Here is a 57,671-nt window from a genome sequence, read left to right as displayed (position 1 = left end):
AGAGCGGTTCTTCGAATGGACGTTCGGGTAACCATTGCAGCTGATCGTTCCACCGCAGCAGGCTGACAATCTCGCGCACCAGACGCACGCCGTCGGCATCGTTTTCGGCCAGGTATTCGGCGGTGCCGGCGGTTTGCGCGTGCATCTCGGCACCGCCCAGTTCTTCGTCGGTAGCGACTTCTCCGGTCGCCGCCTTGAGCAGCGGCGGGCCGGCCAGAAACAGTTTGGCCTTGCCGCGCACCACTACCACGTAATCCGACAACCCCGGCTGATAAGCGCCGCCCGCCGTGGCCGAGCCGTGGACCACGGTGATTTGCGGCAACCCCATGGCCGACATCCGCGCCTGATTGGCAAAGCTGCGCGCGCCTTCGACGAAAATCTCCGCCGCGTAATTGAGGTTGGCACCTCCGCTTTCGGCGAGGGTGATCACCGGCAGTTTGTTCTCCATGGCAATCTGTTGCAGGCGCAGGGACTTTTTCAGGCCGCTGGGGGAAATGGTCCCGCCCTTGATGGCACTGTTGTTCGCCACCACCAGCACCCGAACGCCGGACACATAACCGATCCCGGCGATCAGCCCGCCACCGGCCGAGCTGCCGTCCTTGTCGTCGTGCAGCTTGTAGCCGGCCAGGCTCGCCAGTTCGAGGAACGGAGCGCCGGGGTCCAGCAGCAGATTGAGGCGTTCACGGGGCAGCAGTTGCCCGCGCTTGTCGAATTTTGGCTTGGCCTCGGCCGCTTTGTTCAGCAGGTTTTGCTCAAGCTGGCGGACCTGCTCGATGCCCACCAGCATCGCCGCGCGATTGCGGACGAACTGTTCGCAGAACGGGTCCACTTGCGACTGGATCACCGGCATGGCTTATTCCTTGTCCTTGAGCACATCCGGAAGGTAGGCTCGGTGGAAACCGTTGAATGACTCGCTGATCTGCGCTTTGTGGATCGGCCAGGCGCGCCCACCGAGGCTGGCGGCACCGTCGATGCGCAGGGTGCTGCCGCTGATAAAGGCCGCTGCCGGACTCAGCAGGAACACGATCGCCGCACTGACTTCCGATTCGGTGCCGATGCGCTTGAGCGGCACGTGTTCGCGCAAGGTTGGAATGACCGCTTTGAACGCGCCTTCATAAGTGTCCATGCCGCTCGACGCGATCCAGCCTGGCGCCACGGCATTGACCCGCACCCCGGCATAACCCCATTCGAACGCGGCGGTCTTGGTCAGGTTGTCCATGCCTGAGCGCGCCGCGCCCGAGTGCCCCATGCCGGGCATGCCGCCCCACATGTCGGCGAGCATATTGACGATGGCGCCGCCGTGCTTGCTCATGGACTGATTGAACACCTCACGGGCCATCAGGAAGCCGCCCATCAGGTTGGTGCGCAATACCGTTTCGAAGCCTTTTTGATTGATCGACGCCAGCGGTGACGGGTACTGCCCGCCAGCGTTGTTGACCAAGCCGTGAATCGGGCCGTGCTTGCGAATCAACTCGCTGACCACATGCTTGACCGCTTCTTCCTCGCGAATATCGCACGCCATCCAGTCAGCCTTGCCGCCATCTTCGGCGATCTCGGCGGCGACGCCTTTGAGCTTGTCGACCTTGCGCCCGAGCAGCAACACATGGGCGCCGAGGGCTGCGAGTTCGTGGGCGGTGCAACGACCGATGCCGCTGCCGCCACCGGTGACAATGATGGTTTGGCCTGCAAACAAATCGGCTTTGAAAATCGAATCGTAGGCCATGGCGACAGTCCTCTAATTGACCTGGTCGGCGATGCGCTGGGGCACCGGAATCTGGATTTCCAGCAGTTGCTGGGCGAAGGCTTTCCCTTGCGGATCGATCCGCAGGCTGGCCACGCCACCGCCTCCTAGGGCGTTTTCCAGCAGAAAATTAAGGCTGTGGGTGCCCGGCAAAAACCAACGCTCGACACGTCCGTGGATCGGGTCGAGGACATGGCTCATCCAGTCGACGATCACCTCCGGGGTCAACGCCTCGGCGATCCACGGCAGGTACTCGGGCTCGCGGGCCATGACCCCGATATTGCTGTGATTACCCTTGTCGCCGGAGCGCGCCACCGCGAGTTTGACCAGGGCCACGCTGGCGTCGGCCAGGCCGCTGGGCGTGGGTGGCTCGAACGGTATCGGCAAGTCGGCGCTGTCGAGCACATCGACGGCGGGCAGGGCACACGGGTGACGCTGGCCGTTGAGTTCAATGTCCAGCGTGCAGGTGCTTTTGTCGATGAGGAACGAGAACAGCCGGATCAGCGGATACACCGTCGGCCTTCCACCGACAATTCCGGTCAGCCCCGGCGCCATACCGGTGGCGGCCTGGGCGATTTCCCGGGAGAACACGATCAATGCCTGTTTGCTCGGATGGCGCACGGCGAGTTTGATCACCACTTCGCGGCTGTCCCGGCGTTGGCCGTGGGGCCCGTAAGTGGCCTCGCTGCCCAGTAGCTCTACGTTCACTTCGCTGTAGGGTGCCCAGCCGCGCTGGCTGAAAATCTCCGAGGTCTTGTTGATGATCGCTTCGCTGACGCGCCGGGCCTTGTCGACCGCATCGATGCCCGCGATCAGGCAACTGGCGGTGCAACGGAAACCGTCCGGGTAGGTTGCGCTGACCTTGTAGTGATCGGTCGGCGGCAAGCCTTTGGCGCCATGCACCTGGACCGCCTGTTTGCCTTGTTGCACCAGTTTGACCTGACTGAAGTCGCAGACCACGTCGGGCAGCAGATAGGCCTGCGGGTTGCCGATTTCATAGAGCATCTGCTCGCCCACCGTCAGCGGCGTGACCAGCCCGCCCGAGCCGTCGGGTTTGCTGACGATGAACTGGCTGTCGGCGCTGACTTCAACGATAGGGAAGCCGATGTGCTCGTAGTCGGGCACGTCGCGCCAATCGGTGAAGTTGCCGCCAGTGCACTGCGCGCCGCATTCGATGATGTGGCCGGCCAGCGCGGCTTGAGCGAGTTTGTCGTAGTCGTGCCACGACCAGCCGAACTCATGCACCAATGCGGCGCTGACCACCGCGCTGTCGACCACGCGCCCGGTGATGACAATGTCGGCGCCCAGGCGCAGCGCCTCGACGATGCCTGGCGCGCCGAGGTAGGCGTTGGTCGAGACGCACATCGGCGGCAGCGGTGCGCCACTGAACATCTCATGCAGGCCAAGGCGGCTCAGGTGTTTGAACTGCGGTTGCAGGTCATCACCCAGCAACACGGCAATCTTCAGTGCTACACCGGCCTTGTCGCAGGCTGCTTGCAAGGCGGCGGCGCAGGCCTGTGGATTGACCCCGCCGGCGTTGCTGATGACGCGGATTTTTTGTTCGGCGATGTGAGCGAGAAGGGGGCTGAGGACTTCGATGAAGTCGCTGGCGTAACCGGCCTGGGGATCTTTCATGCGCGCGCCGGCCATGATCGACATTGTGATTTCGGCCAGGTAATCGAACACCAGATAGTCCAGGCGGCCGCCTTCCACCAGTTGCGCAGCGGCGGTCGAGGTGTCGCCCCAGAAGGCGCTGGCGCATCCGATGCGAATTGTTTCAGGCACAGCCCTTTCCATAGCCACCTCCAACAGAAGTACATCGAGACTACCAAGCAAGCGCTTGGTTTGTAAACGACTAAACTATCTTCTACCCGAGCGCTTGCTTGGTCGCTCCGGCCAGCTTAAATTGCCCGCGCTACCCCGCAGTTTTAGCGGCGAGCGGCGCATTTGATTGATCGACTGTAGGAGAGAACGGGTGGACGAGCAAAAAGCCCTGAGGGTCATGCGCGAATTGGTCGACAACGGCCAATTGACCGACCCGGACAGCGCCCGCGGCAAACTGCTGCAAGTGGCGGCTCACCTGTTCCGCAACAAAGGTTATGAACGCACCACCGTGCGCGATCTGGCGGGCGCCGTGGGCATTCAGTCGGGCAGCATTTTTCATCACTTCAAAAGCAAGGACGAGATCCTGCGCGCGGTGATGGAGGAAACCGTTCGCTACAACACCGCGCTGATGCGCGCGGCCCTGGCAGAGTCCAGCAATGTGCGCGAGCGGGTGCTGGCGCTGATTCGCTGCGAATTGCAGTCGATCATGGGCGGTAGCGGCGAGGCCATGGCGGTGCTGGTGTATGAATGGCGGTCACTGTCCGAAGACGGGCAGGCGCAAGTGCTGGCGCTGCGTGACATTTATGAAGACCTCTGGCTGCAGGTACTGGGTGAGGCCAAGGACGCCGGTTTTATCCGCGGGGACGTGTTCATCACCCGCCGTTTTCTGACCGGCGCACTGTCCTGGACCACCACCTGGTTTCGCGCCGGCGGCAGCATGAGCCTCGATCAATTGGCCGAGGAAGCCTTGATTCTGGTGTTGGAAGAGAAACAATAGTGTGTATTCGCCAGCAGGAAACTGGCTAAGTGGGTGAAACCGCCTAGCTTGAATGCATTGATGCGTATTTTCTTGGGGAGTAGGTTTTGAAGTCTTCGCCAATTCGGACGGCCTCGCGGCTTTTGCTGGTGTCGCTTGCAGCGCTATGTGCCGTGTCATCCCAGGCTGCACAACAGGTGCGGATCGGTGCCGCACATTTCCCGCCTTACACCGTGCGCCCGGAAACCGGTGCCGACACCGGCCTGTTGCCGCAGTTGGTCGAGGCGCTCAATGCCTTGCAAAAGGACTATCAGTTTGTGCTGGTACCGACGTCCATTCCTCGACGCTTCGGTGACTTCAAGCAAGGGCGGGTGGACATGGCGATTTTCGAGAACCCGGACTGGGGCTGGAAGGATATCCCGCACACCAGCGTCGACATGGGCCTGGAAGACGCCGAAATTTTCGTCGCGCAACGCCAGCCCGATGGCCAACCGGTCCGTCAACAAACATATTTTGCCGACCTCGCCGGCAAGCGGCTGGCGCTGTTCAGCGGTTATCACTACGAGTTTGCGAACTTCAATGCCGATCCAAAATTCCTCGCGCAGAACTACAACGCCACGCTGACCTATTCCCATGACAGCAACCTGCTGATGGTGCTGCGCGGGCGTGCCGACGTTGCGTTGGTGACGCGCTCCTACCTGAGCGATTACCTGCTGCGCAACGAGAAAGTTGCCGGTCAATTGCTGGTGTCCCAGCGTATCGATCAGGTCTATCACCACTACGCCATTCTCCGGCCAGCCGCACCGATCAGTGGCGAGGCGCTCGGCAAGTTGCTGCAAGGGTTGCGCGACAATGGCCAGATGTTGAAGATTTTCGATCCCTACAAGATCGCCATTGTGCCCGTTCAGAACAACTGAAAATTGCGCCGCAGGTCGCGTCGTGGCCGACTTCGATTAAATTTCCCGCACTGGCTCACGTCACCTCGTTGAACTGACGACGATTACCGTGAGCCCGACCCATGCCCAATCTGAATGACCTGACTGCCCTGGCCCTGCCAACAGGGAACAGTCTTGTAGCTGATGAAACCGAAAACCGGCTGAGCCTGAGCCTGGAAGGGCAGCCGCTGATCCAGTTGCGCCTGACGCGCGGGTCAGAGTTGCAGGTGCAGGTCGAGGAACGCTTTGGTCGACCTGACAGTCAGGCACTTTGGGCGGCGTGTTATTGGCTGTTTGCCCGAGACCCGGCTCGTCAGCACCTGACCTGGCACTTCGATGAAACCCCTGCCGAAGCGTTGCTCAGCGGCTTGTTGGTCCGCACCGAAACCGACGGCCAGTATCGCTGCGAGCGCACGTTGTTCTGGCAGTTGCCCCAGCCGTGGCTGAGCGCACCACTGACATCAAATTATCCGCAGCAAATGGTCATCAGTGGTGGCAAGCGTCATCCGTTGCGCCCGATGAAACCGCGAGGTGAAGTGTATCGACGATTCGATGCGCGCCTCGGTGCTTGGATTTCCCTGCGCACGGTCGACATCGAGCATGACCTGGCGCGTTTCAATCGTTGGCAAAACAGCCCGCGGGTGGCGAGTTTCTGGCAGGAAGAGGGCAGTCTCGAACAGCATCGCGAGTACCTGGGCAAACTCGAAGCCGACCCGCACACCCTGACGCTGATCGGTTGTTTTGATGATCAGCCCTTCGCCTACTTCGAAGCGTACTGGGCCAAGGAAGATCGCATCGCGCCGTTCTACGATGCCGGCGATTACGACCGTGGCATCCACATGCTGGTGGGCGAAGAACATCACCGCGGCCCGCAAAAGGTAGCGGGCTGGTTATCGGCGCTGGTGCATTACCTGTTTCTCGCTGATCCGCGCACCCAGCGCGTTGTCGCCGAGCCTCGCGCCGATAACGCGAAGATGATCGGGCATATGCAGAACCAGCGTTTCCACTGCGAGAAAGAGTTCGACTTCCCGCACAAGCGCGCGGCGTTGATGGTGCTGGGGCGTGAGCGGTTTTTTGATCGGTGTGCGTTGGCGTGATGCTTGTGGCTCAAGGTCCGTTGCGGTCTTGAGTCCGCCTTCGCGAGCAATCCCGCTCCCACATTTGATCTGTGGTGTTCACACATTGTGAGTTCACAGGAGATCAAATGTGGGAGCGGGCTTGCTCGCGAACGGGGCGACGCAGATTTCAGAGTTCAACGACGGGCAAAGGTATCCGCACGACTGCCCGACACCTTGCGGCAATGCACCAGCGCATCGCGGATCATGAAGTTCACCAGGGTCGGCGAGACGCCGAGTTCCTTGGCGATGTCTTTCTGTGGCACGCCGTGCAGGCGGTACATCTCGAAGGCGTAGCGGGTGCGGCTGGGCAGCTCGGTCAGCGCGTCGGCGATGTGTTCCAGCGTCGAGAAGTTGATGTGCGAGGTTTCCGGCGAAGCCCCTTGAATCACCACGTTCAGGCCTTCCTCTTCAGGCCCCGAATACTTCTGTTCCAGTGCCTGTTTGCGGTAGTGATCGATTGCCAGGTTGCGCACGATCTGGAACAGGTAGCTGAGTTGAGCCTTGAACGAGGACGTGATCGCCGGTGCCGATTGCAACCGGAAGAATGCATCCTGCACCACGTCTTCGGCACGCGAGCGGCAGCCGGTAATGCGGGCTGCAATCTTGACCAGAATCAGTCGATTGTCGACGAAGGCCTGAAGTAGCGGTGAATCGCACCTGCTTGTGGACACTTGTTCCGTCATGGAAATCACCCTGCTGCCAATAGGTTAGTGGGACGCCCGAAAAGGCCGGTGCCGTCCTACACATCGAGCGACAAATTATGTTGAATGATAATGATTGTCAATTGAGAAAGAGAATTAATGCGCCGCAACGGTGCAGAGTGAGCACTGCGACACGCTGCCGCACCACGGCCCCGTTGGCGATCAAGCCCGCCGACTAATTATTTGCAGACGTCATCCGTTCTCATTGGTGAATGGTTGCGGGCAGCAGTCCCGTTGAACTACAGCATTCCCAATGCCTCGCGCGGTCGGCGAAGACCGCGTCCTGCATGCCCTTTAACAGGGCGTGACGTTAGAAAACCGATTCCAATTGCAAGCCGAATTCAGGCAGGAAACCTCATGACCGACGCGTTCGAACTCCCCAGCAATCTGGTCCAAGCCCTCCAGCGCCGCGCGGCCCTGACGCCGGACCGGGTGGCCTTGCGTTTTCTCGCCGAAACCCAGGATCAGGCTGTGGTGCTCAGTTATCGCGAACTCGATCAGCGAGCGCGAACGATTGCCGGCGCGTTGCAGGCCCAGGCTGCGTTTGGCGATCGCGCGGTGCTGCTGTTTCCCAGCGGCCCGGATTACGTCGCGGCGTTTTTTGGTTGCCTGTACGCCGGTGTGATCGCGGTGCCGGCCTATCCGCCGGAGTCGGCCCGTCGTCATCATCAGGAGCGTTTGCTGTCGATCATCAGCGATGCCGAACCACGTCTGCTGCTGACCAGCGCCGACCTGCGCGATGCGTTACTGCAAATCGAAGGCGCACCACCGTTGCTGTGTGTCGATACGCTCGACAGCACGTTTGCCAAACACTGGATCGCGCCGGACCTGCGCGACGATCACATCGCTTTCTTGCAATACACCTCCGGCTCGACCGCGCTGCCTAAAGGTGTGCAAGTCAGCCACGGCAACCTGGTGGCCAACGAACTGTTGATCCGCCACGGTTTCGGCATCGATCTGAACCCCGACGATGTGATCGTCAGCTGGCTGCCGCTGTACCACGACATGGGCCTGATTGGCGGTCTGTTGCAACCGATCTTCAGTGGCGTGCCGTGCGTATTGATGTCGCCAGCCTACTTCCTCGGCCGCCCGTTGCGTTGGCTGGAAGCGATCAGCGAGTACGGCGGCACCATCAGCGGCGGGCCGGATTTCGCCTATCGATTGTGCAGCGAGCGCGTCAGCGAATCAGCGCTGGAGCGCCTCGACCTTAGCGGCTGGCGCGTGGCGTATTCCGGGTCCGAACCGATTCGCCTCGACACCCTGGAACGCTTCGCCGAGAAGTTTGCGAGTTGCGGCTTCACGCCGGACAGTTTCATGGCGTCCTACGGTCTGGCCGAAGCCACGCTGTTCGTCGCTGGCAGCCCGCGTGGCCAAGGGATTGGCAACCTGCGCGTGGATGATCAGGCGCTGGCACAAAACCGTGCCGAGCCGGGCGAGGGCGCGGCGATCATGAGTTGCGGCATCAGCCAGCCAGATCACGCGGTGCTGATTGTCGATCCGATTACGCTCGACGAGTTGGCCGTCAATGCAGTCGGCGAAGTCTGGGCCGCCGGGCCGAGCATCGCCCATGGCTACTGGCGCAACCCCGAAGCCAGTGCCAAGACATTCGTGCAACACAACGGAAAAACCTGGCTGCGCACCGGCGATCTGGGCTTTATGCGCGACGGTGAATTGTTCATCACCGGGCGCCTGAAAGACCTGCTGATCGTTCGCGGTCACAACCTCTATCCGCAGGACATCGAGCAGACCATCGAACGCGAAGTGGAGGTCGTGCGTAAAGGTCGCGTCGCCGCGTTCGCCATGAATATCGACGGTGAGGAAGGCATCGGCATCGCCGCGGAAATCAGCCGCAGTGTGCAAAAAATCCTCCCGCCCGAGGCATTGATCAAAGCCATTCGCCAAGCCGTGGCCGAGGCGTATCAGCAAGCGCCAAGCGTGGTGGTGCTGCTCAATCCAGGTGCATTGCCGAAGACCTCCAGCGGCAAACTGCAACGCTCGGCGTGCCGCAATCGCCTGGCGGACGGCAGCCTCGACAGCTACGCGCTGTTCCCGTCGACGGTCAGCGAAAGCGCAGCAAACACCGAATCGGGCTCAGAGCTGCAAGCCTTGATCGGCCAGATCTGGTGCGAGCAGCTGAACGTCAAGCAAGTCAGCGCCGACGATCACTTCTTCCTGCTCGGCGGCAACTCCATCGCCGCGACTCAAGTGGTAGCGCGGCTGCGCGAAGCACTCGGCCTGGAGCTCAATCTGCGGCTGCTGTTTGAAGCGCCGACCCTCGGCGCATTCGCCACTGCCATAGCCCAGCAACAACAGGATGGCGGCCTCGCCCAAGGCACGATCACCGCGCTGTCGCGCACCGAAGCCATGCCGCAATCCCTGGCGCAAAACCGTCTGTGGATCACCTGGCAACTCGACCCGCAGAGCAGCGCCTACAACATTCCTGGCGCCTTGCGCCTGCGCGGCGAACTGGATGAAGACGCCTTGCACGCCAGTTTCCAGCAGTTGATCGAGCGGCACGAATCCTTGCGCACGCGCTTCCTCGAGCGTGACGGCGTGGCGCTGCAACAGGTCGATGCCGCCGCCGAGTTCAATCTGCAATTGATCGACATCAGCGACTTGCCTGTCGCCGAGCGTGAAGCGCGCGCGCTGCAAATCCGTGAGGACGAAGCGCGTACCCAGTTCGATCTGGAGAAAGGCCCGCTGCTGTGGGTGACGTTGGTGCGCCTTGATGACGAGGACCATCAACTGCTGGTGACCCTGCACCACATCATCGCTGACGGCTGGTCGCTAAACGTGTTGATCGACGAGTTCTCACGCCTGTACGCTGCCGCGTCCCAAGGGCAAACAGCGACGCTTGCGGCCCTGCCCACGCAGTACGCCGACTACGGCAGCTGGCAGCGTCAATGGTTGGCGCAAGGGGAGGGCGAGCGGCAACTGGCTTACTGGAAAGCGCAGTTGGGCGATGAGCATCCGACCCTGAGTCTGGCGACGGATCATCCACGCTCAGCGCAATCCACACACACTGCCGCCCGCCATTCCATAAAGCTCGGCGCCACCCTGAGCGACGCCATTCGCCAGACTGCCCAGGCCCATGAATCGACGTCGTTCATGCTGCTGCTCGCCGCGTTCCAGAGCCTGCTGCACCGCTACAGCGGCCAGCGCGACATTCGCATCGGCGTGCCGAATGCCAACCGTCCACGCCTGGAAACCCAGGGGCTGATCGGCTTCTTTATCAACACCCAGGTGCTGCGCGCCGAAGTGGATTCGCAGCGACCATTCACGGAGCTGCTGGGGCAAACCCGTCAGGCGGCATTGGGCGCCCAAGCGCATCAGGATCTGCCATTCGAACAACTGCTTGAAGCCTTCCCGCAGGCGCGCGAACAAGGCTTGTTCCAGGTCATGTTCAACCATCAGCAACGCGACCTCAGCGCCTTGCGCCGCTTGCCGGGGCTGCTGGCCGAAGAGCTGCCGTGGCACAGCCGCGAAGCCAAGTTCGACTTGCAACTGCACAGTGAAGAAGACCGAAACGGTCGCCTGAGCCTGTCCTTCGACTACGCCAGCGAGTTGTTTGATGTCACCACCATCGAGCGTCTGGCCGAACATTTCAGCAATCTGCTGCAAGCGATTTGCGCGCAGCCGGAAACCGCCATCGCCAACCTGCCACTGCTGACGCCGAGTGAACATGATCAGCAAAAAAACTGGAGCACCGCACCGTGCACGCCCGCCAGCCAATGGCTGCCGGAACGGCTCAACGAACAAGCGCGCCTGACCCCGGAACGCACTGCGCTGATGTGGGAAGGCGGCCACCTCGACTTCGCCGAATTGCACTCCCAGGCCAACCGCCTGGCCCATTACCTGCGCGACAAAGGTGTCGGTCCGGACGTTTGCGTGGCCATCGCCGCCGAGCGTTCGCCACAATTGCTGATTGGCCTGCTGGCAATCATCAAGGCCGGTGGCGCCTATGTGCCGCTGGACCCGGATTACCCGGCCGAGCGCCTGGCCTACATGCTCAACGACAGCGGCGTCGAATTGCTGCTGACCCAAACCCAATTGCTCGACCGCTTGCCGGCCAGCGACGGCGTCAGTGTGATCGCCATGGACGCCCTGCATCTGGAGCGCTGGCCGAGCCACACGCCGGGTCTGCACCTGCACGGCGACAACCTCGCATACGTGATTTACACCTCCGGCTCCACTGGCCAGCCGAAGGGCGTCGGCAACACCCACGCGGCGCTCGCCGAGCGCCTGCAATGGATGCAGAACACCTACCGCCTGAACGACACCGACGTGTTGATGCAAAAGGCGCCGATCAGTTTCGACGTGTCAGTGTGGGAGTGCTTCTGGCCGCTGATCACCGGTAGCCGTTTGCTGATCGCCGGCCCCGGCGAACATCGCGATCCGCACCGCATCGCGCAGCTGGTTCAACAGTACGGCGTGACCACGCTGCACTTCGTGCCACCGCTGCTGGCGTTGTTCATCGACGAACCGCTGAGCGTCGAATGCACCAGCCTGCGCCGTGTGTTCTCCGGTGGCGAAGCCTTGCCTGCCGAGTTGCGTAACCGCGTGCTCGACCAACTGCCGGCGGTGCAACTGCACAACCGCTACGGCCCGACCGAAACCGCGATCAACGTCACCCATTGGCATTGCACCAGCGCCGATGGCGAGCGCTCACCGATTGGTCGGCCATTGGGCAATGTCATTTGCCGCGTGCTCGACAGTGACCTCAACCCAGTGCCGGCCGGTGTGCCGGGTGAACTGTGCATCAGCGGCATCGGGCTGGCGCGAGGGTATTTGCGCCGTCCCGGCCTGACCGCCGAACGATTTGTCGTCGATCCGCTGGGCGAGCAGGGCGCGCGTCTGTACCGCACCGGCGACCGTGCGCGCTGGACCGCCGATGGCGTGATCGAATACCTCGGCCGTCTCGATCAGCAGGTCAAACTGCGCGGCTTTCGTGTCGAACCGGAAGAAATCGAAGCGCGTCTGCTGGCCCAGGACGGCGTTGCCCAAGCCGTGGTGCTGGTGCGTGAGACCTCGGCCGGTGGACAGCTGATCGGCTACTACACCGCCAGTGAAAGCAGCGAAACCGAAGACGCTCAAACCACCCGCCTGAAAACCGCATTGGCGGCCGAGCTGCCGGACTACATGGTCCCGGCGCAGCTGATGCGCCTGGACGAAATGCCCCTGAGCCCGAGCGGCAAACTCGATCGCCGCGCCTTGCCGGAACCTCAATGGCAGGTGCGCGAACACGTCGAACCGGTCACTGAACTGGAACAACAAATCGCCGGTATCTGGCGCGAAGTGCTGGGCCTTGCACAAGTCGGTCTACGCGACGATTTCTTCGCCCTCGGCGGTCACTCACTGTTGGCCACCCAGATCATTTCCCGCACCCGCCAGGCCTGCGACGTCGAACTGCCGCTGCGGGCACTGTTCGAGAACAGTGAACTGGGCGCGTTCGCCGAACAGGTTCGGCTGATCCAGGTCAGCGGCAAGACCAATAAACAGCCGCCGATCGAGAAGGTCGATCGCAGCCAACCGGTGCCGTTGTCCTATTCCCAGCAGCGCATGTGGTTCCTCTGGCAGATGGAACCGGACAGCCCGGCCTACAACGTCGGCGGCATGGCGCGGCTGCGCGGAGTGCTGGATGTCGGGCGTTTCGAGGCGGCGCTGCAAGCGCTGATCATGCGTCACGAAACCCTGCGCACCACCTTCCCGAGCGTCGACGGCGTGGCCCGGCAACAGGTGCATCCGGACACCGGGATGCGCATGGACTGGAAGGATTTCTCGACACTGGACGCTGCCAGCCGCGAATGGCAGGTGCAGCAACTGGCCGACGGTGAAGCGCACACGCCTTTCGATCTGGAAACCGGTCCGCTGCTGCGCGCGTGCATGGTCAAGACCGCCGAGCAGGAACACTACCTGGTGCTGACCCTGCACCACATCGTCACCGAAGGCTGGGCGATGGACATCTTCGCCCGTGAGTTGAGCGCGCTTTATGAAGCGTTCGTCGATGACCGTGAATCGCCGCTGGCGCCGCTGCCGGTGCAATACCTGGATTACAGCGTCTGGCAACGTCAGTGGCTGGAGTCCGGCGAGCGTCAACGTCAACTCGACTACTGGACCACGCAACTGGGCCGCGAACATCCGTTGCTGGAGTTGCCGGGCGACCGTCCGCGTCCTGCGGTACAAAGTCATCAGGGCGAACTGTTCCGTTTCGACCTCAGCGATGACCTCGCCGCACGGGTCCGCGCCTTCAACGCGCAGAACGGTCTGACGCTGTTCATGACCATGACCGCCGCCCTCGCTGTACTGCTTTACCGCTACAGCGGCCAGACCGACCTGCGCATCGGCGCCCCCGTTGCCAACCGCATTCGTCCGGAAAGCGAAGGGCTGATCGGTGCGTTCCTCAACACCCAAGTGCTGCGTTGCCAACTCGACGGGCAGATGTCCGTGGTTGAATTGTTCGAGCAGGTGCGCCATACCGTGATCGAAGGTCAGTCCCATCAGGACCTGCCGTTCGATCATCTGGTGGAAGCCTTGCAGCCAACGCGCAGCGCGGCTTACAACCCGTTGTTCCAGGTGATGTGCAACGTGCAGCGCTGGGAATTCCAGCAGAGCCGAACCCTGGCCGGCATGACGGTCGAGTACCTGGCCAACGATGCCCGGGCGACCAAGTTCGACCTCAACCTGGAAGTCACCGACCTCGACCATCGCCTCGGTTGCTGCCTGACCTATAGCACTGATCTGTTCGATGAACCGCGTATTGCGCGCATGGCCGGGCACTGGCGCAACCTGCTGGAAGCGCTGCTGGCCGACCCGCAACAGCGCCTCAGTGAACTGCCGTTGCTGCAGGCGGGAGAACAGCAAAACCTGCTCGATAGTCTCGGCATCGAGCCGGGCGAACACCGACTGGATCAGTGCATTCATCACCTGTTCAGCGAGCAGGCGCTGGTGCGCAAGGACGCACCGGCATTGACCTTCGCCGGGCAGACCCTGAGCTACGCCGAACTCGACTGCCGTGCCAATCGCCTCGCGTGGATGCTCCGTGAGCGTGGCGTTGGCCCCCAGGTTCGCGTCGGTCTGGCGTTGGAGCGTTCGCTGGAGATGGTCGTCGGCCTGCTGGCGATCCTCAAGGCCGGCGGCGCCTACGTGCCGCTGGACCCGGAATACCCGCTGGATCGCCTGCATTACATGATCGAAGACAGCGGCATCGGTTTGCTGCTCAGCGATGCGGCGATGTTCAAGGCGCTGGGCGAATTGCCTTCGACCGTGGCCCGCTGGTGCCTGGAAGAAGACGCCGCCGAACTGGCCAACTACCCGGCCACCGAGCTGCCGTTTATCAGCCTGCCGCAGCATCAGGCGTACCTGATCTACACCTCGGGCTCCACCGGCAAACCGAAAGGCGTGGTGGTCTCCCACGGTGAAATCGCCATGCATTGCCAAGCGGTCATCGAGCGTTTTGGCATGCGCCCGGATGATTGCGAGCTGCATTTCTATTCGATCAACTTCGACGCCGCCACCGAGCGTCTGCTGGTGCCATTGCTGAGCGGCGCGCAAGTGGTTCTGCGTGCGCAAGGCCAATGGGATGCGGAAGAAATCTGCGGCCTGATTCGCCGGCACAACATCAACATCCTCGGCTTCACCCCAAGCTATGGCAGCCAATTGGCGCAATGGCTGGCCACGCAAAACGAAACCCTGCCGGTGCGCATGATCATCACCGGCGGTGAAGCCCTGACGGGCGAACACCTGCAACGGATTCGTGCCGCGTTCAAGCCGAGCCTGTTCTTCAACGCCTATGGGCCGACCGAAACCGTGGTCATGCCGCTGGCCAGTCTGGCGCCTGAACAGTTGGAAGAAGGCCTGGGCAGTGTGCCGATCGGCAGCGTGATCGGCGCGCGCGTGGCGTACATTCTCGACGCCGATCTGGCGTTGGTGCCACAAGGAGCGACCGGCGAGTTGTACGTCGGCGGCGCCGGGCTGGCCCAGGGTTATCATCAGCGTCCGGGGATGACGGCCGAGCGCTTTGTGGCGGATCCGTTCGCCGCCGATGGCGGGCGTATCTACCGAACCGGCGACCTGGTGCGCCAGCGTGCCGACGGTCTGGTGGAATACCTCGGCCGCATCGACCATCAAGTGAAGATTCGCGGTTTCCGCATTGAACTGGGCGAGATCGAAACCCGTCTGCTGGAACACTCATCCGTGCGAGAAGCCGTGGTGCTGGCGCTCGACGCACCCAGTGGCAAGCAACTGGTCGGCTATCTGGTCACCGACGTCGCCGAGCAGGACGAAGCGCAACACGCTGCACTGCGCGAGACCCTGAGAAATCACCTCAAATCGCAACTGCCGGATTACATGGTGCCGACGCACCTGATCCTGCTGGCCAGCATGCCGCTGACCGCCAACGGCAAACTCGACCGCCGCGCGTTGCCAGCACCGGACCCGGAGCTGAATCGTCAGCACTACGTGGCGCCGAGCAACGAACTTGAACTGACCCTGGCCGGCATTTGGTGCGACGTGCTGAACGTCGAACAGGTCGGCCTCAACGACAATTTCTTCGAACTGGGTGGCGACTCGATCCTGTCGATCCAGGTGGTCAGCCGTGCGAGGCAGCAGGGCATTCACTTCAGCCCACGAGACCTGTTCCAGCACCAGACCGTGCAGACCCTCGCCGCCGTGGCGACCCGCACCGAACAGGTCACGGCCGAGCAAGGTTTGCTCACGGGCGAATCGCGCCTGACGCCGATCCAGCACTGGTTCTTCGACACGGATATCCCGCAGCGCCAACACTGGAACCAGGCGTTGCTGCTGGAACCGACCGGGACGTTGGAGCCCCATCGTCTGGAGGCGGCGCTGCTGGCCGTGATCCAGCAGCACGACGCCTTGCGCCTGCGTTTCACTGATACCGCTGGGCAATGGCAGGCCGAGCATCAGGCGGTGTCCGATGCCGCGGTGCTCTGGCAAGTGCGCGTTCCCTCCCTCGATAAATGCGCGGCGCTGTTCGCCGATGCCCAGCGCAGCCTCGACCTCGAACAGGGCCCGCTGATGCGTGCGCTGTTGGTCGATGCACCGAGGGACCAGCAGCGGCTGTTCATCGCCATTCACCACTTGGTGGTGGACGGGGTGTCGTGGCGCGTGCTGCTGGACGATCTGCAAATCGCCTATCGCCAATTGACCGCGCAACAGACGGTCAACCTGCCAGCCAAAACCAGCGCCTTCAAGGACTGGGCCGCACGTTTGCAAGCGTACGCCGGCAGCGAATCCCTGCGCGAAGAACTGGGCTGGTGGCAAGCGCAACTGGCCGGTCCACGTGTCGGGTTGCCGTGTGATCGCCCCGAGGGCGGCCGGCAGAATCGTCATGCGCAAACCGTCAGCGTGCGCCTCGACAGCGAGCGCACCCGGCAATTGCTGCAACAGGCGCCGAGTGCGTATCGCACTCAGGTCAACGACCTGTTGCTGACCGCATTGGCTCGCGTGCTGTGCCGCTGGAGCGGTGACGAATCGGCGTTGATCCAACTGGAAGGTCACGGCCGCGAAACCCTGTTCGACGAGATCGACCTGACCCGCACCGTCGGCTGGTTCACCAGCGCTTATCCGCTGCGGTTGACGCCAGCGGGCGGGCAGGGCGCGTCGATCAAGGCGATCAAGGAACAACTGCGCGCCGTGCCGCACAAAGGCCTGGGTTATGGCGTGCTGCGTTACCTGGCTGATGATATATGCCGGCAGTCCATGGCCGCGCTGCCGATAGCGCCGATCACCTTCAACTACCTCGGCCAGTTCGACCAGAGCTTCGGCAGTGACGCGCTGTTCCGTCCCCTGGATGAGCCGGTGGGAGCCGCACACGATCCGAAAGCGCCGCTGCCTAACGAGCTGAGCGTCGACAGTCAGGTCTACGGCGGCGAGCTTGTATTGCGCTGGACCTTCAGCGCCGAACGCCACGACCCGCAAACCATCAGCGAACTGGCGGACGCCTACCTCGGCGAATTGCAGGGCCTGATCGAGCATTGCCTGCAGAACGATGTGGGTGGCCTGACGCCATCGGACTTCCCGCTGGCGAAACTGACGCAAGTGCAACTCGACGCGCTTCCGGTGCCGGCGGCGCTCATCGAAGACGTTTACCCGCTGACCCCGATGCAGGAAGGCATGCTGCTGCACACCTTGCTGGAACCGGGCACCGGCCTCTACTACATGCAGGATCGCTACCGCATCAACAGCGAACTCGATCCGCAACGTTTCGCCCAGGCCTGGCAAGCGGTGATTGCCCGCCACGAAGCCTTGCGTGCGTCGTTCTGCTGGAACGTTGGCGAAGACATGCTGCAAGTGATCCACAAGCCGGGCAGCACGCCGATCGACTACCTCGACTGGACCGCTATCGCTGAGGCCGAACAGGAGCCGAAGTTGCAGGCGCTGCTGAAAAACGAGCGCGAGGCCGGTTTCGATCTGCTCAACCAGGCACCGTTTCACCTGCGTCTGATCAAGGTTGGCGAAGCGCGCTACTGGTTCATGATGAGCAATCACCACATCCTCATCGATGCCTGGTGCCGTTCGCTGCTGATGAACGATTTCTTTGAAATCTACACCGCGCTGGGCGAAGGCCGCGAAGCGCAACTGGCCGTGCCGCCGCGTTACCGCGACTACATCGGCTGGCTGCAACGCCAGAGCCTGGCCGAAGCGCGGCAGTGGTGGAAAACCAACCTGCAAGGCTTCGAACGGACCACGCCGATTCCGAGTGATCGACCGTTCCTGCGTGAACACGCCGGTGACAGCGGCGGCATGATCGTCGGCGACCGCTACACCCGACTCGATGCCCGTGACGGTGCGCAACTGCGGGAGCTGGCGCAGGCCCATCAACTGACCATCAACACCTTCGCCCAAGCGGCGTGGGCCTTGGTCTTGCGGCGCTTGAGCGGTGACCGCGACGTGCTGTTCGGCGTTACCGTGGCCGGGCGTCCGGTGGACATGCCGGAGATGCAACGCACGGTCGGGCTGTTCATCAACAGCATCGCACTGCGGGTGAAAATGCCCGAAGACGATCAGCGTTGCAGCGTTCGTCAGTGGCTTAGTGATTTGCTCGACAGCAACATGCAACTGCGCGAGTACGAATACCTGCCGCTGGTGAGCATTCAGGAAAACAGCGAACTGCCCAAAGGCCAGCCGCTGTTCGACAGCCTGTTCGTGTTCGAAAACGCCCCGGTGGAAGTCTCGGTGCTGGACCGTGCGCAAAGCCTTAATGCCACTTCGGATTCGGGCCGCACCCACACCAACTTCCCGCTGACGGCGGTCTGCTATCCGGGCGATGACCTGGGCCTGCACCTGTCCTACGATCAGCGATACTTCGATGAGTCCACGATCGAGCGCATGCTCGGCGAGTTCAAGCGGTTGCTGCTGGCGCTGGTGGAAGGCTTCCACGGCGACATGGCGGATCTGCCGCTGCTGGGCGCCGAGGAGCAGGACTTCCTGATCCATGGCTGCAACCAGAGCGAACACGACTACCCATTGGAAAAAAGCTACGTCGAGTTGTTTGAAGCGCAAGTCGCGCAGCATCCGCAGCGGATTGCCGCCAGTTGCCTCGACCGGCTGCACAGCTACGTCGAGCTGAACCAGCGCAGCAACCGTCTCGGTCATGCGTTGATCGCGGCCGGTGTCGGGCTCGATCAACCGGTGGCGTTGCTGGCGGAACGTAACCTCGATTTGCTCGGCATGATCATCGGCAGCTTCAAGGCCGGTGCCGGTTACCTGCCGCTGGATCCGGGCCTGCCCAGTCAGCGCCTGAGCCGGATCATCGACCTCAGCCGTACACCGTTGCTGGTCTGCACCGAAGCGTGCCGTGAACAGGCCGTCGCGTTGCTGGACGAGTTCGCTTGTGCCTTTCGACCCAAGCTGTTGGTCTGGGAAGACGTGCAAGCGAGCGATGTGTCGGTGCAAAACCCGGGGATCTACAGCGCCCCGGATAACCTGGCCTACGTGATCTACACCTCGGGCTCCACCGGGTTGCCGAAGGGCGTGATGGTCGAGCAACGCGGCATGCTCAATAACCAGTTGAGCAAGGTGCCGTACCTGAACCTGAGCGCCACGGATGTGATCGCCCAGACCGCCTCGCAAAGCTTCGACATTTCGGTCTGGCAGTTCCTCGCCGCACCGTTGTTTGGCGCTCGGGTGGATATCGTGCCGAATACCATTGCTCATGATCCACAGGGTTTGCTGAGTCATGTTTCGTCCCAAGGCATCACCGTGCTGGAAAGCGTGCCGTCGTTGATCCAGGGCATTCTCGCCCAGGAGCGGATGAGCCTGGACGGCTTGCGCTGGATGCTGCCGACCGGTGAGGCGATGCCGCCGGAACTGGCGCACCAGTGGCTGCTGCGCTACCCGGACATCGGGCTGGTGAATGCCTACGGTCCGGCGGAATGTTCGGACGACGTGGCGTTCTTCCGCGTCGACATGGCCTCGACGCGCGGCAGTTACTTGCCGATCGGTACGCCGACCGACAACAACCGTTTGTACCTGCTCAATGGCGCGCTGGAGCTGGTGCCGCTGGGCGCGGTAGGCGAGTTGTGCGTCGCCGGCACCGGGGTGGGGCGCGGGTATGTGAGCGATCCGTTGCGCACCGCTCAAGTCTTTGTGCCGAACCCGTTCGGCGCGCCGGGGGATCGCCTGTATCGCACCGGTGACCTGGCTCGTCGTCGCAGTGATGGCGTCCTTGAATACGTTGGCCGGATTGACCATCAGGTGAAAATTCGCGGTTACCGCATCGAACTGGGGGAAATCGAAGCGCGTCTGCACGAACAACCGCAAGTCCGCGAAGCGGCGGTCGGCGTGCAGGACGGCGTGAACGGCAAACACCTGGTGGGTTATCTGGTGGCGGCTGATTCGGCACTCAATCCAAGTGAACGCCTGGAGCGCATCAAGCAACGCCTGCGCGCCGAACTGCCGGAATACATGGTGCCGTTGCACTGGCTGTGGCTGGACAAGATGCCGCTGAATGCCAACGGCAAACTCGATCGCAAGGCCTTGCCGGCGCTGGAGATCGGCCAGTTGCAGAGCCAGGATTACCAGGCGCCGCGCAATGACCTGGAGCAGACCCTGGCGGATATCTGGGCCGAAGTGCTGAAGGTCGAGCAGGTCGGTGTTCGCGACCATTTCTTTGAGTTGGGCGGGCATTCGTTGTTGGCCACGCAAATTGCTTCTCGAGTGCAAAAAGCCCTGCAACGCAATGTGCCGCTGCGGGCGATGTTCGAATGCAGCACGGTGGAGGAGCTGGCCGAGTACATCGACGGGTTGGCGGCGAGTGACATCACCGAGGAGAAAGTGGATCGGTTGAATGACCTGATGGCGGAGTTGGAGGGCCTTTGATTCTTTAGCGTCTGTCTTGGCCCCTTCGCGAGCAAGCCCGCTCCCACATTAGATCGCGGTCAAATGTGGGAGCGGGCTTGCTCGCGAAGGCGTCGGTACAATTTGCGCAGATTTGCGCGTTGACTGCTGCTTCTGCTCGGCTCAGGCTGCCTCTGCTTTTTTTGGTGAATTCCCTTCACAAAGGAGACAGTTGATGCCCTTCGTAACCCTGGACGGACAAGCCCTTCACTACATTGATCAAGGCACTGGCCCGGCGGTGCTGCTGGCCGGCAGTTACCTGTGGGACCAGGCCATGTGGGCGCCGCAGATTGCCGCGTTATCGGAACACTATCGGGTGATCGCCCTGGACCTCTGGGGCCACGGCGAATCCGGGCCGCTGCCCGCCGGTACGACGTCGCTGGATGACATCGCACGCCAGGCACTGGCTCTGCTCGATCATCTGGATATCGATCGGGTCACGCTCGTTGGTCTGTCGGTTGGCGGCATGTGGGGCGCGCGTCTGGCCCTGACGGCACCGCAGCGGCTCAACGGGCTGGTGCTGATGGACACCTATCTCGGTGTCGAGCCGGAACCGACTCGTCAGTATTATTTCTCGTTGTTCAAACAGATCGAAGACACCGGCGTGATCTCGCCGCAGTTGCTGGATATCGTGGTGCCGATCTTCTTCCGCCCGGGCATCGATCCGCAGTCGGCGCTGTATCAGGATTTCCGCTCGAAACTGGCCGCGCTGCCGCCGGAACGCCTGCGCGAAAGCATCGTGCCGATGGGTCGGATTACGTTTGGTCGGGATGATCTGCTGCCGCGTCTGGGCGAGTTGGATGCAGCGAACACACTGGTGATGTGCGGTGATCAGGACAAGCCACGGCCGCCGAGCGAAACCCGGGAGATGGCCGAGCTGATTGGTTGCGCCTCTGTGCTGGTGCCGGAAGCGGGGCATATTTCCAATCTGGAAAACCCGGAGTTTGTCACTGAGGCACTGCTGACGTTTTTGGCTGAGCGAAATTAGTCGATCTTGCTGACGTCATCGGGGGCACGCCTCGTTCCTGTAGGAGCGAGGCTTGCCCGCGAAGCCGATGGGGTCACTTCGGCCCGAGAATCTTCACCAACTTGTCCGGCGAAGGCGCACCTTGCTGTTGTTGCAACTCGCCCTTGTCATCCATGTAAAAAATCGCCGGGGTGGCCTGCAACTCCAGGTCTTCCATCAACTGCATGTTGGCCGCGAGTTTCGCCTGGATCGCCGGTGGCACGTCTTTCAATGCCTTGAGTTTACTGTCCTTGCCAGACTTCTCATGGTCTTCCAGCGCTTTCTGCGGATCCTTCGCCGCCAGCAGCGCAGCGGATTTACCCGGACTGTCTTCGCGGATAATGCCGACCATGATGTGCCGCAACTGCACCTTGCCGGCCTTGACCCACGGCCGCGCCTGTTCCCAGAACATGTTGCAGTACGGGCAGTTGGGGTCGCTGAACAAGTAGACGACGCGTGGTGCGTCCTTGTTGCCGTCAGCGATCCAGTTGCTCGCTTCCATCTTGCCCCAGATTTCCTTGGCCATCGGTGCGTACACCAGCTTTTGTAACGGCGCGGCGCTCAGGTCATTGCCGTCCGCGTCGTACAAATTGCCCAGCAATACATGCTTGCCATCCGGTGTCAGGTACAGCGCCATGCCACGGTTCTGGTATTGCGCGGCATACCCGCGCAAGCCATCGGGCGCATCGAACTGACCGACGATTTTCGCGCCCTTGGCTTCGATCTTCTTGATCGCCTCGGGCAACTCTTCAGCCTGCACCGATGGCAGGTGCAGCAGGGCGGCGCCCAGGGTCAGCGTCAGCAGGTGGCGGAGGCGGGGCATGGCAATTTCCTTGAAGAGGTGGCCGGTACGGCGGGATTCGGGGTCTCGAAGTTTTCCAGGGCGCGGGCCAGGCTGGCTTCCGACAGTTCCCCCAGATGGCTGCCCAACAAGCGACCTTCGGGGCTATAGAACAGCGTAGTCGGCAACGCCATGGAACCGACGGCCTGGCCCAGTCGGCCGCCGCCATCGAACAGCACGTTGGACAGGCTCAGGCCCTGGGTTTCCAGGAAGGTGCTGACGCTTTGCATGCTTTCGGCCTGGTTGACGAACAGGAAGGTCAAGTCCGGACGGTGTTGCTGGGCGTTTTCCAGCACCGGCATTTCCCGGCGGCACGGTGGGCACCAGGTCGCCCAAAGATTGATCACCAGCGGGCCGCCTTTGTAGTCGGCCAGTTGCACGGTTTCCCCGGCGGCATTGCGCAGGGCAATGTCCGGCAGGCGCGTGCCTTGTTCGTAAATGCTCAGGGAGAAGGTCGCCAGCAACCAGAACGCCAGGCCGCAGCCCACGCCAAAACCCAAGGGCCGGCGCAAGCCCGGGCGACGCCAGCCTCGATACACGGCGGCAAGCAACAGCGCGATCACCCCTGGCCAGGCGAGGAAACCGCCGTCGCGCAAGTCGATAATCTGCCAGGCATCGTTGCGATAGTGCGTCCAGTACACGGCAACAAAACCGATCCGCGCCGCGAGCATGCCGATCAGGAACAGGCTGAACAGCACCGACTCGGGATTTTCCCCACCGCGCTTGGCCACCCTCCAGCCGACGAAGGTCGCCAGTGCCAATGCACTGATCAGCAGCAGGTGGTTAAGCGCAATGGCAAAGGTGCCGAGGGTAAAGGTCAGCATTAACGGGCGTCTCGGGTGGTGGTCCAGCGTTGCAGGAAAGTGTCGGCATCGACCTCGCCGGTGATGCGCTGGCTGCGCCGCTCTTCGCCGTCGGCACCGATCCACAGGAGGCTCGGTGGCCCCGGCACTTTGTAACGGCCGAGCAGTTCGCGGCTGGCGGCATTGTCGGCGGTGACGTCCAGCCGGAGCAAGCGCACATCGGTCAACGCTTCGAGTACTTTGGTTTTGCCGAACACCTGTTTTTCCATGACTTTGCACGAGACGCACCAGTCGGCGTAGTAGTCCAGCAGCACCCACTGGCCTTGAGCCTGGGCCGCATCGAGTTCCCGTTGCAGCGCGGCGCTGTCCTTGATTGTGGTGAAGGCGTCATGGCCCGTTTGCACGGCGGCGAGGGCCGAGTTGGATGCGCGGAACACCTGCAACGGCTTGAACAGGTCATTACTGCCACCGGCGGCACCGATCAGCGCTAGGCTGCCCCACAGTCCAAGCAGCAACGAGCTGGCGCCGAACAGATGGGCGATGCGACCGAAACCTTCCGACTGCTTCCAGGCGCTATAGGCCGCGATCAACAGCAACGCACCACACAAACCGACCCACAACGATTCATCCAGCACCGGGCGCAACATCAGCAACGCGGTGGCGAGGAACAGGAAACCGAAGATGCCCTTGAGCAGGTTCATCCAGGCGCCGGGTTTGGGCAGGAAGCGATTGCCGACGGTCACCAGCAACAGTAATGGCACACCGATGCCGATGCCCATGGCGAACAGAATCAGCCCGCCATGCAAGGCATTACCGCTTTGCGCGATGTAGAGCAGGGCGCCCGCCAACGGTGCGGTCATACACGGGCCGACCAGCAGACCGGACAAGGCCCCCAATGCGCCGGCACCGATCAGGCTGCCGCCGCGCTGATTGCGCGATACGTTCTCCAGTCGATCTCGTACTGACACCGGCAATTGCAGCTCGAAGAAGCCGAACATCGGCAACGCCAGCAGCACAAACACCGCGGCAAAACTGCCGAGCAACCAAGGGTTCTGCAACAGCGCCTGCAGGTTGGCACCGAGCAGCGCCGCCAGAACGCCCATCGCTGCATACACCAGCGCCATGCTCACCACATAACTGCTGGCCAGGGCGAAACCGCGCTTGGGTTTGGCGCCACTGCCGACGATCAAACCGGCCAAAATCGGCAGCATTGGCAATGAGCACGGCGTGAACGCCAGCAACAGGCCGAGGCCAAAGAACACCAGCAAGCTCCAGCCCAGCGCCCGTTGTTGCAGGTCACTGGCCAAGGCCTGGTCCGGCGCTTCGCTGGCCACGTTAACCGCTGCGCTGTCGCCCAGGTCCACGACCTGGGTTTGCGGCGGATAACACAAACCGGCATCGGCACAGCCCTGGAAGCCGACCTTGATCTGGCCGCTGGCACCGGCGGGAATCTTCAGTTCCAGGCCTTGGCGATAGACCTGCTGTTCACCGAAAAACTCGTCGCTGTGAGACTCGCCCTCCGGCAATACCGGTTTGTGTTGCTCAGGCAAGCCATCGAATTTCAAGCGTTTCTGGTACAGGTAATAGCCGTCGGCAATCTGCCAGAACAGCTGGGTTTCTCCAGACTCAAGGCGTTCGGAGGTAAAAATGAAGGCTTTGCCGACCGGAAGAAAGTCGGGTTTGGCCTCAAACGGATTGGTTCCCGCCTGGGCCAGACCCGAGATCAAGAGAACAAAAAGTACAAACAGTCGACGCATGGATAAGCCTTGGCTCTGTGCAAGTGAGCTGCACAATGAGCGGCGGCGATTAACCGTTGATTAACCCTCAGAGGTTGTCGGCGGGTCAGTCGTCCAGCAAACCCGGCCATGACTCGTCATCGACATTGATCGGGCCAGACTCTGCGCGGTTGCGCTGCATGTTGTAGCGAATGTACTGGTTGTTGGTCAGGAAGATGTAGAGGTAGCTGTCAGCCAACGTCCGGTCGTTTTGCACGGCCGTGATTATCCGGTCTTTGTAGGCTGACAGTCCGGGCCAGGAGTTGTGAGTGATGCTTTCGTGTCTGATGCGTTTTTGTTTGTAGTCGTAGGTTAGGGAGTGCCCATCATTCATGAGAAATCGAAAGCTCAGGCTGTACCCGGTTCGTTGCCACCATGTGCCGGCTACGATGCGGTAAAAGTGAGGAATCAACGGTGCCCATACTGTTTGGGAAACTGGGTGAGTGCTTCTGACTTCATCAATATCCTGATCGAATCTGCAGACCATGGGCGTGCCGTTGTCGTCATAGAAAAGCCATAGAATATCGTCGTCAAATCCACTGTCCTGGTCGTTTTGAAAATTGGTGGTGGTAAAGCCGAAGCGCAGGTTTTTCACATGAGAGTGAAACTTTCCCCAATTACTGGCGTTGACTTCGGCGGGGTATCCCTCAGGTACTTTATTGTCGCCAATATCAAACCGGGTGTAGGTATTACTGTCCTTGAAAAAGAAATAACAACGGTCTTTTCCGGAGCGCCAATCAACGGCAACAACGTTTTTAAGGTCTGGCATGATCTGATTCCTTTCAGATAAGTGAAATATGTTTTGTGACGTCGAATGCATGCTTTTGCTGCGTGCCTGTTTTCGAAGTTGGTGTGAGACTACCGATCTGGAGGGTTCTTTTGTATGCGTTTTTAATGGCTGTTTATTTCAGAGTAAAGTTGTAATAAGTCGATATTTTTCGAGACGCATGTTCATATCAGGAACGCTGTTTTTGAACGGCTGATCAGCCTGAAAGCCCCCGCGCTATTCGTCAGCCCGTACGCTTGCCATAATTGCCGCTTAATCCACACCTGTTTGACTCATGTTTTTTGCTCACGGAGCTCCCATGCACGTACTGGTTTGCGAAGACGATGAGTTGATCGCCAGCGGCATCGTCGCCGGGCTCACCGCCCAAGGCCTGACCGTGGAGCATGTCGCCACCGCTTCGGCTGCCCGGGCGATGCTCAAGGTGGCCGAGTTCGACGTGATGGTGCTCGACCTCGGTCTGCCGGATGAAGACGGTCTCAAGCTGCTTCAGCAGTTGCGCCACAACGGCCTTGAGTTGCCGGTGCTGATCCTCACCGCCCGGGATTCGGTCACCGACCGCGTCGACGGCCTGCAAGCCGGTGCCGACGACTACCTGCTCAAGCCTTTCGACCTGCGTGAACTCGCCGCGCGCCTGCACACGTTGCTGCGACGCGTGGCGGGACGCAGCGTCAACCTGATCGAGCACGGCGCCCTGACGTACGACCCAAGCAGCCGCGAAACCACGCTCGGCGGCCAGCCGGTCGACCTGTCGCGCCGTGAACAGTCGCTGTTGCAAGCCCTGCTGCACAACCGTGGCCGAGTGCTGTCCACCGAGCAATTGAAAGACAGCGTCTACGGTTTCAACGACGAACTGGAAAGCAACGCCCTCAACGTTCATATCCATCACCTGCGGCGTAAACTGGGTAATGGCATTGTGGAGACCGTGCGCGGCCTGGGCTATCGCCTGGGGCCGGCGGATGGCGGAGATCAACCAAAGTGATGAGCCTGCGTTTGCGCCTGAGCCTGACTCTTGGCGCCGCTTTTGCGCTGATCTGGGCCCTGGCGGCGGCCTGGATGCTCAGCGATTTGCGCAATCAAATGATGTTTTCCCTCGACCAGCGGTTGGTGGCGTCGGCGCGCATGGTCGCCGGGCTGATGGAGCAATTGCCGGCCTTGCCAAGCAAAGGCGAGGGCACCCATTTCAGCGCGGAACAATTGAACATCCCGGGCGGCATGGCGTGTCAGGTCAGCTCGTTGCGCGGTGAAATCCTCGCCCGCAGTCACACCGACCCGCAACAAACCCTGGAAGCCGAGAAAATGGGCTTCCACGACCAGATGATCGACGGCGCACCGTGGCGCAGTTTCACCCTGGCCCGGGGCGATTTGCGTATCACCACGGCTGATCGGCAGATCGAACGCGAAGCCCTGAACATGTCGATCCTGCTGGCGGCTTCGGTGCCGGTGGGCGTGGCGTTGCTCGGTTGCCTGTGCCTGCTGTGGCTGGGGATCGGCCAGGGGCTTGCGCCGCTCAACCGCATGCGCGACGCCTTGATGCGGCGCAGCGCCGACTCCCTTGAACCGTTGCAGATCCAGCCGCTGCCCAGTGAGCTGCAACCCTTGCTCGACACGCAGAATCAGTTGTTCCAGCGAATCGGCAAGACCATCGAGCGTGAGCGCCGCCTGACCGGTGATGCGGCGCATGAACTGCGCAGCCCGCTGACGGCGATCAAGACTCACCTGCAAGTGGCGCGCATGACTGACGGCGCGGCGCGGGATCAATCCCTGGCCCGGGCCGAAGAGGGCGCCGACCGTTTGCACCGGACCCTTGAACAATTGCTGCTGCTGGCGCGGGTCGAGGGCAGTCTGTCGTTCGATGACGGCGTGCAATGCAGCGCCGAGCAAGTGGCGAAACTGGCGATCCAGGACGCGGCCAGCGGTGATCGCCAGCGGATCAAGTTCAAGGTGCCGCCAAAGCTCTCTCACGCGCCGGTGCAAATGCCCGCCGTGCTCTCGATTGCCGCGCTGCGCAACTTGCTCGACAACGCGCTACGGCATACGCCGGGCGATGGTGCCGTAGAGCTGAGCCTGGAAACCACCGGCAATCGCGTGCAGTTTGTGGTTCGCGACCATGGGCCGGGCATTGCCGAAGAGGACCTGCAACACCTGACCCAACGCTTCTGGCGCAATGGCCAAAGCACCGGCTGTGGTCTGGGCCTGGCGATTGTCCAGGCCATCGTCCAGCGCTGCGGCTGCACCCTGCGTTTCGACAGCCGGCCGGATGGGCTGCGGGTTGAGCTGACCATGCCGTTGCAACCGGCCTGAAAACCACCATCCCCTGTAGGAGCGAGCTTGCTCACGAAAGTCGTCAACGATGACGCGCTTAAACAGGATAAACGCGGTGCCTATGAATCCATCGCGAGCAAGCTCGCTCCTACAGGGGATCTGTATCGCACATCAAATGTAACTTCTCTCCATTAGGCCATCGGTCAACGCCGCGCTATCGTCCCTCGCAGCTTTGACTCAATGGATTGAGGTGACAGCGCCATGGATGCATCGATTCACATCAGCCCCGCAGCCCCTGCCGACGCCGGCATTATCAGCCGGATTGTCGAGCGTTCCATCCGTGTCGGTTGCGCGCTCGACCACCGCAACGATGCGAAAATCGTCGCGGCCTGGACCCACAACAAAACCGCCGAACACATCAACGCCTGGCTGACCGACCAGCGGCTGTACCTGAATATCGCCCTGTTACAGGACAAACCGGTCGGGGTCGCCATGGCTGCGATCAGCGGCAAAGTGGCGTTCTGTTACGTGCAGCCGGAATGGTTTCGCCGGGGCGCCGGGCAAGCGCTGGTGCGCGACCTCGAGGGCTGGTTGCTCAAGCAGGGTTTGCACCACGCGCACCTCAACAGCACCCGAACCAGCGAGGCGTTTTACCACCATCTGGGATACCAGCCCTGCGCCCAAACCTTCATGGTCGCGGGGCTTCAGGCGATTCCCATGCACAAAGGGCTGGCGACACCTTCATAGAAAGCCGATCGCAGGTCTAAATCCGCAAGGCCCTGATGCGTTTCCAGAACAGGAAAACCTTATTGAGGGGTCGAGAGATGTCAGTCGCTACCAGCCTTATGGAAGATCAGTCGGCCCGGGTTGCCCCGACGCCGGCCGAGACGCTTTACCAGTTCAACGAATCGCCATTGCTGACCCGTCAGAATCAACAGGAATCGAACGCCCGCAGCTACCCGCGACGCATTCCCCTGGCACTCAAACGTGCCAAGGGTATTTATGTCGAAGACGTCGAAGGCCGACGTTTCATCGACTGCCTGGCCGGCGCCGGAACCCTGGCCCTGGGGCACAATCACCCGGTGGTGATCGAAGCGATCCAGCAAGTGCTGACCGATGAACTGCCACTGCATACGCTCGACCTGACCACGCCGGTCAAGGATCAATTCGTTCAGGACCTGTTCGGTCTGCTACCGTCGGCGCTGGCGGCTGAAGCGAAAATCCAGTTCTGCGGCCCCACCGGCACTGACGCAGTGGAAGCTGCGTTGAAACTGGTGCGCACCGCCACCGGGCGCAGCACCGTGTTGTCGTTCCAGGGCGGTTATCACGGCATGAGCCAGGGCGCGTTGAGCCTGATGGGCAGCCTGGGGCCGAAAAAACCCTTGGGCGCCTTGCTCAGCAGCGGCGTGCAGTTCATGCCGTATCCCTACGATTACCGTTGCCCGTTTGGCCTCGGTGGAGCGCAGGGTGTGCAGGTCAATCTGAACTACCTGGAAAACCTGCTCAATGACCCCGAGGCCGGTGTGCAACTGCCGGCGGCGGTGATCGTCGAAGTGGTGCAGGGCGAGGGTGGGGTAATCCCGGCCGATCTCGACTGGCTGCGCGGCTTGCGACGCATCACCGAGAAGGCTGGGGTGGCGTTGATCGTCGATGAAATCCAGAGCGGTTTTGCCCGCACCGGCAAGATGTTCGCCTTCGAACACGCCGGGATCATTCCGGATGTGGTGGTGATGTCCAAAGCCATCGGCGGCAGCCTGCCGCTGGCGGTGGTGGTCTATCGCGACTGGCTCGACACCTGGTTGCCGGGCGCGCATGCCGGGACCTTCCGTGGCAATCAGATGGCGATGGCGGCGGGTTCCGCGGTGATGCGCTACCTGATCGAGCACAAGGTCTGCGAACACGCCGCCGCCATGGGCGAACGCTTGAGCGAGCACTTGCACATCCTGCAGCGGGACTTCCCACAATTGGGTGATATTCGCGGCCGTGGCTTGATGCTTGGCGTTGAGTTGGTCGATCCGACGGGGCCGCTGGATGTGTTGGGTCATCCACCGATTTTCGGGCGCCTGGCGCCGCTGGTGCAGCGCGAGTGCCTCAAGCGTGGGTTGATCCTCGAACTCGGCGGTCGTCACGGTGGCGTGGTGCGTTTCCTGCCGCCGCTGGTGATTACCGCCGCTGAAATCGATCGGGTGGCGGAGATTTTCGGCAGGGCCATGGCCGCTGCCACCGCCAGCCTCTAAATTTTTCGGCGCCTCGAACGTTCCTTTTACATACCGGCTGCGCACGCAGTGCAGCCCACCCTACAGCGATGGAGAAATACCATGACGTCAGTATTCGACCGCGAGGACATCCTCTTTCAGGTCGTGGTCAACCACGAAGAGCAATACTCGATCTGGCCCGACTACAAAGCCGTGCCGGAAGGCTGGCGCACCGTGGGCAAGAGCGGGCTGAAAAAGGAATGCCTGGCTTACATTGAGGAAACCTGGACGGATATGCGTCCGTTGAGTTTGCGCCAGAAGATGGAAGAGCAGGCGGCAGTGGCGCACTGATCGACTGCGCATTAAAAAGCCCGCTGAACCGGTGATGGTCAGCGGGCTTTTTCAGGTCTGGAATCTGTGTTGCCTGGCCGGTGGCGGTTTCCAAAAGCGAACGCAACGTCTGAAAACGACGCTCCCCCTGTAGGCGCGAAGCTTGCTCGCGAAGGTCTTGAATGCGCGGTGTGTATCCTGTTCGAACGCGTCATCGTTAACGTCCTTCACGAGCAGGCTCGCTCCCACAGGGATCTTCAGTCGAGCCCGCTCGCATCAAACCCCACTCAACCCCTTGATCACCCCATCCACATTTCCTTCCAGCTCAGCCACCGGATCATCGGCATCGATACTCAGCACCACCAACCGACTCCCAGCCTCGGCAATCGCAGCTTTCACCGCTTCCGATGGTTGCCGATGATGCAACACCACCGCCACGTCATTGTCCTTGAGCGTCGCACTCAACGCCTTCAATGCCTCAGGCGTCCACTCGGCATCTGGCCGCGCATCCAGCCCAACCAGCTCCAGATTCAACCCGCCAATCAGATAACCCAAGTGGTCACTCAAACTCATCACACTGAGGTTATCGACACCGCCCAACCGCGCCTCACTGTCCGCGCTGAGCTTGAGCAATCGCTGCTTGAGCGCCGCCAGGTTGGCCTCGATCGCAGGCTTGGCCGCTGGCGCCAGGCGCACCAGGTCCGCCGCCATCACATCCGCCATCCGCCCCATGTTGTGACTGGAAAACCACGGCTGACTGCTCAACCCATCGACCTTGTTGCCCGGCTGCACCGCGATGCCGGGCAGGGCGCCGTCCACCGGGCGGGCAGCATCGACTTCAACGATACGGATATTGCTGCGCCGTGAGATCGGGTACAGCGGATCATCCGCCCACAGCGACCGCAGACCAATCACCGCATCGGCGTCAGTCGCCAGTTTGGCCAGCGCCGGAGCGCCACGCCCGGTGAAATAAGCGGTTTGCCGACTACCCGGCAGATTGGCCGGTGCAGCGCGTTCAAGGCTGACATCAGTGCCCTTGAGCAGAACTTCACCCAGCCCGTAAGTGATCGGCAAGGACGCCAGCACCCGCAGTGGCTTGGCACCGTCGACCGCAAAAGATGTATTGACCAGCCCACACAGAGCTACAGCCAGAGTCAGTTGACGCAGAGAAAAAGACATTTATCCAAGGTTCCCTTTCAGGCTGGGGACAACGCCGCGAGCGATAGCAGCGAGGGCAAAGGCGATACCGGCCACCAGAATGATCGCGGCGCCGGACGGGATGGGCAGGTCGAAGACAATCGGCGCGAGAATCCCGCACAGTGTGCTGACCGTGGCGATCAACACCGAGCACCAGAAAAAGCCCTTCAGCGATTGGCTCAACAAACGCGCTGCCGCCGCCGGAATCACCAACAGCGCGCCGACCAGAATTGCACCGATGACTTTCACCGCCGCCACGGTGATCAGCGTCACCAGAATCACGAACAGGTAATCCAGGGTCTTCACCGCCACGCCGCGCACCGCCGCCAGTTGCGGGTTGAAACTGGCGAGCATGATGCGGTTGTACAGCGGCAAGGCCAGCGCCATCACCAGCGAACCAACAATGGCCAACACCAGCAGGTCATTGCCGTTGACGGTGAGCACCGATCCAAACAGCACGTTCTCCAGAATGTGCACGTTGATCTTGCCCGCCAGAATCAGCAGCAGACTGGCACCGAGGGCCAACGACACCGAGAGAAAAACCCCGATCAAGGTGTCCGGCGCCAGGCCGGTGCGGTTGCGCAGGTAATTGAGCAGGATGCCAAACAGCAGGCAGTAACCGAACAGGCTGCCGTAAGGGCCGGTATACGGTTCGCCCAGCAGAATGCCGATGGCCACGCCCGTCAGCGCCGCGTGACCCACCGCTTCGGAGAAAAACGCAAAGCGCTTGACCACCACCAGCGTGCCCAAACCGCCCAGCACCGGGCCGATCAACAAACCGGCGAGCAGCGCGTTGACCACGAACCCATAGGCCAGCGCCTCGGGCAGATAACCCGAAGACGCCCAGCCCTGAACCATCAAACGAAAGGCTTCGTAACTCATCAGGCAACGCTCCGTGGATGGGTGGAAAACAGCGTCAGCAATCGCTCCGGCGTCAGGGCCTGTTTCGGCGTGGCGTCGAACAGCACCCGACGATTGAGCCCGGTGACGCGATCCGCCAGCCGCCCGACCGCTTCCAGATCGTGCTCGATCCACAACACGGTGATGCCGCTCTGGCGCCAGTCGCCGAGCAACCGTTCGAACACCTGAATACCGGCCTCATCGAGGGCCGACATCGGTTCGTCGAGCACCAGCAATTGTGGTGCCGGAATCAGCCCCTGAGCCAGCAACACCCGCTGACGCTCACCGCCCGACAACGCGCCCATGCGCCGTTTGCGTTTGTCCTGCAGGCCGACCCGTTCCAGCGCTTCACCGATTGCCGCCGCGTAGTGTTTGCTCAGCCCGAGGAACGCCGGCCGCCGCTGGCACATGGCGGCCATGAAGTCGTCGACGGTCATGGGTAAACCGCGATCGAACTCCAGCGCTTGCGGCACGTAGCCGATGGTCCCGGGTGTGCCCGGCCATTGCAGGCTCAAGCGGCCCTGATGCGGCATCTGCCCGAGCAGGGTCTTGATCAACGAACTCTTGCCGCCGCCGTTGGGGCCGACCAGCGCATGCACGCTGCCGGGCTGGACCTGGAAGGTCACCTGGTCGAGGATCGTCGTGCGGCCGAGGGTCAGGCTGACCTCCGCAAAATCCAGGGTCGGACCCAAAACCTGTGGGAGCGAGCTTGCTCGCGAAAGCGCTGTGTCATTCAGCGATGATGTTGACTGATGGGACGCCTTCGCGAGCAAGCCCGCTACCACAGGGGATTCGCTGAGGGTTTCTTTTGCTGTCATGCGCCGGACTCCTGAATCGCCCGGACCACGGTGTTGAGGTTGCCGGTCATTTCTTTTTCGTACTTGTCTGCGGTGTATTCGCCATAGGAAATATGCGACAGCGGATACAGCTTCACCCCGGATTCACGCTGGATGGTGTCGACGTAGGTGGACGGGAAATCCATCTCCGAGAAGATCACTTTCACGTCCAGTTCGCGCAGTTGGTCGATGGTCTTTTTCAGCTGGCTCGGGCTCGGTTCGATGCCGTGGGCCGGTTCGACCACGGCGGTCACTTCGAGGCCGAATTCACGCAGCAGATAGTCATAAGCCGCGTGTACCGTGGCCACTCGCAGTTCGGCATTCGGTGCCTGGGTCAGTTTCGCCAGAGCATCGGCGCGCATCTGCCGCAGGCGTTTGCCGTAGGCGCGGGCGTTCTGGGTGTAGGTCTTGGCGTTGTCCGGGTCGAGCTTGCCCAATTCCCGGGCGATGTTGTTGACCTGGGCAATCGAGGCGCTGATCGACAGGAAGGTGTGCGGGTTGACCACCTTGCCAGCACCGCGAGCGGCGGTACCGGTGGCGGCCAGCAACGGCACGTTTTCGTTGGCTTCGATCACCGGAACGTTCGGGGTTTCGCTGGCGGCGATCATGCGGTCGGCGAAGTCGTCATGACCGACGCCGTTGAGCACGATCACATCGAGCCCGCTGATGCGCTTGATGTCTTCGGCGCGGGGCTCGTAGGCGTGCGGGTTGAAACCGGCCGGAATCAGCGGCACCACCTCGGCCTTGTCGCCGACGATGTTGGCCACGTAGCTGTAATAAGGGTGCAGGGTGATACCGATGCGCAAGCGCTTGGCCTCTTCGGCACTGGCCAATGGTGTCAGCAGACAGGCAAACAGGCCGACCAGCAGCAGGCGCAAGAATGAACGTTGAGATGAAATAGGCATGGGAAAGCGGTCTTCTCTCGGGTGAAGGCGAGGGGTCAGTGCCGATGCTGGCGGGTCACACCGGCATCGAATTGCGCGACGATCTGCTGCCAGCCAGCGCTTTCTAACGCGGCGTCAGTGAGGTCGCTCGGGGCAGACAAGGATTTGCCGCGATTGAGCCAGACGTCCGGTGCATCGTCGTCAGCGGTCAGGCGCATCAGAAACGAACCGGCCACGCTCGGCGTCTGGCTCTGGCCGAAGTACGCCTTGGCGTCGAGCAACTGCCAGGCATGGCCGCCACGGCTGACGGAACTGGCGTCCTGGGCAAACGGTGCAAAGCCTTCATCGGCAAGCACTTGCGGCGTCGGCAGCGATTGTTGTTCCTGGCGCAGCAAGTGAATCTCGTCCAGCGTCACCCGCAGGTCGGCGTAGATCCCTTGCTCGGATGCGCTCAAGTCGCGGCGGGCATCCAGTTGATGACTGCCAATGTTATTCACTTCCTGGGACTCATGACGCCAGGCGACCACCGAGCCGGCCACCGCCAAAATCATCAGGCACAACAGCAGCACATACAGGGTTTCATGGCCGGCACCGGCCGGGCGGACGACGTGCGTGGTAGGTGTGGTCATGGGGCTTCGATGTCCGCTTGGTCGATCTCGACGACGTGGCCGGGGCCGGCGTCGAACAGCACGTAAAACTCGGCGCCGGGCTTCTTGAAGGTCAGGGTCGAATCGGCACCAAGCTTGCCTGGCACGAGGATGGTTTCGTCGTAGCCGATTACGTCCAGCGTCACACCCGGCGCGCCGCTGCCGTCGGAGAAACCGCCGGTGCATTTGATCTGTTCGGCGTCGACGGCCTTGCACTCGCACATCGGGTTGTGGGCCAGGGCGCTGGCGCTGAAACCGGCGCAGAGCACCAGCAGCGCGACGCTCAGAGGGCGAAAATTCATGGTTTGCCTCCTTGTTGGTTCAGCCATTCGACGGTGGCGGGGGATGCCTGGCTCAGCGGGATGGACGCTTGATGCATGGCGCCGTCCCAGCCTTCCATGGTGATCCACAGCTCGGCGTCGGCCTTGGTCTTTTCTGGAACCGGCAGCATCGCGCCCATGCGGTACGGCGTGCCGAAGAAAATCACCCCGGCGGCGCGCAGGCTGCGTGGTTTGCCGATGCGCAGGTAAGTTGCCTTGACCTGCTCGCGGCAGCTGTCGCACAGCGCCGCGTTGATGTTCTTCATGTAGCCGGCCGGGCCGTCGAGCCTCGGTGCTTCGTTGCGCAACTCGGCCAGGCGCAGGCTCCAGGGGCCGACCTGGACTTCACCGATTTCCCGCTCGCCCAAACCGGTATCACCGCGAAACAGCGCCGCGTCGGCGAAGTACTTGGGCATGAAACCCAGCGGGACCAGCAACAGCAGAACGTTGAGGTGGAAGCGCCATTTGTGCCAGAAACGGCTCAGTGTCGACGCCGGTTTTTCCGCGGCAAACAGGCTCATTGGCTGACCTCCGTGGTTTCACCGCGAGCGACCGGAGCCGTCTGGTTGCGTGGGCGTTTAGTGCTGCGCTTGAGGGCGTTGGCCGTGGCCAGGGCGGTGCGCTTGGTCCAGATCAGCAGGCCGCTGAGGACCATCATGCTCAGGATCAGGCCGAAGAAGAACCAGATCAGCTTGATCCAGAGGCCCCCGAAATCGCCGGTGTGCAGCGGACGCATGGATTCGGTCACCAGTTCCAGGCCGGAACGGTCCGACAGCAAGCGAGTGGCGGCGACATCACCGTTATAGGGGTTGATGTCGGCGGTCTGGAACATCAGCGGATACCAGCTGCGGCCGCCCACCGTGAGGTAGCTGTAGGCGTTGGCGGGCAGGCTGACAAAGCTGTCGTCCAGGCCGGGAATGCGTTCCTTGGCTTGCTGGATCGCGGTTTCCAGACTGATCATCGGTGCCGGTGAACCCTTGGCGCTCAACGGCACGCTTTCGCGCGGAACCACCAGCGCTACGGGCGCGGTGGAAATTGAAATCTGGTTATCGAACATGAACGCTTCGATCAGGAACCAGGTGCTGGTGACGGAAATTACTGCGATGAACCAGATCGACCAGATGCCGCTGAGGCGGTGAAAATCACCCCAGAAAATCCGCGCGCCGTGACGAATGCGCAGGGTCGGGCGAAAGAAGCCCTTCCAGAATTTCTTGTAGACCACCAGCCCGGTGACCAGTGACGCCAGCAACGGCAGGCTGAGGAACGACACCAGGTACCAGCCCCAGCTGTAGCCATTGGTGAACGGCACCAGCCACCAGCCATGCAGTGCGCGGGTAAATGCCTGGAAGTTGAATTGCGGGGCGGTGCCCTGGATCACGCCGCTGTACGGGTTGACGTAGACCGTCACCGAGCGGCCATCCGGGTAGCTGACGCTCACGTCGAGGGCGAAGTGCGATTCATCGGGCCGGCTGATGCTTTCGACCAGGGTATCGGGCTCGGCCTTTTTGATCGCCGCGATGATCTGGTCATAGCTGAGCAGCGGGGCATCGTCAGAGGGTTGGCTGGCGCGCATTTGCGGGTTGGCCAGCCAGACGATTTCCTGGCTGACCACCGCCAGGGTGCCGGTCACGCAGACGATCAGTACGAAAAACCAGATCGGCAACGCCAGCCAGCTATGGACCAGAAACCAGAGTTTTGAACGGGATTTCTTCGACATGATTAAAGGTCTTGTTTCGATGAGAGGACCACGGCCGGGCCGTGGCTTTTGCCTACGCGGCCTGACTGCATCTCTATAAGACGGATGAGGATGCGAAATCCCGAAGGGCGATATGAAAGAAAATGTTTCGTGTTCCTGAGTGGTTTTCCCCTGTAGGAGCAAAGCTTGCTCGCGAAGGCGCCGTTCCAGGCACATCAACGTTGGCTGACCCACCGCTATCGCGAGCAGGCTCGCTCCCACAGTTGAACTGCGCAGTTCACCATTTTTGTATTGACCACAGATCCAGTGTGGGAGCGAGCCTGCTCGCGATGACGGCGGCATATTCAGCATCGATGTGCCTGACACACCGCTTTCGCGGGCAAGCCCGCTCCTACATGGGGTTTTGTATTCATTTCAGGTTGCAGTGGTGTGCCGATCCAACACGAAACATGGTTCACGGGATCACTCTCAGGCCATTGATGGGGCCAGACGACTGCCTAAGATGGAGCGCAGACGCCTGTCACCCGCGAGCCTGAGCGAGTACTTCCATGACTTCAGCAAGAACCCTCTACGACAAACACATCGATTCCCACACGGTGTGTCGCCTCGATGACCAGGGCCATGTCCTGTTGTACATCGATCGTCAGGTCATCAACGAATACACCAGCCCCCAGGCCTTCAGCGGTTTGCGCGAGGCCAAACGTGGCGTGTGGCGGCCGGAAACCGCGCTGGCGGTGGTCGATCACGTCAACCCCACGGCACCGGTGCGCATCGCCGCCATGCCTGACCCCGGTGGTGCGCGGCAAGTGTCGTACCTGGCGGAAAACTGCCGGGATTTCGGCATCGAACTGCTCGATATCCTCGACAAGCGCCAAGGCATCGAACACGTCATCGCCCCGGAGCAGGGCTTCATTCTGCCGGGCATGGTGATTGCCGCCGGCGACAGCCACACCACCACCTACGGTGCCCTCGGCGCCTTCGGTTTCGGCATCGGCACCTCGGAGATCGAGCACCTGCTGGCGTCCCAGACGCTGGTCTACAAACGCCTGAAAAGCATGCGCGTGACCGTGGACGGAGCGTTGGCGCCGGGGCTGACCTCCAAGGACGTGATCATGGCGCTGATCGGTCAGATCGGCGCATCGGGGGCCACCGGGTACGCCATTGAGTTTTGCGGTTCGACCATCGATGCCCTGAGCGTCGAAGCGCGCATGACCATTTGCAACATGGCGGTGGAGGCGGGCGCACGAGGTGCGTTCATGGCGCCGGACGAAAAAGTATTCACTTACCTCAAAGGCAAGCCCCGCGCGCCGAAAGGCGAATTGTGGGCGCAAGCAATTGAGAAATGGCGGGCATTGCACAGCGATGCAGACGCGCACTTCGACCGTGAAGTCCATTTGGACGCCCGCGCACTGGAGCCGATGGTCACCTGGGGCACCAGCCCGGATCAGGCCTCTCCGATCGGCGCCTGCGTGCCGGATCCGCAAGACGTCAGCGACCTGATCCTGCGCCAGGACATGCGCCGCGCCCTGAACTACATGGGTCTTGAGGCCGGCATGCCGCTGAGTGATATCGTCATCAGCCATGCCTTCATCGGTTCTTGCACCAACGCGCGCATCGAAGACCTGCGCGATGCCGCCAGCGTGGTGCGCGGCAAACACGTGGCCGGGCATGTGCGAGCGATGATCGTGCCCGGTTCCACCGAAGTGCGTAACCAGGCCGAAGCCGAGGGGCTGGCGGCGATCTTTATCGACGCCGGGTTCGAATGGCGGCAGTCCGGCTGCTCGATGTGCCTGGCGATGAACGACGACGTGCTGGCGCCGGGCGACCGCTGCGCGTCCAGCACCAACCGCAATTTCGAAGGCCGCCAGGGCGCTGGCGCCCGTACACACCTGATGAGCCCGGCCATGGTCGCTGCCGCGGCGATCACCGGCCACTTGATCGACATCCGTCATTTTGGAGACCGCGCATGAGCCTGCAACCCTTCACCCAGGTCAGCGGCAAAGCCGCCCCGATGCTCGCGGCCAACATCGATACCGACGTGATCATGCCCAAGCAGTTTCTCAAGGGCATCGACCGTGCCGGGCTGGACCGTGGTTTGTTTTTCGATCTGCGCTTTTTGCCTGATGGGTCGCTTAATCCTGATTTCGTCCTGAATCAACCGGCGTGGCAAGGGGCGAGCTTCATGGTGGTCGGGCCGAATTTCGGCTGCGGATCGAGCCGCGAACATGCGGTCTGGGGCTTGAAGCAGATGGGCATCCGGGCGCTGATCGGCAGCAGTTTTGCCGGGATTTTTTATGACAATTGCCAACGAAATGGCGTGCTGCTGATTACCCTCGATGAGGCGGTTTTGCAACGGCTCGGGCAAGTGGTCAGCCAGCCGGATGGCGCGCAAATCAGCGTTGATCTGGAGGCGCAAGAGATTCGCCTGCACGATGCTGAAGTGATCCCGTTCAAGATCGACACCTTGCGCAAGACTTCGCTGTTACTGGGCCTCGATGCAATCGGCAGCACACTGCAACGCAGCGACCAAATCAAAGCCTTCGAACGCGAGCACCTGGCAGCCAACCCCTGGCTAGCCTGAACACAAATCAAAAATGTGGGAGCGGGCTACACCGACAACCCCTTGAAATGCTCCTGCAAAAACTCCACACACGCGCGCAATTTTCCCGAATACGCCAGCCGCGTCGGGTACACCGCCCAGACGTTGGCACTTTGGGTGTATTCGGGCAGCAACTGCACCAACCGTCCTTGCTCCAGCAACGGTTTCACATCCCACAATGACCGCAACACCACGCCGCGCCCATCCAGTGCCCACTGCAAGACAATCTCGCCGCTGTTGGATGACAGCGGCCCGCTGACCCGCACGCTGTCCTGAACCCCGTCGCGCTGCAGATTCCACACGCCGAACGCGTTGTCGCGCTCCTTGAGCACCAGGCAATCGTGTTGCTCCAGATCGCTCAACGCTTGAGGCATACCCCGACGTTGCAGATACGCCGGCGCCGCGCAGAGCACTCTTCGGTTGCTCACCAACTGTCGGCCGATGTGCTGGCCGGGAATGTCGTCACCGACACGGATCTCCAGGTCAAAGCCTTCGCTGACGATGTCGACCACGCGGTCGAACAGGTCCAGGCGAATCTCCAGGTCCGGATAACGCTCGGCCAGCAACGACAAGGCCGGGGCCACATGGTTACGGCCAAAACCGAAACTGGTGCACAAATGCAGGCGCCCGCGAGGGCTGTCGTGGGCGTCGGAAAGCTCGTCGTGCAATTGCTGGAAATCATCGAGAATCCGCAGGGCCCAGCGCTGGACCCGCTCGCCGTCCTCGGTCAGGGCAATGCGGCGGCTGGTGCGGTGCAGCAGGCGCGTGCCAAGGGTGGTTTCGAGAATCTGGATGCGCTTGCTGACATAGGCGGGCGACAGGCCCAGCTCATCCGCCGCGGCGGCGAAACCGCTCTTGCGAATCACGGTCAGCAGTACGCGCAAGTCTTCGGGTAGGGGCACGGTGTCTTTCTTGGTGGTCATGGCAGAAACGAGCACTGGCGGCATGAGCCGCCAGCATAGCAGTGCGACGCGGGTGTCAGCGCAGGAAAGCCAGCGCTTCGGCGAGCAGCAGTTCGGGGGCTTCTTCGGCGATGTAATGGCCGGCGGGCAGCGCTTTGCCGCGGACGTTGGTGGCAACGAGTTGCCATTCCTTGAGCGGCTCGAAGCAGCGCCCGACCGTACCGTCGGCGCCCCACAGCACCAGCAAGGGCAGGTTCAACTGATGACCCGCCTCGATGTCGGCGCGGTCATGTTCCAGGTCAATGCTGGCGCTGGCGCGGTAATCCTCGCAGATACCGCGCGCGGTGCCCGGCAATTTCAGGCAGCGCAGGTATTCGTCGAAGGCTTCAGCGGTGAACGGTTTGAGCCCGGCGCTGCGACTGCCCATCACGCTGCGCAGGTAGGCATCGGGATCGGCTTCGATCAGGGTTTCCGGCAGCGGCGCCGGGCGGATCAGGAAGAACCAGTGCCAATAGGCGCGGGCAAAGGCTTCGTTGGTTTGCGCGTACATCGACAGGGTCGGGGCGATGTCGAGCAGCACCATGCGTTGCACCACATCGGGATGATCCAGCACCAGACGATGGGCCACCCGGGCGCCACGGTCGTGGGCCAGCACCGAGAACTGTTCGAAGCCCAAGGACTTCATCAGCTCCACAGCATCCTTGGCCATTTCACGTTTGGAGTAGTTGGTGTGATGTTCGTTGGCCGGCGGTTTGCCGCTGTCGCCGTAACCGCGCAGGTCGGCGGCGATCACGGTGAAGTGTCGGGCCAGTTGTTCGGCGATTTTGTGCCAGATGACGTGGGTCTGCGGGTGACCGTGCAACAGCAGCAGGCCCGGCCCGCTGCCGCCGATGCGGTAGGCGATGTCCACGCCGTTGACGTGGTGCTGGTCTTTGAGGAATCCGGCGAACATGGATGAGTCCTTGTTGGAGTTGCCTGCATCCTGAAATTGATCAGCCCCTGGGGCAAGGTATAAAGCGTGGTGTGCGTGTTCATGAAGTGTGTTCAAGGGGATGGATGGCGCCGGATCGGCCGCCTTCGCGGGCAAGCCTTGCTCCTACAGGTACGGTGGTGCTTTTGTAGGAGCGAGGCTTGCCCGCGAAGAGGCCCTGACATTCAATATAAAGCTCAACCCTGGCTGAACATCTCCTTCGCCCGCTGCTCAATCTGTTCCTGAGTCAGATCCTCCTTGCGCGTGGCCAGGAACCACAGATGCCCATAGGGATCCTTCAACGTCCCCGAGCGGTCGCCATAAAACTGATCCTTGACCTCGGACACCACCGTGCCGCCGGCAGCAATCGCCTGTTTATACGACTTGTCGACATCAGTCACATACAGATGCAGGCCCACCGAAGGCGACTTGTCCGGATTGCTCAATGGTCCCTGATCGCACGGCGTACCCAGCATGATCGGGCAATCGCCGATGCGCAGTTCGGCGTGGCCGATGCCGCCATCGGGCATGGCCAGGCGCATGACTTCGATGGCGCCAAAGGCTTTTTTGTAGAAATCGATGGCTTCAGCCGCTTTTTGAATGCCCAGGTACGGGGTGATGCTGTGATAACCCTCTGGAATGGGTTTGACACTCATGATGACTCTCCCTTTTGTTGTTGTGAATTGAACGGGTCCCTCACCGTTTTCCGGTCGGATAACTATAGGTCAGCCCTTTTGCTGCATCCGAGTGCCCGACGAGCAGCAGCGCCACTGATCCACATCGAACCGTTCGGGGCTAATTCGACCAAGATCAAAAACATCTCGGCACTGAAGGACGGCGCCACGGTGTCGATCCCCAACGACCCGGTGAACACCGGTCGCGCACTGTGCTGTTGCACGAAGCCGGGCTGATCAAACTCAAGGACCCGAGCAACACCCTGGCGACGCAGCGCGACATCGTCGAAAACCCCAAGCATTTGAAAATTCGTGAACTCGAAGGCGCACTGCTGGCGCGCTCGGGGAGCCAGGTCGACCTGGCATTTGTGAGAACGACACAACCCTGTAGGAGCGAGGCTTGCCCGCGAAGGCCGCCCCACTATTTCGGATCAACCCCCAATTCCAGCAGCTGCGCTCCCGGCCCACGCTCCCCCAGCACATCGCCAAAGTTGCGCAGCGGGCACGCCTCCATCGACAAACACCCACAACCAATGCAGCCATTCAGCCGGTCGCGCAGCAAGGTCAGTTGATTGATCCGTTCATCCAGATCCCGGCTCCACTGCGCCGACAACACCTGCCAGTCCGCTGCCGTCGGTGCGCGGTTGTCCGGCAACGATTTCAACGCCTCGCCAATCTCCGCCAACGGAATCCCCAGCCGCTGGGCGACCTTGATCAACGCCACCCGCCGCAACACTCCCCGGGGGTAGCGCCGCTGATTGCCCTGATTGCGATAACTTTTGATCAGGCCCTTCGCTTCATAAAAGTGCAGGGCAGTGACCGCCACGCCGCTGCGCGCGGCCACTTGGCCGACGGTGAGTTCCTTGTGCAGATTTTCCGAGGTGATCATTTAAAAAATGCCTCTTGACCTCTAGTTAACTTGAGGTTTTACCCTGCAGGCCTTCGGATCGCAAGGTCCGGCTTACACGCGAGTGGGGACTATTCATGCACGTTCTAGAGAAAAATCGCAGCTTCACCCAGTTGATCGAATTCGAGATCGAACCCCATCAACAGCCGGCGCTGGTGTCGGCGCTGTCGAAGCAGACCGAGCGCCTGGCCCAGGGCTACAGTGGTTTTCTGAGTGCGAGCATCCAGGCCAGCGACGATGGCCGGCGCGTGCTCAATTACCTGCAATGGCAGTCCCGTGAGGCGGGGGAAGCGGCGTTTCGGAGTTTTGAAAGCGGCGAACAGGATTTCTGGCAATTGATCCACGCGCATCAGGCGAAAACCGTGACCTTCGGCTCGTTCCAGGTGCTGCACAGTCTGGAACGCAGCCACGACAACGCGCTGCACTGCAATCTGGTGCATGCGGGGTAAACGTCTAGATCGACAGCTGCATCAAACGCTCGCCCTGCACATTTTCCGTGGGCCGGCGTTTGTTCACCGCCAGTTCGCCGATCTTGATCAGGCGCGTGCGGGTCACGTTGCGGCTCAACCCGAGCAGCGCAGCGGTGTGCACCTGGTTGTAATGGCAGAAGCGATAAGCCGCCCGCAGCAAGGCGTCTTCGACTTTCTCGTGCAGCGCGCCGGCCTGCTCTTCGAAGAGTTTCTGAAAGGCGCGATCGAGCAAGGCCTGCGCTGAATCATCGACGGTGCTGTGGTGATCGTCCTGACGCTCGATGCGCATGTTCGACAGGCGCAGGTCGTCGCGTTCGATCACACCGTTGCGGCAGATCAGTAGGGTGTGGTGAATGACGTTTTCCAGTTCACGGATGTTGCCCGGCCAGCTGTAGCTGCGCAGTTTCAGTTCGGCCTCTTTGCTGATGGTGACGGTGCCGTAGCCGAGGCGCTGGCTGTAGGCTTCGACGAAGTGCCGGGTCAGCGGCAGGATGTCGCCGGGGCGATCACGCAGCGGGCTCAATTCCAGGCTGACCACGTCGAGGCGGTAATACAAGTCTTCGCGGAAATGCCCGGCGTTGATGGCTTTTTCAAGCTGCACGTTGGTCGCCGCCAGCACTCGCACGTCGATGGGAATGCTCTTGCGCGAGCCGAGTCGCACCACTTCGCGTTCCTGCAACACCCGCAGCAACTTGACCTGAATCGCCATCGGCAAATCACCGATTTCATCGAGGAACAACGTGCCGCCGTCGGCCTCTTCGAACCAGCCAGCCTTGGCGCTCAGGGCGCCGGTGAACGCGCCTTTTTCATGGCCGAACAACTCGGCTTCCACCAGCGATTCGGAGAACGCACCGCAGTTCACCGCCACGAAGGGACGGTTACGCCGGGCGCTGAGGTTGTGGATGTGCCGCGCCACCAGCTCCTTGCCGGTGCCGGTTTCGCCGATGATCAGCACGCTGGCTTCACTCGGCGCGACCTGTTGAATGTGCGCGAGCAACGCTTGGGATTTCGGGTCTTCGAAGACTTGCGCGGTGGCGCGGATCGAAGTGGCCAGGGCGGGCGAGGGCGGTAGGGTCAGAAGTTGCATGGGGCAGGCTCCATGAATGGAAGGCTATGAATAGAAAGTCGGGATTGGCAGGGACTGGTTCAGCGCCCAGTCACCCAGTTCATGGAGTTTGTAATCCACCGGGTCGTGCAGGGTTTGCGTGCGCAGGTTGCGCCAGTGGCGGTCCAGTCGCAGAGAGGCGTGAGTCGAACGCGCACCGGTCACTTCGAACAACCGGCTACACAGATCCAGGCCATTGCGGGTGGCGGCGACCTTGGCCGTGGCGATGGCTGTTGCCAGATGTCCACGTTCCTCGGCGCTGAGACTCGGGCCTTTGGCCCAGGCCTTGTCGAGTAAATCGGCGGCACGTTCCACCAGCAATCGAACACTTTCCAGGGCGACCCAGAATTCACCGTAGTGGCCGAGTACATAAGGGTCCTGGCTCACCTCCTGAACACTGGATTTGTGCCACGGTCGGGTCTCGGTGAGGGTGTATTGCCGCGCCTCTTCAAAGGCGCCTTCGGCAATGCCGAGGAACATGTGCGTGAAGGTCAGCTGGGCGATCAACGGCCGCAGGCAAGCGAAGGGTGTGCTGAGCGGACCCGGGTCCAGCAGCAACTCCGATTCTTCGACCCGCACTCGCTCGAACGTGGCGCTGCCGCTGTCGGTCTGGCGCTGGCCCATGTTGTTCCAGTCGCCGTGCAGGGTAATGCCGCTGCGACCGCTGGGAATCGCCGCGATCAACAGTTTGCCGCCGGCGCTTTCGTCCACCGCCGAGGCGATCAGCATTTGCGAATCGCTGGCGCCGGAGCAGAAGCTTTTCTTGCCGGAAAACTCACGCCAGCCACCGAGGTCCTTGACCACGGTGCGGGTGTCCAGAGGATTGAGGGCGTTGCCCCAGAACCAGTTCTTGCGGGCCGTTTGTTCGAACCACGGCTGCCACTGCTCGGGGCGGGAGAACAGGCGCACGGTGGCGAGCATCAGGTGATGGAAACCGAACACATGCGCAATCGAACTGTCGACCTTGGCGAACTCGCGCACGATGTTGAGGGTGTCACTCCAACTGGCGCCGAGGCCGCCGAACTGGGTGGGAATGCTCAAGGCGAGCAGGCCGCTGTGGCGCAAGGCGTCACGTTCGGCCTTGGGCGTGCCGCCACGCTCGTCGCGCTCGACAGCGGTCAGGGCAAACTCGGCGGCCAACTGGCGGGCGGTTTGCAGCGGGGATATCAGGGCGCTTTGCGGTTTGGCAGTCACGCGGGGTTCCTCAGAAAAATTCGACGCAGATCCCCTGTGGGAGCGAGCCTGCTCGCGAAGAGGCCGCTACATCCAACATCAATGTCGACGGTACGGACGCCTTCGCGAGCAGGGATTGCCTGTCAGGCCGTGGCTTTGGCAGGCAGCACATCATTGGCGATCATTTCGCCAAACGGCCCGGTGAGGTTGGTGACGCCGCGCCCGGCAAGGCTGGCGTACGGCTCGGGCAGCAGCGGGAACACCAGTTCGGCAAAACGATAAGCCTCTTCAAGGTGCGGGTAGCCGGAGAAGATGAAACTCTCGATCCCCAGGTCGGCGTATTCCTTGATCCGCGCCGCCACTTGCTGCGGGTCGCCGACCAGCGCCGTCCCGGCACCGCCGCGCACCAGGCCGACGCCGGCCCACAGGTTGGGCGCGATTTCCAGGTTGTCGCGACGCCCGTCATGCAAGGCAGCCATGCGTCGCTGGCCTTCTGAATCGAAACGCGAGAACGATTTCTGCGCGGCGGCGATGGTCTCGTCGCTGATGTGTTCGATCAGTTTGTCGGCAGCTTTCCACGCCTCTTCGGCGGTCTCGCGCACGATCACGTGCAAGCGAATCCCGAACTTCACCGTGCGCCCGTTTCGCGCCGCACGCTCGCGCACATCGGCGATTTTTTCCGCCACGGCGGCCGGTGGTTCGCCCCAGGTCAGGTAGACGTCGACCTGCTCGGCGGCGAGTTCGTGGGCCGCTTCCGAGGAACCGCCGAAGTACAATGGCGGATAAGGTTTTTGCACCGGCGGATACAGCGCCTTGGCGTTCTGCACTTGCAGGTGTTTGCCTTCGAAATCCACCGATTCACCTTGCAGCACCCGACGCCAGATCTGCAGGAATTCGTCGGTGACTTCGTAGCGCTCACTGTGATCGAGGAAGATTCCGTCGCCACGGTTTTCATCCGGATCGCCACCCGTCACGACGTTGATCAGCAAGCGACCGTTGGACAGTCGATCCAGCGTGGCGGCCATGCGTGCCGACACCGTCGGCGAGATGATTCCCGGACGAATCGCCACCAGGTATTTCAGGCGTTCGGTCAACGGCACCAGCGCCGACGCGATCACCCACGAGTCTTCGCAGGAACGCCCGGTGGGAATCAATACGCCGTGGTAGCCAAGGCTGTCGGCAGCCTGCGCCACTTGTTTCAGATAGTTGAGCGTCACCGGGCGGGCGCCCTGGGTGGTGCCCAGGTAATGGCCGTCGCCGTGGGTGGGCAGAAACCAGAAAACATCCATGAAGAAATCCTTAAGCGATTTTCAGCAGATTTTTGGGGTGCACGCCAAACAACGGCGCGGCACGTTCCGCAGCAAGACGAATGCGGGCCTTCAAGGGCTCACTGGTTATTTGGTAATTGGAGAAATCGGCTTCGGTGGCATAGACGCCAATCGGCAACGTCAGGGCCTGGAAGAAACTGAACAGCGGACGCAGCTGATGATCGAGCATCAGCGCATGACGCTCGCTGCCGCCGGTAGCGGCCAGCAGCACCGGCGTGTCGATCAGCGCATTGAGGTCGATCAGGTCGAACAGGTGCTTGAGCAGGCCCGGGTAGGAACCGCGATAAACCGGCGCGGCGACAATCAGCAGGTCGGCGTTTTCGATGGCTTGCAGCTCGGCTTCGATCTCGGCGCTCAATTCCTGACGAGACAGGGCCGAGCCCAGCGGTCGGGCAATGTCACCCAGTTCAATCAGCTTGCTCTCGATCGGCAGGTGCTCGGCCAGTTGCGCCAACAGCGCCTGGGTCAGCACCAACGTGCGGGACGGACGCCAGGTACCGCCGGAGAGGGCAACGACTTTCAATGGACGCGACATGATCAGTTCCTTTTTAAACAGTTGCTCAGCGAGCAGTGAGTAGTCACAGGGCTTGAGCAAAAGCTGTACCAATCCGTCGGAGCCCCGATTGGCGGGGCTTTCAGCGCGTTGACCGGTTAATGCTGTGTGAGTCGCAGGGCTGTTTGTTGAATGGCTGTTGCCTGGCAAACAGTTGCCTGGGCAACAGTGCGTGAAGCGATGGAGTTGTTATAAAGGCTCGCTGTTATTCCGTAAAAGATCTTAAATTACTATTTATAGATCGTTTGGAAATATTAGATGCTCAAACCGGGCGGCATTAGGCAAAGTTGATAGCCACTATCGAGAGCGTTGATTTCTGCTCATCGGATGCCCGGCGTAGCCTGTGTTCATTGCCTCGAACCCAGATGCCAGGACGCCCACCATGAAACCTCTGATCGCCACTTTCCTGCTGCTCGCCGTCTCCGTTCTCGCCGGATGTGCCAGCCACGTTTCCCCCGAACTGCGGCCTTACACCGCTGAAGAAAGCAAGGAACTGGCACTGGAAGCGCTGAATCGCCGTGGCTTGTCCTTCGACGAGTACCACGCGAAAAAAGCCGAATTGCTCGGCCAGCCGCAGAAATCTTTCAGCTTCGACAATCAGGGCGAAATGAACGCCGAACGGGCTGTACAGCTGCACGGTCGCCCAAGCTGAACGATAACTGTACCGCTGCAACTTTCACTCAACTGTCCGTGGGTTTCACGCAAGGCGTGCGATAGGGTCAACACCTGACTGACCCTGATGGACTGCCGCTCATGACGCTCTCACTCGACCTGCTGCTGGGCTTCGCCCTGTTTGCCCTCGTTACCTCGATCACGCCGGGCCCGAACAACACCATGTTGCTGGCATCGGGCGTGAACTTCGGCTTTAACCGCACCATCCCCCATATGCTCGGCATCACCTGCGGCTTCTTCGTGCTGGTCGTGGCCGTGGGTTTCGGTCTGGGCGCCGTGTTTCAAACTTATCCGTTGCTTTACACCATCCTTCGCTACGTCGGCGCGGCATACTTGCTGTACCTGGCCTGGAAGATTGCTCACTCGGGGCCGGTCTCGGACAGCGAGCAGAGTGAAGGCAAACCGATCAGTTACCTGGGCGCGGCAGCCTTCCAGTGGGTCAATCCCAAGGCCTGGATCATGGCCATCGGTGCCATCAGCACCTACACGCCCATGCAGGGTTACTTCACCAATGTGATCGTGATTGCCGCGGTCTTCGCCCTGATCAACCTGCCGAGCGTCAGCGTCTGGGCGGCTTGCGGCACCCTGTTGCGCAACGTGTTGAAAGATCGCCGCTGGTTGCGCCTGTTCAACTGGGGCATGGCCGCGCTGCTGGTAGTTTCGCTGTATCCGTTGTTGCTCGAAAGCTTTAGCTGACGCATTGCTTCAACCGGTTGCCCGATGCCTGTTAAGCTCGACTTCAGGAGCGTTCCTACGCACTTTTAAATGAAGTTGTTCTTCTTTAACGGCCTCCGATCAGGTATTGCTGACGTGCTGATGATTCGGCGTCGCTCACGAGGCGGCGCTTTGACGTTTCCAGCAACGAGCTTCCTGATCCCGGAACACGCTCTGCGAGTCTTTTATGAATAAACGTCCGTTGTATTTCGACTACGCCGCCACCACCCCGGTGGATGAGCGAGTCATCAAGGTCATGGTCGAGTGCCTGGGTTTTGCCGGCAACTTCGGCAACCCGGCGTCCAGCTCCCACGCGTTCGGCCAACAGGCCCGACGGTCGGTCGAGCAGGCTCGGCGGCAAGTGGCCGAACTGGTCGGCGCCCAGGCTGAGCAGATCGTCTGGACCTCCGGCGCCACCGAATCCAACAACCTTGCGCTCAAGGGTGTTGCCCAGGCGCGTGGCGTTGCGGGTGGCCACATCATCACCAGCCAGATCGAACACAAGGCGATTCTCGACACCGCCAGACAATTGCAGGACGCCGGCGTTGCCGTGACCTATCTGGTGCCGAACGCCGAAGGCCTGATTACCGCGCAAGCGGTCAGCGAAGCCCTGCGCGAGGACACCTTTCTGGTGTCGCTGATGCTGGTCAACAACGAGCTGGGCACCGTCAACGACATCCGGGCCATCGGCCAGGTAGTACGTGATCGTGACGCCCTGTTTCATGTCGACGCCGCCCAGGGTGCGGGCAAAGTGGCCATCGACCTCGCCGAGTGGCCAGTGGACTTGATGTCATTCTCGGCGCATAAAATCTACGGCCCCAAGGGCATCGGCGCGTTGTATGTAGGCCCTCGCGCGCAGCAACGCTTGCAGGCACAGATACATGGCGGCGGTCACGAAGGTGGTTTGCGATCCGGAACGTTGGCGACTCACCAGATAGCAGCCATGGGCACCGCCTTCGCATTGGCGGCGTCGGTGTTCGATGAAGAAAAAGCCACGATCGTGCGTCTGCGTGAACGCTTGCTCGAGCAGTTGCTGAGCATTCCCGGCGTGCGCCTCAATGGCAGCGCGACCCAGCGCATTCCCCATACCCTGAGCCTGACCTTCAATGAAGGCGAGTTCAATTCTGCGGCGTTGAGCACCTCGATCGCGTTTTCCGCGACCTCGGCCTGCAATTCCGCCAGCAATGCTCCGTCCCACGTGTTGCTGGCCCTGGGGCATGACGCCCGCTCGGCGGGTCGCACCATTCGCTTGAGCCTGGGGCGTTTCACCACCGAGCAGGATATCGATCAAGCGGCACAACTGATTAAAACAGCCTGCGCCAGTGCCCCGGCATTCTGGCAGTAGCGCCTTGAAGCGCCGACCCGGATCGGCACTTAACAATAATGATGAAATGATTAGCAGGAGACATGATGAGTACGCAGCCTTCGATCAATGGATCGGTGTCCCAACGCCTGGCGCAAACCCGCGAGCTGATGAGCCGGGAGGGCATTCATGCTCTGCTGGTGCCGTCGGCCGACCCGCACCTGTCCGAATACCTGCCGGGTTATTGGCAGGGGCGGCAGTGGTTGTCGGGCTTCCATGGCTCGGTTGGCACGCTGATCGTGACGCCGGACTTTGCCGGCGTGTGGGCCGACAGCCGTTATTGGGAACAAGCGACCAAGGAACTCAAGGGCAGCGGCATCGAACTGGTCAAGCTGCAACCGGGTCAACCGAGCCCGCTGGACTGGCTGGCCGAGCAAACGCCTGAAGGTGGCGTGGTCGCGGTGGATGGGGCGGTGATGGCGGTGGCCTCGGCGCGTACGCTGGGTAGCAAGCTCGAAGAGCGCGGCGCCCGTCTGCGCACTGACATCGACCTGTTGAACGAAGTCTGGAGCGATCGCCCGACGTTGCCGAACGAGCCGATCTATCAGCACCTGCCGCCACAGGCGACAGTGAGCCGCGGCGAGAAACTCGCCAAGCTGCGTGAGGTGTTGAAAGATCGCGGTGCCGACTGGCACTTCATCGCCACCCTCGACGACATCGCCTGGCTGTTCAACTTGCGTGGCGGCGACGTGTCGTTCAACCCGGTGTTTGTTTCTTTCGCGTTGATCAGCCAACAACAGGCCACCCTGTTCGTCGCCCTGAGCAAGGTCGATGCCGAGCTGCGTGCCATCCTCGAACAGGACGGCGTGACCCTGCGCGATTACAGCGACGTGGCCGATGCCCTGCGCGCGGTGCCGAGCGGCGCGAGCCTGCAAGTCGATCCGGCGCGCGTCACCGCAGGTTTGCTGGATAACCTGAACAGCGGCGTGAAACTGATCGAAGGCCTGAACCCGACGACATTGGCCAAGTCGCAGAAAAGCCTGGCTGATGCCGAGCACATTCGCCAGGCGATGGAGCAGGACGGCGCGGCGCTGTGCGAATTCTTCACCTGGCTGGACTCGGCGCTGGGGCGTGAGCGCATCACCGAACTGACCATCGACGAACACCTGACGGCCGCGCGTACCCGCCGTCCGGGTTATGTGTCGCTGAGTTTCAACACCATCGCTGCGTTCAACGCCAATGGCGCCATGCCGCACTACCACGCCACCGAAGAAGAACACGCGGTGATTGAGGGTGACGGCCTTTTGCTGATCGACTCCGGTGGCCAGTACCTGGGCGGCACGACCGACATTACGCGGATGGTGCCCGTCGGTACGCCGACGGATGAGCAGAAGCGCGATTGCACGCGAGTGCTCAAAGGCGTGATTGCCTTGTCCCGCGCGCAGTTCCCGAAAGGCATCCTGTCGCCGCTGCTGGACTCGATTGCCCGCGCACCGATCTGGGCCGAAAGCGTCGACTACGGTCACGGCACCGGTCATGGCGTCGGTTATTTCCTGAACGTTCACGAAGGTCCGCAAGTCATCGCCTATCAGGCCGCCGCCGCACCGCAAACTGCGATGCAGCCGGGCATGATCACCTCCATCGAGCCGGGTACTTACCGTCCGGGCCGCTGGGGTGTGCGGATCGAGAACCTGGTGTTAAACCGCGAGGCCGGCAAAAGCGAATTCGGTGAGTTCCTGAAGTTCGAAACCCTGACCCTGTGCCCGATCGACACGCGTTGCCTGGAGCCGTCGCTGCTGACGCTGGATGAAAAACAGTGGTTCAACGCTTACCACGCCGAGGTGCGCGAGCGCTTGAGTCCGTTGCTGGACGGCGCCGCGCTTGACTGGTTGAACACCCGTACTGCGGCTATTTGACCGGTTGAAGTTCAGGCGCGGTTTCCAGCGCCTGACTCATGTAGTCGACAAAGGCTTTGACCCTGGCGGATTGGCGACGATTCGCTGGGGACACGGCATGAATCGGCAGTGACTGCGCCGTGTAGTCCTGCAAGATTGCCTGCACTCGCCCGGCATTCAAGTCCTCGCTGAACAGCCACACCGGCGACAGCGAAATCCCCAATCCCCCCAGCACCATCTCGCGGATCGCCTCGGAGTTGTTGCTTTGCGCATTGCCCTTGATCCGCACTTCGTGGCGTCGGGCGTCTCTTTCGTAAACCCACAGGTTTTGACTGTTCAGCAGGTTGAACTGCAGGCAGTTGTGCTTGCGCAGTTCATCCGGCGTTTGCGGCTGACCGTGTAGCACCAGGTACTCGGGCGCTGCGACAGTCACCCGGTGGGTGGTGCCAATGTGGCGGGCGATTAATCCGCTGTCGTTCAACTCGCCGATTCGAAACGTGACATCCAGCCCTTCACTGACCAGGTCCTGGTTTTGGTCGCTCAGTTGCAGGTCGATTTGAACGTGTGGATAGCGTTTGAGGAACTCCGGTAGTCGCGGGGCAATCTGCAAGCGCCCGAAGCTGACCGAGGAACCGATTTTCAGGTGGCCGGCGATGCGTTCCCTGCCGGATTGGAAGCTGTGCTCCGCTGCATCCACTGCCGCCAGGATCTGTCGACATTCGTTGTAGTAGCGCTGACCTTCGTCAGTCAGCGACAACTTTCGGGTGCTGCGGGAAATCAGCTTTCCACCCAGTTCGCTTTCCAGCGCTTGCAGAACCTTGCTGATGGTTGGCTGACTGGTCTGCAACTCCCGGGCGACGGCAGAAAAGCTACCGCGTTCGACCACGCGGACGAAAATCGCCATTGCATTGAGTTTATCCACGGGGTTCCTCATTAATGCCAACTGGGCATGGTCACTATAGCTATATGGCGTCTTATCGGCATGAGTGACAGGGAGGAAGATTAATCCCACAGCCACCTCTTACGGGAATTTGCGAAATGACTGACTCACTTGAAATGCGCGCTCTGATTGTTGATTCGGCCAATGGGCCTTTACGCTTGGCTTCCCTTCAACGGCCGGTACCGGGTGTGGGTGAAGTGCTGGTCCGGATCAAAGCCAGTGGGGTGAATCCACTGGATGGAAAAATTCGTGCGGGTCAGGCCGCCCATGCACGTCAGCCGTTGCCGGCGGTGTTGGGGATGGATCTGGCGGGAATAGTTGAGGCCTTGGGGGAGGGCGTCAGTGGATGGTTGCCCGGCGATGAGGTCTACGCGATGGCGACCGGTATTGGCGGGGCCCAGGGTTCGCTTGCGGAGTTTGCGGTGGTCGATGCGCGGCTGCTGGCGCGCAAGCCGGGCAATCTGAACATGCGTGAGGCGGCCGGGTTGCCGTTGGTTCTGATCACGGCGTGGGAAGGCTTGGTGGACCGGGCTCATGTGCGGGCGGGGCAAAAGGTGCTGATTCACGGTGGCGCGGGCGGTGTCGGACACGTTGCGGTGCAAATAGCCCGCGCTTTCGGTGCCGAGGTGTTTGCCACGGGCTCAGCCCGGCATCAAGCGATCATCGAAGGCTTTGGTGCAACCTTCATTGATTACCGGGCGTCTTCGGTTGAAGACTACGTGGCGGAGCATACGGCTGGGGAGGGCTTTGATATTGTCTATGACACGGTGGGCGGCGAAACCCTGGATGCGTCGTTCAAGGCCGCACGGGTTTACCACGGCCATGTGCTGAGTTGCCTCGGTTGGGGTCAACACAGTTTGGCGCCGCTATCGTTTCGGGCCGCGACCTACTCTGGGGTGTTCACCTTATTGCCTCTGTTGACTGGCAACGGGCGTGAACATCATGGGGAGATTCTTCGGGACGCCGCGCAGTTGATCGAGGCAGGTCAGCTGAAACCGTTGCTGGACCCGCGGCATTTTACACTGCACAGCGCCGAAGCCGCCCATGAACTGCTGGTTTCGGGCGCTGCGCAGGGGCGGTTGGTCGTCGAGATTTAACTCAAGGCTTCAAGGACGAAGTCCAGTCGGTCCTGACCGAAGAACAGTTGATTATCGACAAACATGCTGGGTGCGCCGAATACGCCGCGTTGCACGGCTTTATCGGTGTTGTCCTTGAGTGTGGCTTTGACTTCCTCATCGGCGGTCAGCGCCATTACTGCGTTTGGATCGAAACCGTTCTGGGTCAGCACTGCCGCCACGGTCGCCGGGTCGTCCAGGCTGATGCCTTCAACCCAAAGGGCATGAAACAGGCAATCGATGAACGCCTGGAAACGTTCGGGGTGGCGCAACTGCATGCCCGTCACGGCGCGCATCAGCATCAGGGTGTTGATCGGAAAGTGCGGGTTGAACTTCAACGGCACGCCGTAACGCTTGGCGTAGCGGTCCAGGTCCTGGAACATGTAGCGGCCCTTGGCCGGGATCATCGCCGGGGAGGCGTTGCCGGTCGCCTTGAAGACGCCACCCAGCAGCATGGGAATGTAGATCAGTTGGCTGTCGGTCTGCGCGCAGATCTTCGGCAGTTGGGTATACGCCAGGTAGGTGGCCGGGCTGCCAAGGTCGAAATAGAACTCAACGGTTTTGCTCATGAACGATGCACTCTGCTTATTGTTATAGGGGAGGATTTACCAGCGTTCGCTCCAGGGACGCAGATCCAGTTCGAATGTCCACGCATCGCGCGGTTGGCTGTGCAGGTACCAATAGTTCTCGGCGATGTGCTCGGGATTGAGGATGCCGTCCTGATCCTTGGTCGCGTACTTCTCTGGAAAGCTTTCGCGGATAAAATCGGTATCGATGGCGCCGTCGACGACCACGTGGGCAACGTGAATATTCATCGGCCCCAGCTCGCGGGCCATGCTTTGTGCCAGTGCACGAATCCCGTGCTTGGCGCCGGCGAACGCTGCAAAACCTGCTGCGCCACGCATGCCGGCAGTGGCACCGGTGAACAGAATGGTGCCTCGTTGACGCTTGGCCATGCGCTTGGCCACTTCACGCGCATTGAGAAACCCCGAGAAGCACGCCATTTCCCAGATCTTGAAATATTTGCGAGCGGTTTCTTCGAGAATGCTGCATGGCACATTGGCGCCGATGTTGAAGACGAACGCTTCGATTGGGCCTATCTGGCTTTCAATCTGCTCGACCAACGCAATCACGTCTTCTTCCTTGCGCGCATCGCAGGCAAATCCGTGTGCTTCACCGCCATTGGCCTCAATGGCATCCACCAATGGCTGGAGTTTGTCTGCACTGCGGCGGGTGACGCAGGCGACAAAACCTTCCTCGGCGAAACGCTTGGCAATAGCGCCGCCCGTGGCATCCCCAGCGCCGACAACCAGTACGACCTTCTTATTATTCATGGGTAGTTCCCTTTGCTAAACGATCGTTAACTGAACGAACGTTATGCTACGATTCGACAGGCGTCAAGGCGGTCAATCCTGAGGGCAAGGCAATGCGTTACTCGGCCAATCACAAGCTGGAAACCAAAGAGAAACTGTTGCAAAGCAGTGCGCTGTCGGCGAAGAAGTCTGGTTTTTCAACCATGGGTGTCGACGGCTTGATGAAGGCTATCGGCTTGAGTGGCGGGGCTTTTTACAGTCACTTTTCGTCGAAGGACGAGTTGTTCGCCTCGATTGTCGAACGTGAACTGGGGCAAAGCCTGGCACGACTGGGTGGCGAGCAGGATCGCGAGAGGCTGGAACGCTGCCTGAAACATTACCTCACCATGGCCCATGTCGAGCACCCGGAATCCGGCTGTGCGTTGCCGGCACTGGGCGCTGAAATCGCCCGCTCAGACGTTATAATTCGTCAGCAGGCGGAGGCCTGGATTTGCAGGCTTCAGGAGAGTTGGGCGCGAGTCCTGGAAAGCGACAGCCTGGCCTGGGCAATTCTGTCGCAGTGCATCGGTGCGTTGGTGGTGGCCCGCATGTTGGCTACGCCAGACATCCAGCGCGCCGTTTTGAAGTCCAGCTACGATGAAATTGGCCGTCAGATCGCAGTTCCACGAACCTGACAAGACGGCATCAATCTATTTGCAGATGACGATCATGCTGCGGCTGGTATAGCCGGCAGGGTTGAGGCCAAACGGATAATCGCCTGGTTCTTCCACCGAGTCCCCCGACTTGGCGATCACCTTGTAGCCCTTGGGGGCACAGGAGTTGGCAGCGCTGGTGTAGCACTTGTCCCAAGTGGACGAAAGCCCGGAACAGTTGATATGAAGCCCCTTCTTGCCCCGTTTGACATGAGTTTCCGAGGTCGCCGCGCAGCCCGCAACTGCAAGTACGGCGATCAGTATCAAAATTCGTTTCATTGCTGTCCTTATAGCGTTCCCGGATCTGGCGCCCGGGTCTGGCTGTATTCGCTTTCGTTCGAAGCGCTCTGATATCCCTGTCGTGAAAAGTCCATGTCTGACACTGGGTTACGGCCTAAACATGGCCTAATTGAGCGGTAAATACCAGACCCGCGTCAAATCCTGTTTCAATCTGCGGCGACCGCGGGCTTCGCGGTGCTCCCCATGGTCATGGTCGCGCCAACGGACGCCAGGATGATGCACAGGATGGCCATCCACTGTGACAGTGAGAGGTATTCCTGGAGGAACAACAGGCCCGACAGTGCGCCAATCGCCGGTTCAATGCTCATCAGCGTGCCGAAAGTTCGGGTTGGCATTCGCGTGAGGGCGACCATCTCCAGTGTGTAGGGGAGCGCTGTGGACAGAAGGGCGACACCGATGGCTACGGGGATCAGCGAAGGGTTCAGGAGCGCGGCACCCGCATGGGCAATCCCGAAAGGTGCCACGAACAGGGCGGCAATCATTACCCCCAACGCCGCAGTCTGCACGCCGTTGTCTGCGCCGGCCTTTTGACCGAACAGAATGTACAGCGCCCAGCAGACCCCTGCGCCCAGGGCATAGCTGGCACCGACCAGATCGATTCCTGCGCTCGCTTCTCCTGTTGGTATTAGCAGCAGCAAGCCGACGCTAGCCAGGGCGATCCATAAAAAGTCGATCGCACGCCGCGAGGCATAGATCGCAACCGCCAGTGGACCGGTGAACTCCAGCGCTACTGCGATCCCCAAGGGGACGGTGCGCAAGGACATATAGAAGAGCAAGTTCATGCCGCCCAAGGCCATCCCGTAGACAATCACGGTGCGCAGAGACTTTGCGGTGAGCTTCGCCCGCCATGGGCGCAGTAGCAGCACCATGATGATGCTGGCGAAGATCAGCCGCAGCGTAGTCGTCCCTTGAGCGCCAATAAGAGGGAACATGCTTTTGGCCAGGGAAGCTCCGGACTGGATCGACGCCATGGCTACTATAAGCAGGCCAACCGAGAACAGGGTTGAGGCAAGGCTGCGGGGCTGGTCATTCATTTCGTGGCATCGTCCGAAGTAGGAAACTCAAGTGTTGCTCTATGTGTTGGGCAATATACTGCGCAATCGTTGCCGGCGCGTCTATATATAAGCAGTGA

Annotated in this window: 48 protein-coding genes and 1 pseudogene (1 of these 49 only partly in view); 20 read left to right on the top strand and 29 right to left on the bottom strand. The window is 61.2% G+C overall.

The features are described 5' to 3' along the window. The 3 genes in view from atuC to ACA057_RS22480 are tightly spaced (at most 12 nt apart) and all read right to left on the bottom strand, a layout consistent with a single transcriptional unit that may run on beyond the window. Positions 1-850, bottom strand: the 5' portion of a protein-coding gene (gene atuC / locus ACA057_RS22490; RefSeq protein ID WP_497342454.1) for a geranyl-CoA carboxylase subunit beta. It extends 767 nt beyond the left edge of the window; the window shows 850 of its 1,617 coding nt (coding positions 1-850); the start codon lies at positions 848-850; its stop codon lies off the left edge, out of view. Positions 851-853: 3 nt separating this feature from the next. Then, positions 854-1,723 (bottom strand): SDR family oxidoreductase, encoded by an 870-nt coding sequence (locus ACA057_RS22485; protein WP_497342452.1) that lies wholly within the window; start codon positions 1,721-1,723, stop codon positions 854-856. A 12-nt stretch (positions 1,724-1,735) separates the two neighbouring features. Continuing rightward, a complete protein-coding gene (locus ACA057_RS22480; RefSeq protein ID WP_497342450.1) occupies positions 1,736-3,526 on the bottom strand; it encodes an acyclic terpene utilization AtuA family protein in 1,791 nt (596 codons plus the stop codon). Between the two features lie 190 nt (positions 3,527-3,716). On the opposite strand from ACA057_RS22480, the gene ACA057_RS22475 reads away from it, so the two are divergent. The 3 genes from ACA057_RS22475 to ACA057_RS22465 all read left to right on the top strand — a co-directional run bounded on the left by ACA057_RS22475 (position 3,717) and on the right by ACA057_RS22465 (position 6,354). After that, positions 3,717-4,343: a TetR/AcrR family transcriptional regulator gene (locus tag ACA057_RS22475; protein WP_497342448.1), complete on the top strand. Its 627-nt coding sequence runs from the start codon at positions 3,717-3,719 to the stop codon at positions 4,341-4,343. 86 nt (positions 4,344-4,429) lie between these two features. Further along, positions 4,430-5,239 carry a substrate-binding periplasmic protein gene (locus ACA057_RS22470; protein ID WP_497342446.1) on the top strand — a complete coding sequence of 270 codons (810 nt, stop codon included), beginning with the start codon at positions 4,430-4,432 and terminating at the stop codon, positions 5,237-5,239. A gap of 101 nt (positions 5,240-5,340) precedes the next feature. After that, positions 5,341-6,354 (top strand): GNAT family N-acetyltransferase, encoded by a 1,014-nt coding sequence (locus tag ACA057_RS22465; RefSeq protein ID WP_497342444.1) that lies wholly within the window; start codon positions 5,341-5,343, stop codon positions 6,352-6,354. A gap of 155 nt (positions 6,355-6,509) precedes the next feature. Here the strand turns inward: ACA057_RS22465 and ACA057_RS22460 are convergent, their stop codons facing one another. Beyond that, the gene (locus ACA057_RS22460) at positions 6,510-7,058 is read right to left on the bottom strand and encodes an RNA polymerase factor sigma-70 (RefSeq protein WP_027925770.1); all 549 of its coding nucleotides are present in this window, start codon (positions 7,056-7,058) and stop codon (positions 6,510-6,512) included. A 375-nt stretch (positions 7,059-7,433) separates the two neighbouring features. On the opposite strand from ACA057_RS22460, the gene ACA057_RS22455 reads away from it, so the two are divergent. Both ACA057_RS22455 and ACA057_RS22450 read left to right on the top strand, forming a co-directional pair. Next, positions 7,434-20,417 carry a non-ribosomal peptide synthetase gene (locus ACA057_RS22455; protein ID WP_497342442.1) on the top strand — a complete coding sequence of 4,328 codons (12,984 nt, stop codon included), beginning with the start codon at positions 7,434-7,436 and terminating at the stop codon, positions 20,415-20,417. A 193-nt stretch (positions 20,418-20,610) separates the two neighbouring features. Next, positions 20,611-21,423: an alpha/beta fold hydrolase gene (locus ACA057_RS22450; protein ID WP_497342440.1), complete on the top strand. Its 813-nt coding sequence runs from the start codon at positions 20,611-20,613 to the stop codon at positions 21,421-21,423. Positions 21,424-21,496: 73 nt separating this feature from the next. Here ACA057_RS22450 and dsbG read toward each other — a convergent pair whose 3' ends face one another. The 4 genes from dsbG to ACA057_RS22430 form a co-directional block, all read right to left on the bottom strand. After that, positions 21,497-22,264, bottom strand: a complete 768-nt coding sequence (gene dsbG / locus ACA057_RS22445) for a thiol:disulfide interchange protein DsbG (RefSeq protein WP_497342438.1) — start codon at positions 22,262-22,264, stop codon at positions 21,497-21,499. Continuing rightward, on the bottom strand, positions 22,240-23,106 hold the full coding sequence (locus ACA057_RS22440) for a TlpA family protein disulfide reductase (protein ID WP_497342436.1): 867 nt from the start codon (positions 23,104-23,106) through the stop codon (positions 22,240-22,242). The genes dsbG and ACA057_RS22440 overlap by 25 nt, the downstream gene beginning before the upstream one ends. Then, positions 23,106-24,842 (bottom strand): protein-disulfide reductase DsbD, encoded by a 1,737-nt coding sequence (dsbD, locus tag ACA057_RS22435; protein WP_497342434.1) that lies wholly within the window; start codon positions 24,840-24,842, stop codon positions 23,106-23,108. The genes ACA057_RS22440 and dsbD overlap by 1 nt, the downstream gene beginning before the upstream one ends. A gap of 85 nt (positions 24,843-24,927) precedes the next feature. Further along, complete coding sequence (locus tag ACA057_RS22430; RefSeq protein ID WP_497342432.1) at positions 24,928-25,629, bottom strand: hypothetical protein; 702 nt, start codon at positions 25,627-25,629, stop codon at positions 24,928-24,930. Between the two features lie 316 nt (positions 25,630-25,945). Here ACA057_RS22430 and ACA057_RS22425 point away from each other — a divergent pair, with 316 nt between their 5' ends. The 5 genes from ACA057_RS22425 to ACA057_RS22405 all read left to right on the top strand — a co-directional run bounded on the left by ACA057_RS22425 (position 25,946) and on the right by ACA057_RS22405 (position 30,455). Beyond that, entirely contained in the window at positions 25,946-26,626 is a 681-nt protein-coding gene (locus ACA057_RS22425; protein WP_497342430.1) for a response regulator, read from the top strand. After that, positions 26,623-27,948, top strand: a complete 1,326-nt coding sequence (locus ACA057_RS22420; RefSeq protein WP_497342428.1) for an ATP-binding protein — start codon at positions 26,623-26,625, stop codon at positions 27,946-27,948. The genes ACA057_RS22425 and ACA057_RS22420 overlap by 4 nt, the downstream gene beginning before the upstream one ends. Positions 27,949-28,170: 222 nt before the next feature. Next, positions 28,171-28,656, top strand: coding sequence for a GNAT family N-acetyltransferase (locus tag ACA057_RS22415; RefSeq protein ID WP_497342426.1), 486 nt, complete (start codon positions 28,171-28,173; stop codon positions 28,654-28,656). Between the two features lie 77 nt (positions 28,657-28,733). After that, on the top strand, positions 28,734-30,146 hold the full coding sequence (locus tag ACA057_RS22410) for an aspartate aminotransferase family protein (RefSeq protein ID WP_497342424.1): 1,413 nt from the start codon (positions 28,734-28,736) through the stop codon (positions 30,144-30,146). 81 nt (positions 30,147-30,227) lie between these two features. Continuing rightward, positions 30,228-30,455, top strand: a complete 228-nt coding sequence (locus tag ACA057_RS22405; RefSeq protein ID WP_059402338.1) for an MbtH family protein — start codon at positions 30,228-30,230, stop codon at positions 30,453-30,455. A gap of 255 nt (positions 30,456-30,710) precedes the next feature. On the opposite strand, the gene ACA057_RS22400 is transcribed toward ACA057_RS22405, so the two are convergent. From ACA057_RS22400 to ACA057_RS22365, 8 genes are read right to left on the bottom strand one after another with little or no spacing between them, the layout of a single operon-like run. Further along, entirely contained in the window at positions 30,711-31,613 is a 903-nt protein-coding gene (locus ACA057_RS22400) for a metal ABC transporter substrate-binding protein (RefSeq protein WP_497342422.1), read from the bottom strand. Next, on the bottom strand, positions 31,614-32,513 hold the full coding sequence (locus ACA057_RS22395; protein WP_003226663.1) for a metal ABC transporter permease: 900 nt from the start codon (positions 32,511-32,513) through the stop codon (positions 31,614-31,616). Continuing rightward, positions 32,513-33,349, bottom strand: a complete 837-nt coding sequence (locus ACA057_RS22390) for a metal ABC transporter ATP-binding protein (protein ID WP_497342420.1) — start codon at positions 33,347-33,349, stop codon at positions 32,513-32,515. The genes ACA057_RS22395 and ACA057_RS22390 overlap by 1 nt, the downstream gene beginning before the upstream one ends. Then, positions 33,346-34,272, bottom strand: coding sequence for a metal ABC transporter substrate-binding protein (locus tag ACA057_RS22385; RefSeq protein WP_497342418.1), 927 nt, complete (start codon positions 34,270-34,272; stop codon positions 33,346-33,348). Before ACA057_RS22385 ends, ACA057_RS22390 begins: the two co-directional genes overlap by 4 nt. A gap of 35 nt (positions 34,273-34,307) precedes the next feature. After that, entirely contained in the window at positions 34,308-34,880 is a 573-nt protein-coding gene (locus ACA057_RS22380; RefSeq protein ID WP_497342416.1) for a DUF6162 family protein, read from the bottom strand. Then, positions 34,877-35,200 carry a hypothetical protein gene (locus ACA057_RS22375; RefSeq protein WP_497342414.1) on the bottom strand — a complete coding sequence of 108 codons (324 nt, stop codon included), beginning with the start codon at positions 35,198-35,200 and terminating at the stop codon, positions 34,877-34,879. The genes ACA057_RS22380 and ACA057_RS22375 overlap by 4 nt, the downstream gene beginning before the upstream one ends. After that, positions 35,197-35,739 carry a PA2404 family protein gene (locus ACA057_RS22370; protein ID WP_497342412.1) on the bottom strand — a complete coding sequence of 181 codons (543 nt, stop codon included), beginning with the start codon at positions 35,737-35,739 and terminating at the stop codon, positions 35,197-35,199. Before ACA057_RS22370 ends, ACA057_RS22375 begins: the two co-directional genes overlap by 4 nt. Further along, positions 35,736-36,935, bottom strand: a complete 1,200-nt coding sequence (locus ACA057_RS22365) for a PepSY-associated TM helix domain-containing protein (RefSeq protein ID WP_497342410.1) — start codon at positions 36,933-36,935, stop codon at positions 35,736-35,738. The genes ACA057_RS22370 and ACA057_RS22365 overlap by 4 nt, the downstream gene beginning before the upstream one ends. 527 nt (positions 36,936-37,462) lie before the next feature. Between ACA057_RS22365 and leuC the strand changes: the two genes are divergently transcribed. Next, the gene (gene leuC / locus ACA057_RS22360) at positions 37,463-38,884 is read left to right on the top strand and encodes a 3-isopropylmalate dehydratase large subunit (protein WP_497342408.1); all 1,422 of its coding nucleotides are present in this window, start codon (positions 37,463-37,465) and stop codon (positions 38,882-38,884) included. Next, entirely contained in the window at positions 38,881-39,495 is a 615-nt protein-coding gene (gene leuD / locus ACA057_RS22355) for a 3-isopropylmalate dehydratase small subunit (protein ID WP_497342406.1), read from the top strand. Before leuC ends, leuD begins: the two co-directional genes overlap by 4 nt. Positions 39,496-39,521: 26 nt before the next feature. On the opposite strand, the gene ACA057_RS22350 is transcribed toward leuD, so the two are convergent. The 3 genes from ACA057_RS22350 to ACA057_RS22340 all read right to left on the bottom strand — a co-directional run bounded on the left by ACA057_RS22350 (position 39,522) and on the right by ACA057_RS22340 (position 42,041). Further along, complete coding sequence (locus tag ACA057_RS22350) at positions 39,522-40,436, bottom strand: LysR substrate-binding domain-containing protein (RefSeq protein WP_497342404.1); 915 nt, start codon at positions 40,434-40,436, stop codon at positions 39,522-39,524. Between the two features lie 55 nt (positions 40,437-40,491). Next, positions 40,492-41,367 (bottom strand): alpha/beta fold hydrolase, encoded by an 876-nt coding sequence (locus ACA057_RS22345; RefSeq protein ID WP_497342402.1) that lies wholly within the window; start codon positions 41,365-41,367, stop codon positions 40,492-40,494. Positions 41,368-41,582: 215 nt separating this feature from the next. After that, entirely contained in the window at positions 41,583-42,041 is a 459-nt protein-coding gene (locus ACA057_RS22340; RefSeq protein ID WP_401354737.1) for a VOC family protein, read from the bottom strand. Between the two features lie 117 nt (positions 42,042-42,158). On the opposite strand from ACA057_RS22340, the pseudogene ACA057_RS22335 reads away from it, so the two are divergent. Then, positions 42,159-42,430, top strand: a pseudogene (locus tag ACA057_RS22335) (MetQ/NlpA family ABC transporter substrate-binding protein); the annotation flags it as partial. Positions 42,431-42,480: 50 nt separating this feature from the next. Here ACA057_RS22335 and soxR read toward each other — a convergent pair. Then, entirely contained in the window at positions 42,481-42,948 is a 468-nt protein-coding gene (soxR, locus tag ACA057_RS22330) for a redox-sensitive transcriptional activator SoxR (RefSeq protein ID WP_497342400.1), read from the bottom strand. A 95-nt stretch (positions 42,949-43,043) separates the two neighbouring features. Here soxR and ACA057_RS22325 point away from each other — a divergent pair, with 95 nt between their 5' ends. Further along, positions 43,044-43,415: an antibiotic biosynthesis monooxygenase gene (locus ACA057_RS22325; RefSeq protein WP_497342398.1), complete on the top strand. Its 372-nt coding sequence runs from the start codon at positions 43,044-43,046 to the stop codon at positions 43,413-43,415. A 4-nt stretch (positions 43,416-43,419) separates the two neighbouring features. Here ACA057_RS22325 and ACA057_RS22320 read toward each other — a convergent pair whose 3' ends face one another. The 4 genes from ACA057_RS22320 to msuE form a co-directional block, all read right to left on the bottom strand. Continuing rightward, on the bottom strand, positions 43,420-44,523 hold the full coding sequence (locus tag ACA057_RS22320; RefSeq protein WP_497342396.1) for a sigma-54 interaction domain-containing protein: 1,104 nt from the start codon (positions 44,521-44,523) through the stop codon (positions 43,420-43,422). 24 nt (positions 44,524-44,547) lie between these two features. Then, the gene (locus tag ACA057_RS22315) at positions 44,548-45,735 is read right to left on the bottom strand and encodes an acyl-CoA dehydrogenase family protein (RefSeq protein ID WP_497342394.1); all 1,188 of its coding nucleotides are present in this window, start codon (positions 45,733-45,735) and stop codon (positions 44,548-44,550) included. 122 nt (positions 45,736-45,857) lie between these two features. Next, a complete protein-coding gene (ssuD, locus tag ACA057_RS22310; protein WP_497342392.1) occupies positions 45,858-47,003 on the bottom strand; it encodes an FMNH2-dependent alkanesulfonate monooxygenase in 1,146 nt (381 codons plus the stop codon). A gap of 10 nt (positions 47,004-47,013) precedes the next feature. Further along, entirely contained in the window at positions 47,014-47,577 is a 564-nt protein-coding gene (gene msuE, locus ACA057_RS22305) for an FMN reductase (protein ID WP_497342390.1), read from the bottom strand. 400 nt (positions 47,578-47,977) lie between these two features. Between msuE and ACA057_RS22300 the strand changes: the two genes are divergently transcribed. From ACA057_RS22300 to ACA057_RS22285, 4 genes are all read left to right on the top strand, one after another. Beyond that, positions 47,978-48,247 carry a hypothetical protein gene (locus ACA057_RS22300; RefSeq protein ID WP_497342388.1) on the top strand — a complete coding sequence of 90 codons (270 nt, stop codon included), beginning with the start codon at positions 47,978-47,980 and terminating at the stop codon, positions 48,245-48,247. 101 nt (positions 48,248-48,348) lie between these two features. Continuing rightward, positions 48,349-48,963 carry a LysE family translocator gene (locus ACA057_RS22295; protein WP_497342386.1) on the top strand — a complete coding sequence of 205 codons (615 nt, stop codon included), beginning with the start codon at positions 48,349-48,351 and terminating at the stop codon, positions 48,961-48,963. Positions 48,964-49,168: 205 nt separating this feature from the next. Further along, the gene (locus tag ACA057_RS22290; protein WP_497342384.1) at positions 49,169-50,326 is read left to right on the top strand and encodes an aminotransferase class V-fold PLP-dependent enzyme; all 1,158 of its coding nucleotides are present in this window, start codon (positions 49,169-49,171) and stop codon (positions 50,324-50,326) included. 65 nt (positions 50,327-50,391) lie between these two features. Continuing rightward, on the top strand, positions 50,392-52,200 hold the full coding sequence (locus ACA057_RS22285) for an aminopeptidase P family protein (protein ID WP_497342382.1): 1,809 nt from the start codon (positions 50,392-50,394) through the stop codon (positions 52,198-52,200). Here the strand turns inward: ACA057_RS22285 and ACA057_RS22280 are convergent. Then, positions 52,193-53,113: a LysR family transcriptional regulator gene (locus ACA057_RS22280; protein WP_497342380.1), complete on the bottom strand. Its 921-nt coding sequence runs from the start codon at positions 53,111-53,113 to the stop codon at positions 52,193-52,195. The two genes, ACA057_RS22285 and ACA057_RS22280, sit on opposite strands and share 8 nt — an antisense overlap. 104 nt (positions 53,114-53,217) lie before the next feature. On the opposite strand from ACA057_RS22280, the gene ACA057_RS22275 reads away from it, so the two are divergent. After that, a complete protein-coding gene (locus ACA057_RS22275; protein ID WP_497342378.1) occupies positions 53,218-54,216 on the top strand; it encodes a zinc-dependent alcohol dehydrogenase family protein in 999 nt (332 codons plus the stop codon). Here the strand turns inward: ACA057_RS22275 and ACA057_RS22270 are convergent. Both ACA057_RS22270 and ACA057_RS22265 read right to left on the bottom strand, forming a co-directional pair. Continuing rightward, entirely contained in the window at positions 54,213-54,803 is a 591-nt protein-coding gene (locus tag ACA057_RS22270; RefSeq protein ID WP_497342376.1) for a 2-hydroxychromene-2-carboxylate isomerase, read from the bottom strand. The two genes, ACA057_RS22275 and ACA057_RS22270, sit on opposite strands and share 4 nt — an antisense overlap. 36 nt (positions 54,804-54,839) lie before the next feature. Then, positions 54,840-55,568 carry an SDR family oxidoreductase gene (locus ACA057_RS22265; RefSeq protein ID WP_497342374.1) on the bottom strand — a complete coding sequence of 243 codons (729 nt, stop codon included), beginning with the start codon at positions 55,566-55,568 and terminating at the stop codon, positions 54,840-54,842. 92 nt (positions 55,569-55,660) lie between these two features. On the opposite strand from ACA057_RS22265, the gene ACA057_RS22260 reads away from it, so the two are divergent. Further along, on the top strand, positions 55,661-56,221 hold the full coding sequence (locus tag ACA057_RS22260; protein WP_497342372.1) for a TetR/AcrR family transcriptional regulator: 561 nt from the start codon (positions 55,661-55,663) through the stop codon (positions 56,219-56,221). A 15-nt stretch (positions 56,222-56,236) separates the two neighbouring features. On the opposite strand, the gene ACA057_RS22255 is transcribed toward ACA057_RS22260, so the two are convergent. Continuing rightward, on the bottom strand, positions 56,237-56,518 hold the full coding sequence (locus tag ACA057_RS22255) for a hypothetical protein (protein ID WP_497342370.1): 282 nt from the start codon (positions 56,516-56,518) through the stop codon (positions 56,237-56,239). A 167-nt stretch (positions 56,519-56,685) separates the two neighbouring features. Beyond that, positions 56,686-57,573, bottom strand: coding sequence for a threonine/homoserine exporter RhtA (gene rhtA, locus ACA057_RS22250; protein ID WP_497342368.1), 888 nt, complete (start codon positions 57,571-57,573; stop codon positions 56,686-56,688). Between the last annotated feature and the right edge of the window lie 98 nt (positions 57,574-57,671).

The sequence above is a fragment of the Pseudomonas sp. LBUM1661 genome (assembly GCF_059695925.1).
The sequence above is the reverse complement of the archived record's forward strand: the minus strand, read 5'-3'. Positions and strand labels throughout refer to the sequence as shown.

Bases quoted from the DNA above. Each gene is read 5' to 3' on its own strand.
- dsbG (WP_497342438.1), bottom strand. From the start codon at position 22,264: ATGCCCCGCCTCCGCCACCTGCTGACGCTGACCCTGGGCGCCGCCCTG.
- ACA057_RS22290 (WP_497342384.1), top strand. From the start codon at position 49,169: ATGAATAAACGTCCGTTGTATTTCGACTACGCCGCCACCACCCCGGTG.
- leuC (WP_497342408.1), top strand. From the start codon at position 37,463: ATGACTTCAGCAAGAACCCTCTACGACAAACACATCGATTCCCACACG.
- ACA057_RS22375 (WP_497342414.1), bottom strand. From the start codon at position 35,200: ATGAATTTTCGCCCTCTGAGCGTCGCGCTGCTGGTGCTCTGCGCCGGT.
- ACA057_RS22345 (WP_497342402.1), bottom strand. From the start codon at position 41,367: ATGTTCGCCGGATTCCTCAAAGACCAGCACCACGTCAACGGCGTGGAC.
- ACA057_RS22265 (WP_497342374.1), bottom strand. From the start codon at position 55,568: ATGAATAATAAGAAGGTCGTACTGGTTGTCGGCGCTGGGGATGCCACG.
- ACA057_RS22275 (WP_497342378.1), top strand. From the start codon at position 53,218: ATGACTGACTCACTTGAAATGCGCGCTCTGATTGTTGATTCGGCCAAT.
- ACA057_RS22460 (WP_027925770.1), bottom strand. From the start codon at position 7,058: ATGACGGAACAAGTGTCCACAAGCAGGTGCGATTCACCGCTACTTCAG.
- ACA057_RS22280 (WP_497342380.1), bottom strand. From the start codon at position 53,113: ATGAGGAACCCCGTGGATAAACTCAATGCAATGGCGATTTTCGTCCGC.
- ACA057_RS22405 (WP_059402338.1), top strand. From the start codon at position 30,228: ATGACGTCAGTATTCGACCGCGAGGACATCCTCTTTCAGGTCGTGGTC.
- ACA057_RS22365 (WP_497342410.1), bottom strand. From the start codon at position 36,935: ATGTCGAAGAAATCCCGTTCAAAACTCTGGTTTCTGGTCCATAGCTGG.
- ACA057_RS22465 (WP_497342444.1), top strand. From the start codon at position 5,341: ATGCCCAATCTGAATGACCTGACTGCCCTGGCCCTGCCAACAGGGAAC.
- ACA057_RS22285 (WP_497342382.1), top strand. From the start codon at position 50,392: ATGAGTACGCAGCCTTCGATCAATGGATCGGTGTCCCAACGCCTGGCG.
- ACA057_RS22400 (WP_497342422.1), bottom strand. From the start codon at position 31,613: ATGTCTTTTTCTCTGCGTCAACTGACTCTGGCTGTAGCTCTGTGTGGG.
- ACA057_RS22295 (WP_497342386.1), top strand. From the start codon at position 48,349: ATGACGCTCTCACTCGACCTGCTGCTGGGCTTCGCCCTGTTTGCCCTC.
- ACA057_RS22325 (WP_497342398.1), top strand. From the start codon at position 43,044: ATGCACGTTCTAGAGAAAAATCGCAGCTTCACCCAGTTGATCGAATTC.
- ACA057_RS22255 (WP_497342370.1), bottom strand. From the start codon at position 56,518: ATGAAACGAATTTTGATACTGATCGCCGTACTTGCAGTTGCGGGCTGC.
- ACA057_RS22440 (WP_497342436.1), bottom strand. From the start codon at position 23,106: ATGCTGACCTTTACCCTCGGCACCTTTGCCATTGCGCTTAACCACCTG.
- ACA057_RS22380 (WP_497342416.1), bottom strand. From the start codon at position 34,880: ATGACCACACCTACCACGCACGTCGTCCGCCCGGCCGGTGCCGGCCAT.
- ACA057_RS22455 (WP_497342442.1), top strand. From the start codon at position 7,434: ATGACCGACGCGTTCGAACTCCCCAGCAATCTGGTCCAAGCCCTCCAG.
- ACA057_RS22450 (WP_497342440.1), top strand. From the start codon at position 20,611: ATGCCCTTCGTAACCCTGGACGGACAAGCCCTTCACTACATTGATCAA.
- ACA057_RS22410 (WP_497342424.1), top strand. From the start codon at position 28,734: ATGTCAGTCGCTACCAGCCTTATGGAAGATCAGTCGGCCCGGGTTGCC.
- ACA057_RS22320 (WP_497342396.1), bottom strand. From the start codon at position 44,523: ATGCAACTTCTGACCCTACCGCCCTCGCCCGCCCTGGCCACTTCGATC.
- ACA057_RS22260 (WP_497342372.1), top strand. From the start codon at position 55,661: ATGCGTTACTCGGCCAATCACAAGCTGGAAACCAAAGAGAAACTGTTG.
- ssuD (WP_497342392.1), bottom strand. From the start codon at position 47,003: ATGGATGTTTTCTGGTTTCTGCCCACCCACGGCGACGGCCATTACCTG.
- ACA057_RS22390 (WP_497342420.1), bottom strand. From the start codon at position 33,349: ATGACAGCAAAAGAAACCCTCAGCGAATCCCCTGTGGTAGCGGGCTTG.
- rhtA (WP_497342368.1), bottom strand. From the start codon at position 57,573: ATGAATGACCAGCCCCGCAGCCTTGCCTCAACCCTGTTCTCGGTTGGC.
- dsbD (WP_497342434.1), bottom strand. From the start codon at position 24,842: ATGCGTCGACTGTTTGTACTTTTTGTTCTCTTGATCTCGGGTCTGGCC.
- ACA057_RS22385 (WP_497342418.1), bottom strand. From the start codon at position 34,272: ATGCCTATTTCATCTCAACGTTCATTCTTGCGCCTGCTGCTGGTCGGC.
- ACA057_RS22415 (WP_497342426.1), top strand. From the start codon at position 28,171: ATGGATGCATCGATTCACATCAGCCCCGCAGCCCCTGCCGACGCCGGC.
- soxR (WP_497342400.1), bottom strand. From the start codon at position 42,948: ATGATCACCTCGGAAAATCTGCACAAGGAACTCACCGTCGGCCAAGTG.
- ACA057_RS22395 (WP_003226663.1), bottom strand. From the start codon at position 32,513: ATGAGTTACGAAGCCTTTCGTTTGATGGTTCAGGGCTGGGCGTCTTCG.
- ACA057_RS22425 (WP_497342430.1), top strand. From the start codon at position 25,946: ATGCACGTACTGGTTTGCGAAGACGATGAGTTGATCGCCAGCGGCATC.
- ACA057_RS22270 (WP_497342376.1), bottom strand. From the start codon at position 54,803: ATGAGCAAAACCGTTGAGTTCTATTTCGACCTTGGCAGCCCGGCCACC.
- msuE (WP_497342390.1), bottom strand. From the start codon at position 47,577: ATGTCGCGTCCATTGAAAGTCGTTGCCCTCTCCGGCGGTACCTGGCGT.
- leuD (WP_497342406.1), top strand. From the start codon at position 38,881: ATGAGCCTGCAACCCTTCACCCAGGTCAGCGGCAAAGCCGCCCCGATG.
- ACA057_RS22300 (WP_497342388.1), top strand. From the start codon at position 47,978: ATGAAACCTCTGATCGCCACTTTCCTGCTGCTCGCCGTCTCCGTTCTC.
- ACA057_RS22485 (WP_497342452.1), bottom strand. From the start codon at position 1,723: ATGGCCTACGATTCGATTTTCAAAGCCGATTTGTTTGCAGGCCAAACC.
- ACA057_RS22340 (WP_401354737.1), bottom strand. From the start codon at position 42,041: ATGAGTGTCAAACCCATTCCAGAGGGTTATCACAGCATCACCCCGTAC.
- ACA057_RS22350 (WP_497342404.1), bottom strand. From the start codon at position 40,436: ATGACCACCAAGAAAGACACCGTGCCCCTACCCGAAGACTTGCGCGTA.
- ACA057_RS22430 (WP_497342432.1), bottom strand. From the start codon at position 25,629: ATGCCAGACCTTAAAAACGTTGTTGCCGTTGATTGGCGCTCCGGAAAA.
- ACA057_RS22370 (WP_497342412.1), bottom strand. From the start codon at position 35,739: ATGAGCCTGTTTGCCGCGGAAAAACCGGCGTCGACACTGAGCCGTTTC.